Origin of the sequence: Reyranella massiliensis 521, assembly GCF_000312425.1 — a bacterium.
Classification (GTDB): Bacteria; Pseudomonadota; Alphaproteobacteria; order Reyranellales; family Reyranellaceae; genus Reyranella; species Reyranella massiliensis.
The window spans coordinates 2,723,857-2,778,506 of sequence record NZ_HE997181.1 but is presented as its reverse complement, the minus strand read 5'-3'; the positions used below and the strand labels follow the sequence as shown (position 1 = coordinate 2,778,506).

Below are 54,650 nucleotides of genomic sequence, written 5' to 3'. Positions count from 1 at the left end.
AGGGTGATTTCCTCGTTCGGACTGAGCGGAGCATCGAGACTACGTGGCATTCATCCTCCCCGTCGCCACTTCTCCACCTTTCGACCGGGGCAGCAAGATAAACAGCCAGCATGGCCGATGCGGTTAGGAACCCCTTCGTTCGTTGACGAACTAGGCGGCAAAAGCTTGAACTGCAATGATTTCAGCGATGGCAGCGATTCTCGTTCGCAGCGCCGGCCCGATTTCATTTCCCACAAGGGCAGTGATCTATCTGTGACCTGCCGGACACAGGGAAAAGCTATTGTCGAAATGTCGCTCCGGAGCCTGCCCTTTGCCCTATTTCCCGCGTTGAATCTCGAATGCGGTGGAGGATGGAAATGAAGATGACGAAGGTTGCTCTGGCGGTTTCGGTCTGCGTTCTGCTCGCGACGCCCGCCTGGGCGGACAAGGACAATGGCCGCGGCCCGGGGCAAAACCAAGGTCAGGGTCAGGGTCAGGGCCAGGGCCAAAAGAACCAGGGTCAAGGCCAGGCGCAGGGCCAAGGTCAGGGCCAGGGGCAAGGTCAGGGGCTGGGCAAGGGCAACCGCGACATGGGGCGAGGCGACATGGGGCGGGGGCCGGGCAATCCGTCCGTCGGCGCGCCGCAAGGCAATGTTGCGCCTGCCAACATTGTCATCCACGACCGCGATCGCAGCGCCGTCTATTCCTACTACCGCACAGAGTATGCGACGGCCGGCTGTCCGCCGGGGCTCGCCAAGAAAAACAATGGTTGCCTACCGCCGGGTCAGGCGAAGAAGATGTGGGTGATGGGTCAGCCGCTGCCGGCGGCCGTCGTCTACTACCCGCTTCCCGGTGTGTTGCTGGCTCAGCTCAGCCCCGCCCCCTCGGGTTACCAATACGTTCGTGTTGCCAACGACATTCTGCTGATGGCCATCGGCACGCGCATGATTGCAGGTGCCATCGCCGACCTCAGCAGTCTTTGAGGGCGAGGGTGCCATGACTCGGACAATGCTTGCAGCGATGGGCGCGGCGCTGGTAGTGGCCGGCGTGGCGAGCGCGCATGTCTTTTCGTCCACCTCCGAACCGTCGACGCATGTGACGGCCGTGCAGCCGCATTCGTCGCAGCCGCCGCCGCCGGTGATCGCCAAGACAACGGCGCCGGTCGCCGTGACGAAGATCGCCGCCACGACGCAGCCGGAGCTGCAGCGTTCGCCTGTACCGTTGCGGCACGCGCCGCGACCGCCGGTGCCGATCAAGGAGGACATTGCCGGCAAACCAGGCGATGACAAGATCGACAAGCACGTCGATACGGCGGCCGCGACCGTATCGACGCCCGAAGACGCCGAGGGCGCGCGCCTCGCCAAGTCGGCGATCGAGCGCGACGGCTACAAGAGCGTGAAGGTCGTCAGCAAGAGCGCCGATGGGTCGTGGCGCGGCCGTGCGCGTCGTGGACAGACCGAAGTCGGCGTGACGGTCGACGCTGCGGGCAACGTTCACGTCGACTAGGCCGAGGCACTGATCGCGGGACAGGGCGCGACGGCCGACGGGCACGGGGTTGCAAGTCGGAAGGGTGCGTGAACAAATATCCCGATTGAATCCAGGCCTAGGGTCGGTCCGATGGAGTGTGGGATGTTTGTGCGCTCTGCCCTTGGCGTCCTTGTTGCGATTTCGGTCGTCGGCGGGGCCGGCCACGCAAAGGCAGACGAGAAGGTTCTTCGGGCCATGGCTTCCTTGATTTCGGCGGCTCCACCTTCTCGGCCGCTGCCCGGCAGTATCGTCGACGGCAGCCTGGTTGTTGAAAATCGATCGGACAGACTGTCGTTCGTCGGCATATTCGCGCCCGGGCCCGGCCTGTGCATCGTTCGCTTCCACAGTCTCAGGCAACTGCCGAAAGAGTGGGCGGAATCCACCACGCTTTCGTTTGATTTCACGAAGATCAAGCAGGTGCGCTGGCTGTCGGGCACGGACGATCGTGCCTCTGCATCGTCCCGGCCGAAGGATGCCCCCGAAGTGCGGACTGTCGCCATCGATGCGGAAACGCCCTGGCTGTGCCGCGACGGTGTCCAACTCGAGACGGCCAAGCCGGCGTTCCAATCGACCTGCTACAAGACGTGGACGGTTTCGGTGCCGACGCCCGCAGACAGGGCCGCCGCCGCCAATGCAATCGAGCTTGTCGAGAAGTCCTGCGTTGCCGCAAAGCGATAGCTGGCCCGTCGACCGAAGGCCGATCGTGACGCAATCGTCGGTTCCCGATGGAGCATGCCGGCAGACCGGATCGCCGGTTCCGGTCGGTGCTCCTGTCGCCGCCGCCGGTATCGGGGGGCGCCGCCGGGGGCACGAAGCGGACGGCACGTCTCTCGACGAAGGGCCGCGTAGCCGGAGGGTTCATGCGCAACCCACGCCGTAAAGCCATCCTCTTTGCCGCTCTGGCCCTGTCGGGCGCCGCGCTGCTCTGGCTCGGCGTGTGGCGGGAAAGCGCCCTGGGGCGCGACGGCATGTCGGGCGCCATGACGGCGCTCGGGTTCGTGACGCTTGTCTGCTCCACCCTGTTTCTGTTGTTGAATGTGCTGCCCACAGCCATCGGCAGGGCGCGTCTTCTGGCCGGAGTCGGCCGGATCGCGCGATGGCAGACAAGCGCGGCCGACTGGGACAGGTTCCGCGCGCTCGATGCCGAGCGGGCAGGGGCTGACCCGATGTTCCTTGCCAACGATCTGTGGATTCGCAGGCAGACGCCCCCCGAGGGCGTGGAGATCATCGTCGGCGAGAAGGCATTGATCGTCGATGGTTCCTATCACTCGCTGCGCCTGAACGGCATCCCCGAGCTGCGCAGCATCGGCTGGCTCGACAATGCAGCCCGGCCCGGCCGGCCGCCGGACTGCCTCGAATTCCTGCTCGCCTATCCGGCGGGCCGCTACGGCGGCGTCCGCTATACCTGCCTGCGCGTGCCGGTGCCCGAGGCTGCGCGTGCACAGGGCTTGTCGGCCTATCGCCACTTCGCGCCGGCGCTTGAAAAGAGGCGCGGCAGGACCGCCATCGCGCTGCGCAACCCGCGCCGCACTTATCGGATCACGGCGGCTCTCTTCGGGCTCGGCCTTGTCGCCGTCGTCGCGGGCGCGGTCATGATAGGAATCGCTCGTGGCCAGGGCGAACATGCCGGCATGATCGCGGGCTTTCTGACGCTGGGCGGCTCCGTCGTCGCCATTCCCTCCGCCCTGGTTGGCGGAATGACGTTCCTGTTGCGGTGGAGGGAAGGAAAAGAGAGCCAACGTCGCGTGACGAAGAAATGACCCATGCGTAATCCGGCGCGCAAGCTCGGCTATGCGCTGATCGCTCTCGGCACGGGCGCATTGCTGTTCTGGCTTGCGATCTCCGAGCGGCTGGGGCCGGAGGAGTCCGCGCTTACGATGGCCGCCGGCGTGATCGGCTTCACCCTGCTTCTGGCGTCCGCGTACTTCGTTCCGGTGTCGCTGCTGGCGGCGCGGGGCCGGGCGCGCCTGCTGTCGGGCACGGATGTCGTCGCCCGCTGGTCCGTGGGCGCCGCCGACTGGGAACGTTACTGCGCGGGCGCCCGGACATGGTCCCGCTTCAAGCCGCGCCGCCGAGACGACGCGACCGGCGTCGAGGTCGTCGCCGGCAAGCGGAGCGTGCTGATCGACGACTGCTACTTTCGCCTCGATCCGGGGAAGAGAACCGGCATGCTGAATGCCGAATGGGGCGCGAGGACGAGTCCCGCCTGCATCGTCGTCACCATCGGCGTCGTCAGCCGGGTGGCGAGCACCGGCAGCTACAGCACCAAACGGTCGCGCCTGCTGCTGCCGGTTCCCGCCTCGGCCATGGAGGCGGGCGACCGGGCGCTCCGCCACTACCAGCGCGCCGTTGCCGGTGTCGAAGACGCCGGAGATCTGGCGCGGCGTTCGCCGCTGCTCGCGTGGCGGATATTCTGGGGGCTCCTTGCCGCTTCCCTGATCGCGATGGCGGCCGGGCTGTGGCTGCACTTCTCAGGCACGAAGGGCGACGTTCCGGCGGGGCTGGCAATCGGCGGCCTGTTGACCGCCGTCGGCGTGCTCGTCGTCGGCTGGGTCCACTTGCCCCGGCGGATGAAGGCAGGCTCGGCGAGCAGAGTGCCCGAGAAGCGCTAAGCGCCCAATGGTTCCGCGCGGCGAGTCCGGACGGTCAGCGAGCAGGCCGCCGCGGCAGTTCGATGTCGCCGGCCAGCACTTCCGCCACCGATGCTTCGAGCAGCTCGCCGATGACGTCGGCGCCCTCGGCCACGCCGTCGTCGACGGTGCCGTGTTCGATCGAGTCGACCGCGGCGAGGTGGTGGCCGTCTTCATAGACCCAGGTGGTCCAGTTCTCCTCGCTGAACACGAGCCGGATTTCGAGCGCGCGGCCGTCGTAGACGAAGCTCTTGCGCCGCGAGGCCGGGGATGTCGTCATGGGCCGACCGCTACTGCGGCGACGCAATCGATTGCATGTAGGGCACCGGCGCGTCGGCCGTCAGCGGGACGGGGGCTTGCACGGCGGGCTGCGCCACGGCCGTGGGGCTGGCGGCGGCGGGGCGGGCGAGGCCGGCATAGCGGGTTGCCCTGAAGGCGGAATCCTGATGGATCGCCGCCGTCACCGTCGCATCGCGATGGGGGTTGGTCACGCTGTCGAGCTTCCTGGTCTGCGTCTGGCAGGCGGTCGCGGCGGTCTGCGCGTCGGCGCCGTTGCTGTTCACCTGGGCGGCCAGGCAGGCATCGCGGTCCTTGTAGGCCCTGTTGATCGCCTGGTTGGTCGGGTTCTCGATCCCGAAAGGTGCGAACTCGTAACCAGCGCAGGCCGACAGGCCGAGGGTGAGCAGGCCAGCCGCCAAGACCGAGTACCGAACCGATGCCATCGAAAGTCCTTCTGGCGAAAAGCTGAGGTCGGAAGGGCCTACAGCAAGTAAGTCCATCAATCCAACACCAAATCGGCGCGGCGCTTTCGAGGCAAGACGGCAGCGATGTCGTGACTTCTCGCCTTTTTCAGGCCCGGCTGTGGGCAAAGAGGACCTTGCTGTCGATCTTCCAGCCGCCTTCGCATGCCGCCGGCACTTACTCCGCCGCGGTCTTCATCGCCTCGGGATTGCGCCATTGGGCGAGCAGTTCGGCTTCCTTGCGCTTGGCTTTGGCGAGGTGGGCGTCCTTGATATGGCCGTAGCCGCGGATCTCGTCCAGGTTTGTGAATAGCCTCCAGTTATCCGCATTTCTTGCGTCGTCGGCAGAAATTGACAGCGTTTAGCAAGGGTGGGAACATTTAGTGAACAAAAGGGGCTGCCTGATGACGATTCGTCTTTCCACCGGAATTAGGGGGCGTGTCTTCCAGTTTCGTCGCCATGTGGTGGAGTTTTCGATTAAGGGTTCGACGACATCGCTTAAGTTGAGCGAGATACTAGATCACGCGGAAGCGGGCGCAGGTGAGCAAGGCTACGACGTCTCAAAGCGTGTATGTCGCCTACCAAGTGGAGAAACCGCAGAATTCCTTTGCCTTCATTTTTCAGATTGGCTGGTTGCCAATACAGTTGCGGAACTCTGCAATGGCACATTGATGACTGTGGAGCGAACAAGCGTTCACCAATAAGCCGCGATGGCAGTGGAGCGCTCCTTCGCTTCCATCATCGTACTCGTGAAGTTGGATATTTATCTCGGATATTCTGCGCGAAGTATCGACCCTTTGAAGCGGCGTTCAGGAAGGCTTCGTAGACCCCTTTGGGGACCTTCGCGTAATCATATGATGCTCTGCTCTTGAATGCGACTCGAAGAGTCGACGTATCAGAGTTCCATCCTACTGCTGCAATGGTGCTGGATCGCACTTCAATCATTGTAAACATGTTGCTGTCCTCCCACTCTGGCTACATCCTATGGTGGCAAGGTGGGGGAGCATAACGTGAAACTACGGTCCGCGCGGATACGCAACTTTAGATGTATTCGTGAGGCAGAGATCAATTTTGAAGACATAACGAATTTCATCGGCGGTAATGGAAGTGGCAAATCTACAGTCTTACGTGCCATTGATACGTTCTACGCCGGGGCGCCGAAACTCGTCAGGCAAGACTTTTTTGATCGAGACATGTCTGTTCCGATCGAAATTGATCTGACCTTTCACTCTCTTACTCCTGCAGAACTCGAAATGTTCGGAGGGAGAGTAAACAATGATGAGTTGTCTGTAGTTCGGGTATTCGACGGCGAGGAAGCCAGAACAGGTCGATACTTCGGAACTAGCCTTCAGTGTCCCGATTTTCGATTGATCCGGGCAAAGTCTGGGCTGGATAAGCGACGTGCTTACTCAGAGCTTCGTACGCAAAGACCTGAGTACGGTCTGTCTGCTGTTACACAAGTTGCGCAAGTGGACGCAGAATTAATCCAATGGGAGCGCAATCACCCCGAAAGGTGCGTGAGAGAGAGGGACGATGGTCAGTTCTTCGGTTTCACGAACAATGCCAATGGAAAGCTACAACGAGCTACTAGCTTCGTTTTTGTTCCCGCCGTACGGGACGCTGCTGCTGATGCGACCGATGCTGGACGAGCCCCAATTGCCCGATTGATGGAGCTTGTTGTTCGTAGCGCGATTGAACGGAGGGCGGAAGTCAGAGCGTTTAGAGAACGGATTTCGGAACAGTATAGGCAGCTAATGGACCCAGCTAACCTTCCGGAACTGGGCACTCTGGCTGGAGAACTATCTGGTACTTTGAAAGACTTCTACGAGAACGCCACAGTGAATCTTCGGTGGCAGGAGATTGGAAACATCGACGCTCCTCCGCCAAATGCAGAAGTAGAACTCGAAGAAGATTCGTTCCGGTCGCCGGTTGATCGCACTGGGCACGGCCTCCAACGTGCTTTTGTCCTGTCTCTATTGCAGCACCTAGCACTTGCATCATCTAGAACGGCGGAAAATGAGGATACTGATGGAGGAGAGGCCGCCGAAAGCCCCACGACTACGCCGCTATTGCCAGGGCTGATTTTGGCTATTGAGGAGCCCGAATTGTACCAACATCCTACAAAGCAGCGGCACTTTGCGAATGTATTGTCACGCCTAGCAAATGGCGAGTTACCTGGCGTGGCGAGACAAATGCAGATCGCAATAGCAACGCATTCTCCGTTGTTTGTTCGTCTAGATTCATTTCAAAGCGTTCGCCTGGCTCGGCGAGTTGTCAGAGAAGAGGGCAAACCTCGAGAAGCGATTATCCGAGAACCGACAGCATTAAGAGTATGCACCGCACTGGAAGAGATACACGGCGTGCAGGCGGGAACCTTCACTCCAGCAGGGCTACTCCCTCGACTTCACATTATGAACTCCGAAGTTTGTGAAGGGTTTTTTGCAAATGTCGCCGTTCTAGTTGAAGGGGTGAGCGATCGAGCGGCTATTCTGGCAACCGCGCGAGCAGAAGGCCTTGATTTTGAAGCTGAGGGCATAGCTGTTATCGCTTGTGGAGCGGCCAACAATATTGATCGTCCGGCGATGATATTCCGAGAGCTTGGTATTCCGACATACATCGTTTGGGATGCGGACAAAGGTGCTAAGCCTGAACAAGTTAAACGGAATAGATCTCTCCAGCGCCTTATTGGCATAGCCGAGAGTGATGTTGTTGATGTACCTGTGCTCGTCGGTACTTGGGGAACGGCATTTCACGCCGACCTTGAAACTACGATTGCCGAAGAAATCGGTTCGACAATGCTTTTGCAACTGCGCTCAGAACAGATCGAACTGTTGGAACTTGAGGATAGTAGGAGAGCATTGAAGGTGCCGGCCTGCATGGAGGGCGTCATTCGCGCTGCGAATGCGGCTGGCGTGAGAAGTACGACGTTGGTTGGAGTAGTCCGTGCGATCGCCAGCCTCAGACAAACAAGCATACTTCCGCTATCTGCATAGCCGCGCTGGTTGAGTCTGTTGGTTGATTATGTCTGAAATCAACTCTTCTGATGTTGCTGCTTGTAGACGGCGTTACTCCGCCGCGGCCTTCATCGCCTCGGGATTGCGCCATTGGGCGAGCAGTTCGGCTTCCTTGCGCTTGGCTTTGGCGAGGTGGGCGTCCTTGATATGGCCGTAGCCGCGGATCTCGTCGGGGATCGCGGCGAGCCTGATCGCGAGCGCGTGGTTCTGCGGCACGAGGCCGGCCAGCAGCTCGTCCACCAGCTTTTCGTAGTCGGCGATCAGGCGGCGTTCCGTCTTGCGCTCCTCGGTGCGGCCGAACGGATCGAAGGCGGTGCCGCGCAGGCCCTTGAGCTTCGCCAGCAGGCGGAAGGCCGGCAGCATCCAGCTTCCGAACTCCTGCTTGATCAGGTGGCCGGTCTGCGGATCGCGCTGGGCGAACAGCGGCGGCGCGAGGTGGAACTTGAGCTTGTAGTCGCCCTCGAACTGCCGGCCGAGCTTCGCCTGGAACGCGGCTTCGCTGTAGAGCCGCGCGACTTCGTACTCGTCCTTGTAGGAGAGCAGCTTGGCGTAGTAGCGCGCCACGGCTTCGGCGAGGCCGGTCTTGCCGCCGCCCTTGAGCTGCTCGGCGACGCGTACCTTCTCGACAAGGGCGGCGTAGCGCTGGGCAAGGGCTGCGTTCTGGTAGCCGGTGAGGTGCTTCGTCCGCGCCGCCACGATCTCTTCCAGCGTCGTGGAGAGGCGCGGCGCAAGGTGCACGACGTTGTTGTCCTTTGGCGCAATCAGCGCTTCGACCGACGCGCGGTCGGCGGCGGCGCGGCGGCCCCAGCGGAAGGCGGCGAGGTTCATCGGCACGGCGGCGCCGTTCAGCTCGATGGCCTGCTCGATGGCGGCATGGCCCAGCGGCACCAGGCCCTTCTGGTAGGCATAGCCCAGCACGAACATGTTGGTGGCGATCGAATCGCCCATCAGGCCCGTGGCGATGCCGGTGGCGTCGAGGAAGTCCACGGCATCGGCGCCGGCTGCGGCTTCGACCGAGAGCTTCAGCGTATTGGCCGGGAAGGCGAGGTCGGGACGGCGCGTGAATTCGCCGGTGATGGTCTCGTGCGTGTTGACCACGGCCTTCGACAGGCCGGGCTCCAGCCGCGCCAGCGCGTCGGCGCTCGCACTCACGACGAGGTCGCAGCCCAGCAGCAGGTTGGCGCCACCGGCGCCGAGCCGCATCGCATGCAGCACTTCGGGCGTGGCGCCGATGCGGACATGGCTGATCACCGCGCCGCCTTTCTGCGCCATGCCGAGCTGGTCGAGCACCGTCGCGCCCTTGCCTTCGATATGCGCGGCCATGCCCATGATGGCGCCGATGGTGACGACGCCCGTGCCGCCGATGCCGGTGATCAGCACGCCATAGGGTTTCGCCTCGACCGACGGCAGCGGCGGGGCGGGCGGCAGCGCCGGTTCCTGTGCCGGCTCGGCGCTCTTCTTCGTCGCCACCTTGCCCTTGCGCAGGCTGCCGCCCTCGACCGTCACGAACGACGGGCAGAAGCCCTTCAGGCAGGAGAAGTCCTTGTTGCAGGACGACTGGTCGATGGCGCGCTTGCGGCCGAACTCGGTCTCCTGCGGCACCACGGACAGGCAGTTCGATTGCGTCGAGCAGTCGCCGCAGCCTTCGCACACTGCCTCGTTGATGAAGACGCGGCGGTTGGGGTCGGGGAAGGTGCCGCGCTTGCGGCGGCGACGCTTCTCGGCGGCACAGGTCTGGTCGTAGATCAGGACCGAGACACCCTTCCATTCGCGAAGCTCGCGTTGCACGTCGTCGAGCTGGTCGCGGTGATGGAAGCTGACATGCGGCGCCCAGTTGGTGCCCAGCGGGTACTTGTGCGGATCGTCGCTCACCAGCGCGATGCGGCGCACACCCTCGGCGTGGACCTGCTGGCTGATCGTCCAGGGATGCACGTCGCCGTCGTGCGGCTGGCCGCCGGTCATGGCGACGGCGTCGTTGTAGAGGATCTTGTAGGTGATGCTGGTGTTGGTCGCGATGGCGTGGCGGAGTGCCAGATAGCCGGAATGGAAATAGGTGCCGTCGCCCAGGTTCTGGAAGACGTGCGGCATGTCGGTGAAGTGGCTGGCGCCCACCCACGACGCGCCCTCGGCGCCCATGTGCGTGAAGGTCTTGGTGTTGCGCTCCATGCCGATAGCGAGCGTATGGCAGCCGATGCCCGCCATGCCCATCGAGCCGTCGGGCAGCTTGGTCGAACTGTTGTGCGGGCAGCCGGAGCAGAAGTAGGGGACGCGCGCCAGGCCTGCCTCGTTGCGCACTTGGCGAGCGGCGCGGCGCTTCAGCGACTCGAAGCGCTGCTTCGTGGCGTCGCCGAAGGCGTCGAGGCCGAAGCGCGCCACGATGACGGCGGCGATCTCGGCCGGCGACAGCTCGCCTTCGAGCTTCAGCAGCTTCTGCCCACGCTCGTCGACCTTGCCGACGACGACGGGGCGGCGGTCGGCCGGGGCGTTGAACAGCGCGTTCTTGAGCTGCTGCTCGATCACCGGCTGCTTCTCCTCAACGACGAGGATCTCGCGTTTGCCGGTGGCAAAGGCCATCGCGCCTTCGGTCTCCAGCGGCCAGACCATGCCGACCTTGTAGATGGCGAGCCCGATGCGCTCGGCTTCCGCGTCGTCGATGCCCAGCTCGTCGAGCGCCTGGCGGACGTCGAGATAGGACTTGCCGACCGTCACGATGCCGAAGCGCGCATCGGGGCGGCCCATCATCAGCCGGTCGAGCTTGTTGGCGCGCCAGTAGGCCAGCGCCGCCGGCTGGCGGAGGTTGACGACGCGACGCTCCTGGCCGGCCCAGTCGTCGGGCCAGCGGATATGCAGGCCGTCGGGCGGCAGCACGAAGTCAGTTGGAATCTGCGTCACGATTCGGTGCGGATCGACATGCACCGAGGCCGAGGAGTCGACCGTCTCGTTCAGCACCTTGAAGCCGATCCAGAGGCCGGAGTAGCGCGACATGGCGAAGGCATGCAGGCCGAAGTCGAGATACTCCTGCACCGATGCCGCATGCAGCACCGGAATGCCGGCCGCGATCAGCGCCGGTTCGCTCTGGTGCGCCGTCGTCGAGGATTTGGCGATATGGTCGTCGCCCGCCAGCGCCACCACGCCGCCATGCTTGGAGGTCCCGGCATAGTTGGCGTGCTTCAGCGCGTCGCCGGAGCGGTCGACGCCGGGGCCCTTGCCGTACCAGATGCCGAACACGCCGTCGTAGCGCGCGCCGGGGAAGAGATGGATCTGCTGCGTTCCCCACAGCGCCGTCGCCGCCAGATCCTCGTTGGTGCCGGGCTGGAATTCGATGTGGTGCTTCTTGATGAACTTCTTGGCCTGCCACAGCGCCTGGTCGAAGGCGCCGAGCGGCGAGCCGCGATAGCCGGAGATGTAGCCTGCCGTGTTGAGCCCGGCGGCGAGGTCGCGCTGTCGCTGCATCATCGGCAGGCGCACCAGGGCCTGCGTGCCGGTGAGATAGACGCGACCGCTTTCCAGAACGTACTTGTCGTCCAGGGTCACCGCTTGGGGCATGGCAACCTCCCTGAATTCTTGGTCTCAGACTTCTTGTCGGCGAACGGTAACGAAAGTTACTTGTCACTGCCAAGCAGCATCGCAGGTGGCCGATAATAAAGACGTTTTCCGCTGTCCGCTGCGGCCTTTCGCGGCGAGGCGTTTCACGGTGTCGACTTGCGGCGAAATGTTGTAAGCGTGCCGCCGCCGCCGCTTTCCTCAACCTCTTTCGCTTACCAACGCCTCACTCATGTCCGTCCTCGTTACAGGTGTCGCGGGCTTCATCGGCTCGCAGGTCGCGCGGCGTCTTCTGGCGCGCGGCGAGGAAGTCGTGGGCATCGACAATTTCAGCCCCTACTACGATCCGGTGCTGAAGTTCGCGCGGCTGAAGCCGCTGCGCGAGACCGAGGGCTTCACCTTTCTGGAAACCGACGTGGCCGACCGCGACGCCCTGGCGGCGCTGGCGACGGCGCATCCCGATTTCGACCGCATCGTGCATCTCGCGGCCCAGCCCGGCGTGCGCCACTCCAAGGTCGATCCCTACGTCTACGTGCAGACCAACGTCATGGGTCATCTCGTGATGCTGGAGCTGGCGCGCGAGATGGGCGGGCGGCTGAAGCACTTCGTCTATGCTTCGTCCTCCTCGGTCTATGGCGGCAATTCCAAGCTGCCGTTCTCGGTCGAGGATCCGGTGGACCATCCCGAATCGCTCTATGCCGCCACCAAGCGCGCCGACGAGCTGATGGTCGAGGCCTACGCACATCAATACGGCCTGCGCGCGACCGGCCTGCGCTACTTCACGGTCTATGGGCCGTGGGGCCGGCCCGACATGTCGCCGTACATCTTTGCCCGCGCGATCCACGAGGGGAAGACGATCCCGCTCTATCACATGGGCAGGATCAAGCGCGACTTCACCTATATCGACGAGATCGCGGCCGGCACGATTGCGGCATTGGACCATGTGCCCGGCGGTGGCGTGCAGGGCGGCGCGCATCGCCTCTACAATCTCGGCGCCACGCGCAGCGTGGACATCCGCTATGTCGTTTCCCTGTTCGAGCAGGCGCTGGGCAAGACCGCCAATATCGAACTCAAGCCCGGCGAGGCCGGCGACATGCGCGAGACGGCGGCCGACATCGCCGCCACCACCCGCGACCTCGGCTGGTCGCCCAGGGTGACGGTGGAAGAGGGCATCCCGCTCTTCGTGGATTGGTTCAAGAGCTACAATCGCCTTCAGGCCTGACCCCTCCGTCCGCTGCGCGGACACCTCCCCATCTGAATGGGGAGGAAGGGGAGCCTTCGCCTCCCCATTCAGATGGGGAGGTGTCGTCGTCATACGACGACGGAGGGGTCATACCGCGCCCGTTCCTTGACGTTGCCGCATTGCACCCCGATATCGGAGGGGATCAAGGAGTCTTGCCGAATGAACGCTGTGCTGGGCGATCTGCCGACCTGGAACCTCGCCGATCTCTATTCGAGCCCGACCGGGACCGATCTCGACGCCGATCTGAATCGGGCGGCCGAAGAGGCGGCGGCCTTCGCCAAGGATTATGAAGGCAAGATTGCGGCGCTCGACGGCAAGGGGCTGGGCGGGGCCATCGCGCGCTACGAGCGTCTGTCCGACCTGATGGGCCGCATCGGCTCCTATGCCTCGCTCTACTATGCCCAGAACATGGCCGATGCCGAGCGCGGCCGCTTCTCGCAGAACGTCTCGGAGAAGCTGACCGACATCGGCGCGCAGCTCGTCTTCTTCCGGCTGGAGATCAACAAGCTCGAAGACGCCGACCTCGCGGCCAAGATGAAGGCGCCGGAACTTGCCAAGTATGCGCCGTGGCTGCGCGACCTGCGCGTCTATCGCCCGCACCAGCTCTCCGACGAACTCGAAAAGGCGTTGCACGAGAAGTACGTCGTCGGCCGCGCCGCCTGGTCGCGCCTGTTCGACGAGACCATCGCGCGGCTGCGCTATCCCTTTCGCAACGAGGTGCTGAGCGAGCCGCAGATCCTCGACAAGCTGTCGAGCAAGGACCCCGAGGTCCGCAAGGATGCCGCCAAGTCGTTCGGCAAGGTGCAGGGCGACAATATCGCGATCTTCTCGCTGGTGACGAACACGCTGGCCAAGGACAAGGAGATCGACGACCGCTGGCGCAAGTATGCGCGGCCGCAGTCGGCGATGAACCTCGCCAACGTCGTCGAGGACGAGGTGGTCGACGCGCTCGCCAAGTCGGTGAAGGCCGCCTACCCGAAGCTCGCGCACCGCTACTACAAGCTCAAGGCCAAGTGGTTCGGCGTCGAGAACATGCCCTATTGGGACCGCAACGCGCCGCTGCCCGAGCATGACGACCGCACGATCCCGTGGCCGGAGGCCGAGAAGATCGTGCTCGACGCCTATCGCGCCTTCTCGCCCGAGCTGGCCGACGTGGGACAGAAATTCTTCGGCACGGGCTGGATCGACGCGCCGGCGCGGCCCGGCAAGTCGCCGGGCGCCTTCGCCCATCCCACGGTGCCGTCGGCGCATCCCTATCTGCTGCTGAACTACCAGGGCAAGGTGCGGGACGTGATGACCCTCGCCCACGAGCTGGGCCATGGCGTGCATCAGGTGCTGGCGGCGGGGCAGGGTCCGCTGATGGCCGACACGCCGCTGACCTTGGCAGAAACGGCGTCGGTGTTCGGCGAGATGCTGACCTTCCAGTCGCTGCTCAAGACCGCGCCAGACAAGGCCACGCGCAAGGCGATGCTGGCCGGCAAGGTCGAGGACATGCTGAACACGGTGGTCCGCCAGATCGCCTTCTACGATTTCGAATCGCGCCTGCACATGGCGCGGCGCGAGGGCGAGCTGACGCCCGATGCGATCGGCGAGATCTGGATGGCGGTGCAGCAGGAGAGCCTGGGACCGGCCTTCACCTTCGACGACGAGTACAAATACTACTGGTCCTATATCGGCCACTTCATCCATTCGCCGTTCTATGTCTACGCCTACGCCTTCGGCGACTGCCTGGTGAACTCGCTCTATGCCGCCTACCAGGCCAAGCCCGAGGGCTTCCAGGCGAAGTATCTCGACATGCTGAAAGCGGGTGGCGTGAAGCGGCACAAGGAGCTGCTGGCCCCCTTCGGCCTCGACGCTTCGGACCCCGCCTTCTGGGACAAGGGGCTGGGCGTCATCTCCGGCTTCGTCGATGAACTCGAGAAGCTGTGATCGTTCCTGTCGTCCTGAGCGTAAGCGAAGGACCTCATTGCCGCCCGCTATCGGTGGGGCAGCCGGCATGAGATCCTTCGCTGCGCTCCAGCGCGGGGTTGCCCCGCGCGCGATGACAAGAGGCCTCCATGGCCGATGAATCCGACTCCCTCGGCGGGCGGCTCGGCCGCTATGCCAAGGTCGGCACGTCGGTGGGCGGGCTGGCGGTCAAGCTGGCGGGACAGCGCTATCTCGGCTTCGGGCTCGACCGCGACAAGCATGCCGGCGAACTGAAGGCAGCCCTTGGCGGCCTCAAGGGCCCGCTGATGAAGGCCGCGCAATTGCTCGCCACCATCCCCGATGCGCTGCCGCCGGAATATGCCCGCGAGCTGTCGCAGTTGCAGGCCAATGCGCCCGCCATGGGCTGGGCCTTCGTGCGCCGGCGCATGGCGAGCGAACTCGGTCCCGACTGGCAGGCGAAGTTTGGCAGCTTCGCCAAGGAGGCGTCGTTCGCCGCCTCGCTCGGCCAGGTGCATCGCGCCACCTTGAAGGACGGCACGCCGGTCGCGGCCAAGCTGCAGTATCCCGACATGGCCTCGGCACTGGAAGCCGACTTGAACCAGCTCAAGCTGGTCTTCGCCGTGGGCCAGCGCTTCGATCCCGCGATCCGCACCGACGAGATCCATGCCGAGATCACCTCGCGGCTGCGCGAGGAGCTGGACTATCGCCGCGAGGCCCGCCACGTCGCGCTCTATCGCCACATGCTGCGCGACGAGCCGCAGGTCCATGTGCCCGAGGTCGTCGCCTCGCATTCGACCGACCGGCTGCTCACGATGGGCTGGCTCGACGGCGAGCCGCTGCTCAACTGGAAGACCCGTTCGCAGGAGGAACGGGATGCGCTGGCCATCGCCATGTTCCGCGCCTGGTATGTGCCGTTCTACTACTACGGCGTCATCCACGGCGATCCGCACCTCGGCAACTATTCGGTGCGGCCCGATGGTTCCGTGAATCTCATGGACTTCGGCTGCGTGCGCATCTTCCCGCCGCGGTTCGTGCGCGGCTCCATCGAGCTCTATCGCGCGCTGATGACCGACGACGAGGCGCGCGCCGTCGCGGCTTACGAGGACTGGGGCTTCACCGGCCTCAGCCGCGAGATGATCCAGGTGTTGAACCGCTGGGCCGCCTTCCTCTACGGGCCGCTGATGGACGACCGGCCGCGCCGCCTCACCGAAGGCATGGCGGAAGGCTACGGCCGCGAGATGGCGCAGAACGTGTTCGGCGAGCTGCGCAAGATGGGCGGCGTGCGGCCGCCGCGCGAGTTCGTGTTCATGGACCGCGCCGCCATCGGCCTCGGTTCGGTGTTCATCCACCTGCGCGCCTCGATCAACTGGCACCAGCTTTTCGAGGGCATGATCGAGGGCTTCGACGTCGACGCGCTGGCCGAACGGCAGGATCTGGCGCTACAGGAAGCGGGCCTCAAGGAAGCGGGACAGCAGTGAACATTCTCGTAACGGGCTCGTCGGGCTGGCTCGGCCAGACCCTGGTGCCCAGGCTCGTGCGCGACGGGCACAAAGTGATCGGGCTCGACCCCGAAGCGGGGCCGACGACATCGGTCGTGGGCTCGGTCGTCGACCGCGCGCTGGTCCATCGCCTCATCCAAAGCGAGGGCATCGAGGCCATCGTCCATGCCGCCGCGCGCCACAAGCCGCATATCGAGACGCACGACAATTCGGAGTTCGTGGCGGTGAACGTGCAGGGCACGCTGAACCTCCTGGAGGAGGCGGTGGCGCCCGGCTCCAAAGTGGACCGCTTCGTCTTCACCTCGACCACCTCGCTGATGATCTCGCAGGAAATCCGCGACGGAAAGGCGGGCGGGGCGAAGGAGGCGGTGTGGATCGACGAGACCATGACACCGCTGAAACCGCGCAACATCTACGGCGTCACCAAGCTCGCGGCCGAGGAGCTGTGCCGGCTGTTCAACCACCTGCACAGGCTGCCGGTGCTGGTGCTGCGCACCTCGCGCTTCTTCCCCGAGGAAGACGACATGGCGCACGCCATCGCCCAGTCCGGCGAGAACACCAAGGCCAACGAATTCCTGTTCCGCCGCCTCTCGGTCGAGGATGCCGCCGAAGCGCATGTCGTGGCGCTGGCCAAGGCGAAGGACATCGGCTTCGACACCTTCATCGTCTCGGCGTTGACCCCGTTCCGCCGCGAGGATTGCCGCGCGCTGATCGCCGACGCGCCGTCGGTCGTCGCGCGCTACTTCCCCGACTATCGCCAGCGCTACGATGCGCGCGGCTGGACGATGTTCGACACCGTGGACCGCGTCTACGATTCGTCGAAGGCGGCAAGGGTGCTGGGCTTCACCTGCCGCACCAACTTCAGGCAAGTGCTCGACGGGCTTTCCTGAGGCCCATCCTTCGGCTTCGCTCAGGACAGGTCCTTCGAGACGCACCGCTACGCGACGCGCCCCTGGACGAGGGCTGTGCACTTGCGCCTCATCCTGAGGCGCCGCCAAGCGCCGTCTCGAAGGATGGGCCGCCGGCACGATGCTATAGTCCGCGCCACCATGACCCCCATCCGCAACCACCCCTTCGTCGCGCGGCTCGATCGCTCGATCCGGCTCGGCGACGAAGACCTGACGGCGCTCGGACAGCTGCTCAGTCGCCGCGCCGTCGCCAAGAAGGCGAAAGACATCATCGTCGAGGGCTACGAGTACAAGGCGCTGCATATCGTCGAGGAAGGCATCGCCATCCGCTACAAGCTGCTGGGCAGCGGCAAGCGGCAGATCGTGAACGTGGTGCTGCCGGGCGACATCATCGGCTTTCCCGCCTGCTTCTACGAGCACGCCGTCTTCTCCGTCGCGGCGGTGGACCGCATGACATTGAGCCACGTGCCGCTCGATGCCTTCACCGCGCTCTGCCTGCAGCGTGCGAACATCGCGACGGCGCTGGTCTGGTTCGCTGCGCGCGAAGCGTCGATCTATGCCGAACACATCATCGGCGCCGGCCGGCGCGAACCTTTGCCGCGGCTGGCGCATTTCCTGCTCGAACTGCTGACGCGCCTGCAGGCCGTCGGCCTGGCGACCGAAACGACGTTCGAAATGCCCTTGTCTCAGGAGGGGATTGGCGACGTGGTCGCTCTCAGCGGCCCGCACGTCAATCGCATGATGGCGGAGTTGAAGGCCGGCGGCCTGATCGCCGTCGACGGCCACGAGATCACCATCCTCGACCGGGCGGGCCTGCAGAAGCTCGGCGAATTCAGGCCGACCTATCTTGCGTCGTCATGACCACTCCGTATCCGCATTTTGAGCTGGCGCAATGCGTGACGGGCCGGGGATGCTACCGATCGGCATCGAAACCGAGAGGAGTTGCCATGACAGACAAACCGCCCAAGCCGAATCGCGTCGGGGCGTGGGCCGTGATCGTGGCTCTGTTGGTGATCCTCGTGTTCTCGCTGGCGATGCTCTATGTCGGCTGGGGAATGGGCGGCGATCATCCCGACAACGCGGTAACGGCATCGGGCTATACCGCCATGACCATGGGCATCATCGCCACCGTGGTGCTGGGCGTCGGCCTGATGGCCCTGCTTTTCTACAGTCATCGCAGCGGACGCGACTGACGGAACACGGCCTGCTCGTCATGCAGGCGCCGTCATAACGCCGCACGCGACTTTGCGCGCACGCAAAGCAGGCGTTCCTGGCGGTGCTACCGATGGGTTGTCGATGCCCAGAGGAGGCCGCCATGGCAGAGCAGTCCTACAAGTCGAGCCGCGCCGGGATGTGGATCGTGATTTCGGTCCTGCTGGTGATCCTCGTGTTCTCGGTGGCCTTCCTCTACGTCGGCTGGGGCATGGGCGGCGACCATCCGGGGAATTCGATGACGTCCGCCGGCTATACCGCCATGACCATCGGCATCGTCGCCACCGTGGCGCTGGGTGTCGGCCTGATGGCGCTGATCTTCCACAGCAGCCGCAGCGGACACGACTGATGGAGCACGACCTGTTCACCATGCAGTCGCTGTCGTCGCTGGCGGCGATCGTGCTCATGGACCTCGTGCTGGCGGGCGACAATGCGCTGATCATCGGGCTCGTGGCGCGCGGCCTGCCGAAGGACACGCAGCGCAAGGCAATTGTCTTCGGCACCTTGGGCGCCATCGTGGTGCGCGCCGTCATGGCGGTGCTGGTCGTCTATATCCTGGGCGTGCCGGGCTTCATGCTCGTGGGCGGCCTCGCGCTGGTCTGGATCGCGCGCAAGCTCGTGAAGCCCGCGCCGACCACGCCTTCGAGTCCTGCCGTCAAGGTGTCGGCGACGACCTTCGCCGGCGCACTGCGCACCATCATCCTGGCCGACGCCGTGATGGGCGTCGACAATGCGCTGGCCATCGCCGGCGTGGCCGACGGCCATGCGCTGCTGGTCGTGCTGGGGCTGGCAATCAGCGTACCCATCGTGGTGTGGGGCAGCCAGCTCGTGATCTGGCTGGTCGACCGCTTCCCGTCGGTCGTTCTGCTGGGCGCGGCCGTGCTGGGCTGGACCGCCTATTCGATGATCCTGCGCGAGCCGCTGCTCGCCGACTGGTTTGCGCACCACCGCGAAGCCGGCTTCGCCGTCGCGGTCGTTATCCTGCTGCTCTGCGTCAGCCCGCGTTTCGGTTGGGGGGCGTCCAGGGCCGCTCGAAGGGTGGACACGGGCAGGGGCAACGAACCAGTGCCCGTCGTCCATCCTTCGAGACGTGCTCCGACCCCGCGCTAGAGGCGCCTCACGGAAGCAGGCCGCGGACCACGTGCAGATCGTTCGCGATCAGGGTGCAGAGGCCCCTGATCTCGTCGGTGGGGTCGAGCAGGTCGGGCACCATGATCGTCATCATGCCGGCCGCCGAGGCGGAGCGGACGCCGTTGTAGGAATCCTCCAGCGCCAGGCAGAGGCCGGGCTCGGCGCCCATCCGCTTTGCGGCCATGAGATAGGGATCGGGCGCAGGCTTGCCGGCGGCATAGTCGCCGCTCGCCACGACATGGTGGAAGCGCCCCGCGAGATTGTGGAAGGCGAGATGGTGTTGCGCCGTCTTGTACGAGGAGGAAGTCGCGATGGCGCGCGGCAGCTCGTGGGCGTCGAGGCAGTCGAGCAGCTCGACGACACCCGGCTTCAGCGGCAGGCGCGTCTCGACGATAGTGGCGAAGTGCCCGCGCCAGGAGTGCGCGAAGCCGTCGACGTCGAACGACGGACCGAAATGGTCGAGAAGCAACCGCGCGCTCGCGGCCCAGGGCAGGCCGATCAGGCTTCGGAAGACCTCGGGCGTCAGTTCGCAGGTGAAGTCGCGCGCCGCCAGCGCGCCCGCTTCCTGGTAGAGCGTCTCGGTATCGAACAGCAGACCGTCCATGTCGAAGACGACGGCGACGGGACGGCGGGGCAGACTCATGATCGGATGGGATCCTCGGACAACGGGTAGCGTGTCCGCTTCCGTGCGTCGAGGCTTGCTGTGCTCCCTTCCGGCTTGCCATGATGGCGGCGAAGGCTCCCCGGCCCGACGAGGCGGGGGCGTGTGTCCAGGCGGGGGAAGGATCGTATATGCGTCGTGTTTCAGCGGGCGTTTCAGTGCTGGTCGGATTTCTCCTGCTCCTCGCCGCCTGTGCCCCGCCGGGCGTGCCCGTGGCCGATCCGAACTACGACGCGCAGGGCAAGCGGTTCGAGGCGCCCTCGCAGGGCATGGCCGCGCTCTACATCGCCAATGTCGACCGGCCGAACAGCGGCGCGCCGCCGCTTACCGTCAGCATCGGCCCGCGCCAGCTCGGCACGCTGGCCAACAGCACCTGGTACCGCGTCGAGCTGGCGCCCGGCACCTACGACGTGCGCGCCACCGACAACAACAGCGCCGGCCGGCACTATGTCAGCCTGTGGCCGGGCGAGATGCGGTTCCTGATCGCCTATGTGCGGGCGGGGGGCGCCGTCGACGTCGGTCAGGTCTCGAAGGAAGAGGGACAGCAATATGTCCTGGGCGGGCAGCGCGCCCGCGCGAGCGAGTGAGCGAACGACTGAAGCAATTGAGCGGGCGAGGGGGAACTGCGGATGACATCATCGTATTCCCGGCGGGGAGCGCTGCTCGCGCTCTCGGCCGCAGCGGCGCTGCTTGCCGCGACACCTTCGCGTGCGTCCGACAAGCTTCTCGAGGAGACGGTGGGCTTCACCGGACAGGTGCTCTTCCTCGACAGCAAGGTGCCGGCGCTGGTGATCGGCGCGATACGCGACGGCCAGACCGCGGTGTTCGGCTTCGGCGAGACTTCGAAGGGCTCCGGCAAGGCACCCGACGGCAACACGATGATGCGCATCGGCTCGATCACCAAGGCCTTCACCGGCCAGGTGTTCGCCGCACAGGTGGCGCGCGGCAATGTCCGCTTCACCGACCGCCTGCAGGACCGCATCGGCTGGAGCGTCAAGGTGCCGGAGAAGGACGGCAAGCAGATCCGCCTGATCGACCTGGCTACCCACAGTTCCGGCCTGCCGCGCGAGGTCGAGCGCAAGGAAGGGTCTGCCGCCGATCCGTTCAGTACGCTGACGCGCGAGGCCTATATCCTCGGCCTGCAGTCCGACCCGCTGGTGTTCGCGCCGGCGACCGGCTTCCTCTATTCCAACTTCGCCTTCGACATGCTGGCCGCCGCGCTGGCCAACGCGGCGAACAAGCCGTACGACGCGCTGCTCAAGGAAACCGTGCTCGATCCGGCCGGCCTCAAGGACACGCTGTTCACCCTGCGTCCCGGCGATGCGGCCCGCCTGATGCAGGGCCACAATTTCGACGGCTCGCCGCTGCCCGATGTCCGTGCGACCGATGTCATGGTCGGCGCCAGCAGCCTCTACTCGACGCCCAACGACATCCTGCGCTGGCTCGCCTGGCATCTCGACCGCTTCTCGCCCGACGGCGCGGAGGTCCGGTTGATCGACCATGCCGCCTACGTGCCGCGCGACGGCATGAAGCCCGCCGCGGGCCTCGACGAATCGGGCCATGCCAGCGCGATGGGCCTGGGCTGGATCGTGATGGCGCCCAAGGGCGACCAGCCGCTGATCCTGCAGAAGGCGGGCGGGCTGCAGGGCATCTTCACCTACACCGCCTTCGCACCGACGCGCGGCGTGGGCGTGTTCGTGGCCATCAGCCAGTTCAACTTCGCCGCCGCCATGGGCATGGCCAAGGTCGCTAACGACCTGATCGGCACCCTGGCGCCGCGCTGACGGCAGCGCACGGCTTCCTCCCGGCAACGCGCCCGGGCCGTCGCACGTTACCCGTCCGGCGGTGCCGACGATTGCAGGGGAGGGCGGCTTGAAGGGCTCGTTCCATCATCTCGACGTGACGGTGCGCGATCTCGGCGCGTCGCAGGCTTTCTACACGCCGCTGCTCCAGTTCCTCGGCTACCGCTGCGTGAAGGCCGACGACACCGTGATCGTCTGGCATCTCGAACCGGCAGGCCGCTACGTCTGCGCGCTGGCGCTGAGGCCCGCCCGTTCCGAGCGGCCGCACGACCGCTATTCGGCGGGCCTGCATCATGTCGCCTGGACGGCCGACAGCCGCGCATCGGTCGACGCGTTCCATGCGCTCATGAAATCGGCCGGCGCGACGATCCTCGATCCGCCCGCCGATTATCCGCAATACGGCCCGACCTATTATTCGGTGTTTGTCGCGGACCCCGACGGCATGAAGCTCGAATATGCCTACACGGGCTAATTTGCCCTCGTCGGGAACCTTATGTCCCCTCGCGCTTTGCCTTACGGGTGCAAGAAGGAGAAGCGCATGGCTTTCCGGAATGCAGGGACGTGGGGGATCGTCACCGTCCTCCTCGTGCTTCTGGCGCTCGCCGTCGCCTTCAGCGTGATCGGCTGGCAGACCGCCGGTGTCGGGCCTGCCCAGGTGAGCAATTCCGGGTTCATCGCCATGGCGCTGGGCGTCATCGCGACCCTGGCGCTGGGCATCGGCCTCATGGCGCTGATGTTTCACGGCAATCGCCGCGGTCACTGACGCCGGAGCGGGCGCCCGGACCGTCCGCCTGGGCCGGTCAATCTTCATGGTTGCGAAGCAGTCGCATTTGCCGCATTGAAGGCTGCAGTATATGTGCGATATAGAGCCGAGATGTCGGCAGTACCTACACTTGTCATGGTTGGGATTCCGCTGATCCTGATCGGCGGCATCTTCTGGATGTGGATGAGGGTACTGCATCGCGAGCTCGGCCCGTCGCTGGTTGCAACCGTACTTTCCGTGGGCGCGATCGTCGCGACGATGGGGTTCACCATGACGATGCTGGAACCGCCGCCGCCGGAAGCCCCGATGTCCTGGGACGACGAGTAGGAGCGGCACGGGCAGAAGCGGTACGGGCGTGCCGGCGGCTGCGTGTCAGCGCGACGGCTCCGTCTTGATCCGGCCGCCCTTGTCGACGACGACATTGACGGGCGTGTCGCCCTTCCTGGCGCGGCCCCGCCACACCCCCCAGCTGTCGCGTTCGAGCACGGCAACGTCGCTATAGCCCGCGCGCTCGATCCGGGACCGGACGAGATCTGCTTCCTCCGCCTGCGTTTCGGGGGGAATGGGATTGACCGCAAGGTTCTGGTGGCCCGGGGCCGGGGGCGCGGTCTGCGCGAGGCCGTCGGCCACCGACACCGTCGCGATGACAACGAACGCAACCGCGAGCTTCGCCGCGAGAGTCATGGAGCGTCTCCTCTCGAGGTGAAACGCCCGCTGCGTCGGCCGGGTTGCGGCTGCGGATTTCCCTATGCCGTGGGCTTCTCGTCGAGCATTGGCGCGAGCAGCAACGCCAGCAGCCCGCCGATCGTCTGGGCCAGGATGAACGCCGGCGCATCGCCGGGCGCGATGCCGGCGAAGGTGTTGGAGAGCGCGCGCGCCACCGTGACGGCCGGGTTGGCGAACGAAGTCGAGGCGGTGAACCAGTAGGCGCCGACGATGTAGACCGCGACGGCGGCGGGCAGCGCCGCCAGCTTGCGGCGCACGCCGATCAGGATGAGCAGCACAAGTCCGAAGGTCGCCGTCGCTTCGGCCGTCCATTGGCCGATGCCGGTGCGCACCTTGGTCGAGGCCTGCAGGATCGGCAGGTCGAACATGAGGTGCGCCAGCCAGACGCCCAGCACGGCGCCGACGAATTGCACCGCGAGGAAGGGTATGGCGCGCGACGGTGCGCTGTCGCCGCGACGGGTGAGGGCAAGCGTCACGACGGGATTGAAGTGTGCGCCCGAGACCGGCCCGAACATCACGATCAGCGCGTAGAGGACGCCGCCGGTCGCGATGGCGTTGGCGAGGAGGGCGAGCGCGGTGTTCCCGCCCGACAGGCGCTCCGCCATGATGCCCGACCCCACGACGCCGGCGAGCAGCAGCGCCGAGCCGACGGCTTCGGCGACGAGAGCGGCGCGCATCAGGCGGCGGCGGAGGACGGCGTTTGCTGGCCGATGGCGTTCAGCCGGTTCTGCAACGTCATCCGGTCGAGACTGCCGAGCGGCAGGCTGAGGAACAGCCGGATGCGATTCTCCAGCGCGGCATAGGCGTTGCGGAACGCTGCACGCTTCTCGATCTCGCTGCCGTCGACGGCGGCGGGATCGGGGATGCCCCAATGCGCCGTCATCGGCTGGCCGGGCCATATCGGACAGGCCTCGCCCGCGGCGCTGTCGCAGACGGTGAAGATGAAATCCATCTTCGGCGCGCCGGCGACGGCATAGAGATCCCAGCTCTTGGAGAAGAGATCCTCGGTCGGCAGCCCGAGGCCCTTCAGCAGGTCGAGCGTGTAGGGATGGACCTGGCCCTTGGGCTGGCTGCCGGCGCTGAAGCCCTTGAAGCGACCGCCACCCAAGTTATTGACGATGGCCTCGCCCAGCACGCTCCGCGCCGAGTTGCCGGTGCAGAGGAAGAGGATGTTGTAAGTCCGGTCGGTCATCGCCGTCTCAACCGCAGCAGGCGCGCGCGGGCTTGTCGGCGGTGCGGCCGGGAAGGGGCGCGCTCTCGCCGTAGACCGTGCTCTCGCCGGTGGTCAGGAAGGTTTCCCACGAGATGCCCTGCGGGTCGGAGATCCAGCTCTTCTCCGACTTGGCATAGCAGCAGGTCGTCTTGCCTTCCTCCAGCACCGGCCCCTCGGCCTGCTTGAGCCGGCCGTAGACCTCCTGCAGTTCTGCACCGTCCTCGACCTGGATGCCGAGATGGTCGACGCCCGGCGCGCTGCCGCTGTGCGTGGAGATGGCGAAGTTCACCCTCGGATCGTCGAGCATCCACTTCGCATAGTCCGGCTTGACCACGGTGGGCTCGGCCGCGAACAGCGCGGCGTAGAAGCGGATCGACTTGTCGAGATCGGCGACGGCCATGTGAACATGAAGGCGCTTCATTGGCGGGTTGCTCCTCTGTTGCGTTTGCGGACGATGGAGGCACGTTGGGGCTCGCAGACCGGCATGCCGCAGCCCGCGGCTTCGCCGGTGCAGCAGTTCTCGGTGAGGAAGCCCATCAACTCGTTCATGCCGTCGAAGTCGGCGGCGTAGATCAGCGAGCGGCCGTCGCGGCGCATCTCGACGAGGCCGGCGTGCCGCAGCTGCGAGAGATGAAAGGAAAGGGTCGGCGCCGGGATCTTCAGGCGCTCGGCGATCTGGCCGGCCGGCAGGCCGTCGCGGCCTGCCTCGACGAGCAGGCGGAAAACTTCGAGACGGCTCCGCTGTGCGAGGGCTCCCAGGGCAGCGACGGCGTTTTCGATTTCCATGATTCGATAAATATGGAACTATCAAACGGATGTCAATGTCCGCCCCGCCGCCCTCGAGCACGTCGTCCTTCGGCCTCCGCCTCGTCCTTGTCGTCTGCGCCGCGCAGGTCCTGGTGCAGCTCGGCGCCGGTTTCTGGCCGGCGCTGCTGCCGCAGATGATGCAGCTCTGGCAGCTCTCCAACAGCGAGGCGGGCTGGATCACCGCCATCTTCTTCGGCACCTACATGGTCTCCGTGCCGGTGCTGGTGACGCTCACCGACAAGGTGGATGCCAAGCGCGTCTATCTCTTCGGCGTGGGCTGTACCGTGGCGGGGCATCTGCTGTTCGGCCTGTTCGCCGACGGATTCTGGTCGGCCTTCGCGACGCGCGCACTGGCCGGCGTCGGATGGGCCGGCACCTACATGACGGGGCTGAAGCTGCTCGCCGATCAGGTCGACTCCCGCATGATGTCGCGCGCCGTCACCGGCCATGCCGCGAGCATCGGCATTTCGGGCGCGGTCTCCTACCTGCTGGGCGACGTGCTGGCGGGTCAGTTCGGCTGGCGCTCGGCGTTCGTCATCTCCGCCGGCACCGCCCTGGCGGCCTGGCTGTCGGTCGCGCTGGTCGTGCCGTCGCGCACGCCGTCGCCACGCCCCAAGAGCCAGGGCGGGCTGTTCGACTTCCGGCCGGTGATCCGCAACCATAACGCCTTCGCCTATTCCGTCGTCTACTGCGTGCACACGCTGGAGATGAGCGCGCTGCGCGGCTGGGGCGTCGCCTTCCTGGCCTTCGTCGCGAGCTACACGGGCGTGGCGGGGGAGACGCTGTCGCCGCCGCTGGTCGTGACGCTGCTGGCCTTGCTGGGAACGCTCACCAGCATCGTCGGCAACGAAGCCTCGATCCGGTTCGGACGGCGGCGTCTGGTGATCGCGGCCCTCGTGCTGTCGATCGTCTTCGCCTGCGGCGTGGGCTTCCTCGGGTCGATGCACTACTGGCTCGCCGTCGTGCTGCTGATCGCCTACGGCATGATCGTGTGGCTCGACTCCTCGTCGTTGACGGCGGGCGCGGCCGGCAATGCCGAGCCCGCGCGCCGCGGCGCCACGCTCGCGGTGCATTCGACCCTGGGCTATGCCGGCGGCTTCGTCGGACCGCTGATCGTCGGATGGACGCTCGATCTCGCAGGCGGTGCGTCGCCGATGGCCTGGGGAATCGCCTTCATGGTGGTCGCGGCGTTCCTCGTCGCGGGGCTGTTCGCCTTCGTCGCGCTGCGGCCCAGGGAACTGGAAGGGGACAGGCCGGCGGTTCGCCGAACCGGCGCATAGCCGCGTCATGTGACCCCGAAACGTCGCCACCTATGCGGCTATGAAGATTGACCGGACGATGCAGCCTTTCCTAGTGTTTCCACTGGTGGAAACAACCGGGTGGGGACGTTCCATGGCCTATTTTGGCGTCTGCTATTCTCCGAGGCGCGTCACGAATCCGACGGCCGATACCGTCGATCAGGACATGCGGATCATCGCGAGCCTCGGCTTCAGGAATGTCCGCACCTACGGCGTCAATCCCCCCGACCAGTGGAACATGTTGAAGGCGCGCAAGTACGGCCTGAACGTCGGCTTGGGCGTGTGGGCGTACGGCAACCAGCTCGACCAGACGAAAGCCAGGATCGATGTGGCGCTGGCCCAGGCCAACGAAGCGCAACGCACCTACGGCCCGTCGCAGCTCGCCTTCGATCTGGTCGTGGGCAACGAGGTGAATCGCCAGGAGGCGGGGCCCTGCACGCCCGACCATATCTTCCATGCCATGGACTATGCGCAGGGCCTGCGGTCCTTCCATCCCAATCTCAACTATCGCGTGACGACCTGCTTCAGCGGCACTGTCCTGGTCGATCCGGGCGGTACGCAGTGGCAGAAAATCGTCACCAAGTGCGACGCGGCCGTGTACCTCACGGTCTATCCGTGGTGGTCCTTCGCGGCGGGACAGCATCCCGATCCCGGTAACATCGACCCCAACATGCAATGGTCCTGGAACAACGGGCTGAGCCAGGTCGTGAACCTCGGCAGGCAGGTGGTGATTGCGGAGATCGGCTGGCCGAGCGCCGGCAAGCCCGAGTGGAACACCACGGTCGCCTCGGAGCGCCTGAACTACAACGTCACGAAGAAATGGGTTTTGGGCGGCAACTCCCTGGGCCGGGCCTTCGACACCTACTGGTTCGAGATGTTCGACGAACCGTGGAAGACCAACGAAGGCCCGTTCGGACCGTACTTCGGGCTGTACGACAAGGACGCCAATCCCAAGTGGTCGCCCCTCTAGGGGCGCCCTCGCGGGGAACGAAGCGGCATCGACTTGTCCCCAATCTCCACAGAACCATCCCCGGGCATTGGCAGACCTACGGGGGTTCGCCGACCCATTCCTGGCGGGTCGGAATTGTCCGGCATACCGGCCAACACAAAGTGATCACAAAGGTACCTCAGGCCAATCACAAAGGGCTCCTACAGAATGGTCCTGGCCGTTTGGGGCGGCCGGACGGTAGTGTAGGAGAGGCCCGTCAGGGTGGACGGGCCCTCTCTCTTCCCGATCTCCGATTCACATCAGTCGTTCGGATCAGTCGGCCGCCGCGAAGTGTGCCATCTGGTCCGCATGTGCCTTTGCGAAGGCCGGGCGGGACGTGGCGCGCGCGGCATAGGCGCGGGCGGCGGGATAGTCGGCCAGCCCGCCAAAGCGGTCGACCAGCCGCAGCACGTCGGCCATCGCGATGTCGGCGACGGAGAACGAGCCGGCCAGCCATTCGCGCCTGGCCAGCACCGGCTCCATGCGCGTCAGCCGCGCCGTGAGGAAGCCGTCGAGGAACTTCCAGGCCGGCGTGTCGTCGGTGTGGTTCATGAAGGCGAGCAGCCCCCAGGGCAGCGCCGCCATCTCGACCGAGTTCAGCGCCGCGAACAGCCATTCCTTCGCCTCGTTGCGGCCTTGCTGGTCGGCCGGCAGCAGGGCGTCGCTCCGTTCGCCGAGGTGCAGCAGGATCGCGCCGCTCTCGAAGATCGAAAGATCGCCGTCGACCAGCCACGGCACCTGCCCGAACGGCTGATGTGCGAAGTGCTCGGCACCCCGGTCGCGAAACGGCACGCTCTCGACGCGATAGGGCAGCGCTGCCTCTTCCAGCGCCCAGCGCACGCGGATGTCGCGCACGAAGCCGCGCGGCATTTCGGGAACCCAGTCGAAGGTGGTGAGGACGAGATCGGGCATTGGGCACCTTCCTCCATCGACGGCGGACCGGCGCCGGCGAGACAGCGCGTCAGGGGCGCGGCTTCGTATCCCTGCGATAGACGCCGGAGAAAGTGACATTCAGGCCGCCGCACTTCCGATTGTCCATCGCGATCAGGTACTCGCCCTGCAGGCGCAACCGCACGCCGCACTCGTCGGACTTGGGATCGTAGGGGACGGCCTTGCCGTCCGACGGCGTGAAGGCGAACGCATCGCCCGGGATGTGCGCCGTCACCTCGAACTCGCCGACATTGACCGCGCCGCGCTTGACGCGATCCGGGTCGCGGGCGCCATACGTCGCTTCGCCAGAGATCGCCAGCGTGTCCGTCGTCGGACCGGGGCAAACAGTGATGGTCTGCTCGGGGGCCTGCCAGCGGCCGATCCACTTCTCGCGGGCGATCGAGTCCTGCGGTGCGATCGTCGCCACGGCATTCTTCGGCAGCCAGCCCGAATGGCCGAAGCCCTTGGCGCTGATATAGGTCGCGCAAACGAAGTCGCGCAGGCTCTTGCCCACGATCAGCAGGTCGCCGTCGACGACATAGGCCTTCTGCCGGCACGCCGCCGTATCGGCCGGGCAGGCGGGCGCCGCGGCATCGCCGTTGCGCAGGAAGGTCGCGCGGCCACCCTCGCGCGCCGCCACCTTTGCAACGACGAGCGCGTCGGCAGGCTCGCCGATGCCGCCGCAGATGGCGGCGTCTGTCTGCGCCGAAGCGGAAAAGCCGGCGAGCACGACCAGCAGGGCGGACAAGGGGGCAAGAACCTTCATTCGATCCCTCTGCAAGGCGCGACGACAACGGGGCCGCCCGTTCCTGCCAAAATTCTACCGGAACAGTAAAGAGCCAACCTCGCGATCAGGCCCGGCCTCTGTTGGCGAGCGAGGCCCAGAACATCGACAGGAGGTCCGCCTCCATCAGGGGAGGATGGAGATTGCGCATCACGTAAGGCGAGCGGGGCGTGTCCCGCAATGCCGTTGCGATCCCGATGGCGCCGAGCTTGCCCAGCACCTCGAGCGTGGGCCCGCCAGGATCGACCCGGCCGTCGACGACCTTCAGGCCCGCGACCTGCTGCACCGCCGTGATCGCGCCGCGCGTCAGGGGGCCGGCGATGCCGTCGAGCACGAGGAGCGGACTTCCCGCGAGGCCCTGCCAGGCATTCAGAAGGAATTGCACGATCTGTACGTCGTCGTGCGCGTTGCGGCCATTGGCGCCGACGGAGCCCGTCAATGCGCGGGCGCGCATGTCGGGAACCATCTTCGGCGCCGGATAGGAGGCCAGCACGTTCCTGAACTGCTGCACGTTCGAGGAGGAGGGAACGAAGCCGAACCCCGGTGCGCTGGCCGGCTTCGGGAACCAGGGCGGCAGCGGGATTTCCTTGAGCAGTTCGGGAAACAGGATGGCCAGGACGATGACGGCGACGATGGCGACGATCAGCGCCGTCGTCAGGAAGGTCTTCTTGAAGTCGGCGTCGATGCAGAAGGAATAGACGACCAGACCTTCGATCTTGTCGTGCCGCTGGTACTCGAAGGTGACCGTGACCGGGATGGGGAAGAACATCATTCCCGGGATGAATATGTTCTGCTTGTGGAGTTCGTGCCGGCCCTTGGGCCTGAACCCCGAGCCGGGCTTGTAGGGAAGGTCGACATCCTGCATCAGCGCGCGGACCGACGCGATCTTGGTTTCGCCCGCGTCGTTCGTCTCGTTCGAGATGCCGGGCTTCACTTCGTAGAAGCGGTTTGTCGCCGGCGACTTCTCGCTCATGAAATCGGGAATGTAGACGATCTGCCCGTCCGGTCCGGCAATGGCGCGATCGTTCATCAGCTTTTCCAGCTTCGCCTTGTCGACGCCCGGATTCTTGTCGACGAGATAGGAGAAGTAGATCGTCTTTGCGCTGAGCTGCTGGCTGCCGTCCCTGAAGTCGTCCGCAGTGATCGGCTTGGGGTACCAGTCCTTGCGGCCGGTGAACTTCTGGTAGTCGTCGGCAACGTGGTCTTCTGCGAACTTGCCGATCTTGAAGAAGATCTGGCCCTGCAGTCGTTTCGTCAGCGGCGGCGAAGGAAACAGAATGCCCGGCGGAAAGCAGAACTTCATCGGCGCCCTCCCGCGCGGGCGGCGCGTCGCCCGCACTCGGGAAAGGCTAGCCAGCTTCGATTCCCGGTTCAGCCTTCAAAGGCGCATAGCTTCGGGCCGCAATCGGACCTGCCGGAGAAGTCAGCGCCTTGCCTCGAAGTAGGCGACCAGCGCGAAGAGGGCAAACGCACCGCCGATCAGCAACAAGGCGTTGGTGTTGATCAGGAGCAGGAGGGCGGCGGAAGGCATCCCGTAACTAGATCGACTTTCGCGGCGGGCGCAATCGCTGCACCCCCGGTTTCCCCCGCTGTACACGAGATCGTCACAGGCCTTTGCCGACCCAGCGTTATTTGCAGACCTCGGCTCGCGTACCTTGAGCGACCTGCAGCTTGCCTACCGAGCCTTCGCCTTCTCGCAAGGTGGTCGGATCACAGGATGTCGGATCGCAGGGTGTTGGATCACAAGGTGTCGGAGCCGAGCCGAACCGGAACGCCGCGAACGGTCTCGACCTCGGGCCGGGCATCTCTCCTGGTCGGCGCGCGAGACGGGCGGGGAGACGGCGACGACGGAAGGCCCGGCCGCCGCAGGGCAGCCGCCGGCGCAGGTTTCGGAGCCGGCGCCGTCTGCTTCGGCCGAGGCGTCTGGTATTGAAGCTGGGCCGCCGCCTCGCCGATACGGCGCAGCATCGCCGATGCCGTCTTGAACGATACGTTCAGAATCTGATGCAGATGGAACGGCCGTATCGGCTTGGCTCCGCCTTCGGTGAGATAGATGGCTTGCAGCCATTTGTGGGCAGGCACGTGGCTGGAACTCATCAGCGTGCCGTGCAGGCCGGAGAATGCCTTGCGGCAGACGTAGCATTTGTAGGTGCCGACGCGGGTCGTCGCGCCATTCAGCCTGCCGACCTTGCCGGCTTTGCCGCAGCGTGGACAGCTCACGCCGTCGGGCCACAGCAGACCTTCGAGATAACGATGTGCGCTCAGTTCGTCGGCGAACACCGCAAGCGCTTCGCGAGCTTTATAGTCCGGCCCCTCGTTCATGACCCCAACCCCAATCTTCTCGAAGAGCCCGACCCCTCGGACCCTCGACCTCGACGTATCCCACCACATCAAAGTCGTCTGGCATCCTTATAGCGCGATCAGTGCCGGTAGTAATCCTGGGTCGCTATTCTCCCACGCACCGGCAGCACCGATCGATTCGGACTGCATCTGTCATGTAGCGATCACAACGAGTGAGTCTCGTCCGCGGAGCGAGAGAGAAGGACGCTTCGGTACTTGCATGACGGTATGCAAGCAGCGTTGCCGACGGCCTGCTCGCGTTGTCGACGTCCAGCCAACGCCCGGCATCACGATCGTGCTGACGATTGTCGTTCCGCTCTTCGCGACGTCTGCAATCGGCGTCGTCAGAACCACAGGTCGCGAACGCAACGGCCGCTTGGCGGCAGATCGTCGAAGGTATCGAGCCCGTCGAACCGGTCGATGGGCAGGTCCGCTACCGCGTCCGGCGGCGCGAGCCGGAGATTGACCGCCATGCGGCGGCGACCGTCATCCTCGAGTCTCAGCCCGCGCCAGCAGAGCACGCCCGCACAGACGGGGCAGAAGTGGATTTCGAGGGCGGGGTTCGACTTGCCGGCACGACGATAGGTGCTCGTCTTTCCATGGAGCCGGATGCGCCCGCCTTCATAGTCGTACGCCCACAGCGCGCCGTAGCGTCGACACAGGGTGCAGTTGCAAGCCGTTATCGATCCCGGGTCGCCCGTGAGCGTCCAGTGAGCAGCGCCGCAATGACAGGATCCGGTAAGCACCTGTTCCATGTCTCCTCGTGAAGAAGACCTAACGCCCGCTGGCGCTGATGAGGACGATCGCGATCGCTGCGACCGCAGCGGCGAACGAAAGGATCCCCGCACGCGTCGTGGTGCGGCTCGAACGGCCTGCGATCATCAAGGCGCCACTCGCTGTGAAGCTGACGCCGGTCAGGATCAGGGCGGCGAAGCCGAACAGCAGCGTGCGGGCTTCGAAGCCCGTGCCTCGAAACCCCGGCGTGGGCGTGCCCGCCGCCGACGGAAGCAGGCTGGACCAGGACAAGACGAGGCCGCCGATGACGCCCACGAGGATGAGGCCGAGAAGCATCACGTGCCGTCCGCGCCGGGCGATCTCGTCGCGCCCGAAGACCGGGCGTCCGCACGCCGGGCAGCGAAGGACGGGCTTGGTGGTTCGCGCGCCGCAGAAGGGAGACAGGCAGACGCGTTCATTCATCGGGTCGCTCCTGCGCCGCGCTTTCCGGGCCGCCGAGAGCGACTGGCTCGCCCGGCGCCAGGTGCGGGCCGGCGAGTCGGCGGCCGCGGCCGCCAGGGCCGGCTGCTGCCATGCCAGCTCGTCGAAGCCTTGCCAGCCGAACTTCCCATATAAACGTCGAGGTCACGCGGGGAGGCTAAGGGCGACTTCTTTCCGAGACAATCCTCAATCGCGCCGAGTTCGGCGCCGGTCCCCGGGATCGTCGTGCCGGTCTCCGCCATCCTCTGCGGAATGCCGCGCACATTCGTCGCACACATCCGTCGCACGCATTCGTTCCGGGCGCATCATGACCTGGGCCGGCCTTCACCTGCGCAATCCGACGCTGCGGAAGCTCCTGCCACTGAGCGCCCGATCCGGGCCCTCGCGCGGCTGCGAAGGCAGGCTCACAGAGCGGCGACTTGGGCCCGAACCCCGCGCACGGTGGCGACATTGGCCCGCACGGTCCCGCCCGGCAGCGCAGGCGACGGCGCAGGCAAGGGCGCAGGCAACGGCGGGGGAGACGATGGCAGGGAGGACGGGGCAGGTGACGGCGGCATTGCCGGCTGTCGTCGATCGCCCGTCGAGGCGGCACTGCGAACCGAAGCCTGCTGCCTGGGCGGAGCAGCCTGGTATTGAAGCTGGGCCGCCGCCTCGCCGATGCGACGCAGCATCGCCGATGCCGTCTTGAACGATACGTTCAGGATCTGATGCAGGTGAAACGGCCGCATCGGCCTGGTTCCGCCCTCGGTGAGATAGATGGCCTGCAGCCATTTATGGGCAGGTACGTGGCTGGAACTCATCAGAGTTCCATGTAGGACAGAAAAAGCCTTCCGGCAGACATAGCATTTGTAGGTGCCGATGCGGGTCGTCGCGCCATTCAGCTTGCCGACCTTGCCGCCCGGCCCGCAGCGGGGACAGCACACGCCGTTCGGCCACAACAGACCTTCGAGATAGCGAAGTGCACTCAGTTCGTCCGCGAACAGCGCAAGGGCTTCGCGGCCCTTCGGATTTGGCCCCTGGTTCATAACCCACCCCAACCCTTTATCGAAAAGGCCCGACCCCTCGAGCCCCCGACTTCGGCGTGTCCCACCACATCGAAATCGTCCCGATGTCCCTATTAGCCCAATCGACAGCGGTTGCAACCTTGGGTCGCGCTTCTCCCAGCTGGCGACGATTTCGATGACCTGGGCGCCATCGTCACGTGCTGTCCCTGATGGCCGGGGCGCACGTGCGGCGGAGACGAAGAAACTTCGCCAATGCTTTCAAGGCGATACGGCAACAACCTATAATGAATCTCCGGTCAGGTCTCTAATGTCCCGGGGATGCCGCTCTGCGTGCGCGACGGCTTGCAGCGCCGCTGAACGCTATCGAAGAAGTCGTTCGAGAAAGACTCTGGTTTGCAACTCGGCGTCTCGCGTCGCAGTCGCATTTCCTTCGATGCGCCGGGACGTCGTGCCGCCACCGCCCATGCCGTTGATCCAGCGTGTTCCGCAGTTGCAGTCGAAGGAATGGTAGGTGTCCGGATAGAAGGTCGCCTCGATCAGCGACGGCTTCTTCGCGCCGCCGATCACGTCCCGGCATCGCTGGGCCGGCGTCCAGTCGTCCTTCTCGCCGATCAGGATGCGCAGCGGGATCGCGACGTCGTTGTCCTGCGGCGCCGTACAGTAGGGATAGTAGGCAACGGCGCCTTTGATGCCGTAGCTCGACCAGCGGGCGTTTTCCTGGACGCCCTTCATGATCGTCCATCCGCCGTGGGAGAAGCCCAGTACGGCGATCCTGTCCTTCTGCACGTAGGGCAAGGCGGCGAGGTATTCGGCCGTGCCGACGACGTCCTGCACGCGCTGTTGGGCATCCACCCGGTTGACGTCGGCGCACAGGCTGCCGTGCTTTCGCGAACCGAAGCTGTCGGGCTGGATGGCGACGTATCCCCACGAGACCAGACGCTTCGCCCAGTCCTGGTCCTTGCGGCTCACGCCACTGCAGTCATGAAGGACGATGACTGCAGGAAACGGTCCCGGCCCGTCCGGCCTGGAGAGGGTGGCAGCGATCGTTGCCGGCGCCGTGAGGCCAGGGAGCACAGCCGTCGGATACGTGACTTGCTGGGCCGCCGCGGGAGAGGAGGCCATTGCCGCCGCGATCGGGAGCAGGCACAGCGCCATCACCGCCAGGACGGCGAACCTTTGTCTGCCCATCTGTGCCTCACCGCACCTTCGGCATCATGATCATGTCCCATGGGCTCGGCACGTCGCCGTGCGGGACCCAGACGAGGGCGGGGGCGTTCAGCGCAAAGGCCTTGTGCAGGGCGTCTTCGAGTTGCTTCGCGTCAATGGCCTTGAACGAAGCGATGCCGAAGGAGTCCGCGAGCTTGGCGAAGTCGGGATTGTGCAGGTCCGAGGCGATCAGCCGGTTGCCGTAGCGCTCCTGCTGGATGCGCTTCACGTTGCCGAAGGCGCCGTTGTCGAACACGACGACCACGACGGCGAGATTGTGCCGTGCTGCCGTGGCGAGTTCGCCGACCTGGTACATGAAGCCGCCATCGCCCGCGATGGCCAGTACCTTCCTGTCGGGCATCGCGGCCTTGGCGCCCAAGGCCGTGCCGAAGCCCCAGCCGAGATTGTCCTGGTAGCCCGGCGAGAGGAACGTGCGCGGCTTCTCGACGGGGAAGGCGATGCGCGAGGCAAAGCCCATCTGCGAGACCTCGTCGACGAAGATGCCGTCCTCGGGCAGCGCGTTGCGGATCGCCTTGAGGAAGGAGACCTGCGGCTCCAGCCGCGACAGCCGTTCGCCGAGCCACGCGCGATGGCCGGCGAGTTCGTCGGCGCGCGAGGGCCGCTTGCGGTTGTGCTTGGCCAGCGCGGCAATGAGCGCGCGCAACTGATGTGCGGCATCGCCTACCAGCGCCACGTCGGGCTTGCGGAAACGATCGGGCTCGTCGGGATCGATGTCGACCCGAACCACCTTGAGCCTGTCGTCGATGCCCCAGTTGCTGTTCTGGATGAAGAAGCGCGTGCCCACCGCCAGCACGGCGTCGGCGTCCTTCCACAGGCGATGGCCGACCGGCATGTCGACGGCCAGCCGATGCGAGGAGGGGACCACGCCGCGGCCGCGCCGGTAGGAGGAGACCGGCGCTTCGAGCATCTCGGCGATATGGATCACCTCGGCGCCGGCATCGAGCGCGCCGCCACCCAGCACGAGGATGGGCCGTTCGGCATTGCCGAGGATCTTTGCCGCGGCTTCGATGGCTTCGTCGTCGACGACCTGCGGCGGCAGCGGCAGCGGCGCGTCGGGCAACGCCACTTCGCCGCGACGCGCCCAGGTGTCGAGTGCGCATTCCAGCGCCACGGGACGCGGACGGCCCGACGTCGCCTGCCAGACCGCCTGGCTCACAAGCGTCGGCGCTTCCTGCGGCCCGCGGATGCGCTCGGCCCATTTGGTGATGTGGCGCATCAGGCCGAGCTGGTCGTGGATCTCGTGCAGATGGCCGTGGCCGCGGTCGATGTCGGCCTGCGGGATCTGGCCGATCAGCCCGATCACCGGCGCGTTCATGCCGTAGGCCGTGAGCATCGCGGCACCGGCGTTCAGCAGGCCGGGACCGGGTACGACGCCGAACGCCTGCGGCTTGCCGGTGGCGAGGGCCGCGCCCAGCGCCATGTAGGCCGCGGTCTGTTCGTGACGCGGATGGATCACCCGCAGGCGATCGGCTGCGTGGTAGAAGGCGTCGAACAGCGGGTCCTGGTGCAGGCCGGGCAGGGCATAGACCGTATCGAGGCCGTGGCGGAGAAGGGTTTCGACCGTGGCTTCGGCGGTGCTGAGGCGGGGCATCGACTCTCTCTGTGTACGGTGAGGACGCGAACGTGGTGATGGTCGGCTAGATGGCGACGCGACTGATACTCTACGCACTCCTGGCGGCCGGCGCGGCAGCGTTGATCCTGGTGCTGCTGGCCTGGGCTGCCGAGCGCCGGCTCGACCGGCTGTCGGCACCTTACATCAGCGACGATCCCGCGCGACTGCCCGATGTCGAGGTGGCGCTGGTCCTGGGCGCCGCGCCCATCGGCCCCGAGGGCGGGCCCAACCGCTATCTCGTCTATCGTCTCGATGCCGCGGCTGCGCTGTGGCGGGCGGGCAAGGTGAAACGACTGATCGTGAGCGGCGACAAGCGGCCGCCGGATTACGACGAGCCCGCGGCAATGGAAGCCGGATTGATCGAGCGCGGCGTGCCGGCCGAAGCCATCGTGCGCGACGAGCTGGGCGTGCGCACGCTCGCGTCGGTGCAACGCGCCGAGACGGCGTTCGGGCAGAAGCGCCTGATCATCGTCTCGCAGCGCTTCCATCTCTCGCGCGCGATCTTCCTGGCGCGCGAACGCGACATCGAGGCCTGGGGCTTCGAAGCGCGCGACGTGGCGCGGGCCTACAGCATCCTCACCGAACTGCGCCGCTATCCCTCGGCGCTCCGCGCCTACGTCGACGTCTGGGCCGATTAGCGAGGGCCGCTCCCGGCCTCACCCCAGGCGCAGCAACGGCACCGCTGCCGCGGCCAGCAGCACGGCGGCGAGGCGCGTGCGGGTGAGCGGTTCGCGCAGCCAGACGACGGCGATCAGGATGGCGAACACGGCGCTGGTGTCGCGCAGCGCGGCGGCCGGCGCGATAGGCGCGTGGTTCCACACCCAGAGGATCAGCACGTAGGACACCATCGACGCCACCGCGACGGGCAGGGCGTAGAGCCACTGGCCTTTCAGCTGCGGCCAGACCGGGCCGGCGCGGCGCTGGCGCCAGCACATGGCGAGCGCGTTGGTGATCGAGGCGACGAAGCCGTAGGCCAGCGGCGAACCCGAGGCGCGCACGCCCTGCGCATCGCAGAGGATGTAGGCCGCGGTGCCCAGCCCCGCGAGCGCGGCCCAGCCGATGGCGCCCGACGCGAGACCGTCGCTCCCGGGACCGTGCCCGCGCGAGGCATCCCACGCGAGGATGCCGAGCGCCGCGGCGATGATGGCGATGCCCGCGAACGCCCCCCAGCCCACGAGGTGGCCGGTGACCAGTGCGGCGAGCGGCACGACGAACAGCACCGCGAGTGCGCGCACCACAGGATAGACGATGCCGAAGCCGCCCAGTTCGTAGGCGCGCAGGAGGGCATGCACCGTCACGAGGTTGAGCAGCGCCGAACCCGCGATCCATGGCCACGCGCCTGCAGCGGGCAGGCCGGTCCAGAGGAGCAGCGGCGCCACGAGGAGCGCGCCCAGCACCATCTGCGCCATCATCGCCTGCGCCGGATGGCGGTTGGCCTTCACCGCAGCGTTCCAGCCGGCATGCAGCAGCGCGCTCAGCAGCGCGGCGGCGACGTCGACGAGGTTCATCGTGGCAGCGAGACGATCACCACGGCGTAGCGCGCGGGCTTCGCGGTCGGATTGTGATAGGCGATCGGCCGGTCGAGTTCGAGCGCGAGGCAATCACCTGTCGCGAGACGATGACGCTCCTTGCCGAGCGTGACCTCGATCGTGCCCTGCAGCACCCAGATCTGCTGATGCGTCGCCGTCTGCCGCGCGCCGCTCTCGTAGGCCACGCGCGCCCCGGCCGGGAAGGAAACCTCGACGAGCTGGATCGGCGAGGGGAAACCGGGCGGCGAGACGTTGCGCCGGAGATAGCCCGATGCCGGATCGCGCCACGCCTGCTGCGCGGCCCGTCGCGACACCGGATCGGCAGGCGCCGCCGCAGCGGGCGCATCGAACAGCGAGGCCAGCATCACGCCCAAGCCGGTCGCCAGCCGCTCCAGCACGACCGCCGTCGGACTGGTCTCGCCGCGCTCGATCAGCGAGATCATCGACCGGCTGACCCCGCACGCCTCCGCCAGCGCCTCGAGAGACAACCCGCGCTCCGCCCGCAGCTCGCGCACGCGGGCAGCGATGCGGTCGTTCACGGAAGAGGCATCGGGAGCAGGGGGCATCGGCATCATCCAATATAATGGATGACTCATCGCTTATAGTGGATGAGGGAGTCAACCGGACCAGCTATTCATGTTTCCGGTAACAATGTGGTTACCATTACCGGAAACAAATCCGGTCTTGTGACCGGAAACAAATCCGACTATGTTTCCGGTAACATGAAAAAAGAAGTGCCGAAGTCTCGAAGCCCATCGGTCCGCGAGCGTGTCGCGCAGTCGCGCGAACGGCGTCGGCGCGCGGGGTTGAAGCGCGTCGAGGTCCTCGTCCCGAACGACAAGGTCGATCTGGTGAAGGCCTATGTCGCGCAGTTGCGCGAGGGATCGGATTCGGAGACCAGGGAGAAGGTGCGTCAGCTTCTGGTAAAGGCGTACCGGAACTACCACGCGCAGTATCTCGACAACATCAAGGTCGACATCGACAAGGCGGACTTCGCCGACGCGGCCATCGTTGCGGCGGCTCTCATGCATCGCGGCAATGCCGAAGCCTACAAGCTCGGCCGGCAGATCCGCAGCCTGGTCCGCTGATGCCTCTCACCGACTTGCAGCGCATGGTGGCCAAGATCATTCGCCCCTATCGGTCGATCAGCAACTTCGTCGGAGGAGGGGCGGCGCTGAATCGGCGCTGGTCGCGCATCTCCGACGATCTCGACCTTTATACGGAAAGCCGCACCTTGCCCCAAAGTGCACTCGACGAGGTAGAAGCATTGCGCAGAGCCGGCTTCTCCGTGGACGTGATCGTCGCCAACGACTCGACCGTGGAGGCGATCGTCAAACAGTACGGCTTCGACACGCGCCTCCAGTGGATGGACGATCCCGAAATCTCGAAGCGCTTCTTCCCCGCGACTGACGACGAAGAGTTGGGCTTTCGGCTGCACGAAGCCGACAACGCGGTGAACAAGGTGCTGTGCGCGGCGCGTCGCAATCGAGCCGCGCGCGATGCGGCCGATCTCGTGACGATCGTGGAGCAGTACGCGCCATTGGGGCCGCTGGTCTGGGCCGTCTGCGGCAAGGACGAGCGCCTGACGCCGGTCAAGGTGATCCGCGACATCCAGAAGATCGCCTTCGGCTATGCCGACGAGGAATTCAGGACGCTGGGAACCGACGACGCGACCTCGTTCACGCGAGACAGGGTGAGGCGTGTGCTCACACGGGCGCTCGACGAGGCTGCTGCCTATTGCGACGACATCGCGCCGCCGGACCTCGTGGGATGGCTGTTCGTCGACGCGAAGCAGGTCCCAATGGAGGCAACCGCCGAACAGCTCGACGACAAGACGGCCTTCGCGATGCCACTGAAACACTTCCGGGCAATGCCAACACTCTCCTCGGCAGGTGAGAGCGAGCCTCCGCCATTGTAGACTTCGCGCCCGACAATCTCGGAGGCTTCGCGATGGAGCAAAAGACGATCGATGCGCTCGTCACGTTGCTCATCTACGTGACGCCGTTCCTGGCGATCGGCATGGGCATTATCTGGTGGATGCGGCGCAAGAGCGTCGACCTGTCCGATGTGCAAAAGGAGGCCGGTCCGAACCGCGGGAAGCGTCGGCTTTTCCTGCTGGGCTTCTGGCGCACCGAGGATTGAGGCAGCGCGCCGGTTGCACGCAATGCCGGCTCTCGACGAGGTGGAACCGTCCGCCTCGCCGGCCTCTAGATGAACGCGCGCGTGGCGGCGATCAGCACCGCGCGGTGCGGGTGCGATAGCCGTCGTAGTACTGGCTTCCGCAGACGACCTGCTGCTGAACGACGTCGTCACGGTAGCCGTTCTGGCCGCGGTTCGTCACCGTCACCGTGGTGTAGGGACGGCCACCCTGGTTGTACCAGCCGTAGTTCTGCTGCTGGTTATAGTACGGGTTGCCGTAGGCCGCGGGGGCGTAGTAGCCCGTCGGCGCCGACTGATAGCCGTACGGTGCCGGCTGATAACCGTAACCGCGCGGCGCAGGATAGCTGTCGCCCTGGCACGCTGCAGCGAACAAGCCGATGCCCGCGACCAGCATCAGTCTGGGAACAAGCCTCAACATCTCCATTCCTCCGAACCAAGATGCTTGAACGCCTTTACTAGGCGGTCATTTTGTCCTCTTAAAGACGAACAACGGTCTGGGGATCGAATAGGTTGCTGGCTGCTGCTGTTGCTGGTTGGCGCCGCCGACGCGAGGGCTCGGTTTCCCTGCGTCGCGCCGTCACTGCCGCTTCAGGGTGCCCAGGCCATATTCGTCGAGGTCCTCGATCGTCACCTGGGCTGCCTTGCCGTCGGGACCGACCAGGAAGCTCACGCCGAGCCGCGCCTTGGGCGCTTCCGTCATGGGGCTGTAGACAAACACGTCGCGATTGAAGTGCGTGAGCGGGAAGCGTTTGCCCGCCGGTCCAAGCTGCAGGTAGAGCGCGCCGCCCGACTCCACGACCCTGGCGTTGCCGACATAGTCGTTGCCGTAGTCGCCGACATAGGCCGCCACCGGCAGCGCCGCCGCCCGCGACGCCGGCAGGGTCGCGTAGGCGAGGCTGGGCTTCATCATCTCCTTGTAGAAGGCCTCGAAGGCCTGGTTTGCCGCGGCCACGAAATCGCGCGTCGGCTGGCCCTTGAAGACGAGATCGAAGAAGGTGGCGGCAATCCCCTCGGGCACGCCGGTCGGAAAGGCGTTGGTCAGCACGGCGATGGCGAGCTGCTCGCCCGGGATCAGGTGCGCCAGCGTGCGGGCGCCCGCGCTGAACGCACCGGCATGGCTCAGCTCGACGCCGTGCTCGCGATAGTCGATGGCCCAGCCATAGCCGTAGAAGCTCGCGGCGCCGGTCTTGGGATCGATGCGGCGCACGATGGCGGGAACCTGCGCCTGTTGCAGCGCCTCCTTGTGGATCAGCGGGCGGCCGCCGTGCTCGCCGTCGGCCAGCAGCAGGCGCAGCCATTGCGCGAGGTCGCGCGCGTTCGAGCTGGCGCCGCCGGCGGGCGCCTGCGCATCGGCATTGCGCCGCGTGAAGGAGGCCCACGCGCCGTCGACCGGCACGTGCAGGGCGGCGCGGTTGGGCCGGTTCTCGAAGTCGCGATAGCGCGAGCTGGTCGAGTTCATGCCGAGCGGCTTGTAGAGCTTCTCCTCGGATGCTTCGTCCCAGCCCAGGCCCGAGGCGCGCGCCGCGGCGACCGCGCCTTCGGTCAGGCCGAAATTGCTGTAGGAGTAGCCGTTGCGGAAACTGTAGGCCGGCTTGGCCAGCCGCAGCCGGTGCAGGATCTCGCCCTGGGAGAAGCCCAGCTCCTCGATGTCGTCGCCGACATGGCCCGGCAGTCCGCTGCGATGGGCGAAGAGGTCGCCGACCGTGACGGCCGCGGCCGCCAGCTCGTCCTGGAGCGAGAAGCCCGGATCGATGTCGCGGATGCGGCTGTCCCACGAGACCTTGCCGTCGCTCACCAGCGCCGACACGACGGTCGAGGAGATCGGCTTGGAGAGCGAGGCGAGCTGGAACACCGTGTCGGCGTCGACCGTTTCGGGCTTGCCGGCCTGACGCAGGCCGAAGCCCTTGAGATAGACGGCCTTGTCGGCATGGACCACGGCGATCGACAGGCCGGGCACGAGCTTCTTGTCGACGATCTGCTGCGCGAGCGCTTCGAGCTTGGGCAAGGCCGCCGCGACCTTCTCTCGGGTCGCGGTCTCGGCCCGCAGCGGCGAGGCGATCAGCGGGGCGGCGAGGGGAGAGGCGAGCGTCGCCGCGACGCCGGCGAGAAGGGTCCGCCTGGAGGGTTTGCGCATGGGTCGGCCGTCCTTCTCTGGTCCAAAGTCGAAGCTCGAATGCAGGGGCGCGATGATAGCGGGAAGTTGAACCGCAGGCTCCTGGAGCGGCCATGACAGCAGCCGAACGCGTCGGTATTTTGGCAAGCGTGATCGCCGCCCTCGCCCGCATCGTCTCGACTGTCGCCCTCGTGGCCGCGGTGCTGTGGGTCGCCTTGCCCGCCCTCGTCGTGGCCTCGGCGAATGCGGCGCAGGCGGAAGGCGGGGACTGTCCGTGCTGCGAGGCGCAGACCGCGGCCACCGGCATTGTCGCCTGTCCGAGCTGCCCGGCCGGCACGCCCGACGAAGGCGCGCTGCCGCTGCGCTACAGCACGGTCGCGGCGGCGTGGCTCGCACTGTCGCCGGCGTCGGTCGCCGGCATCGACCCGGCTCCCGCCGAACCGCCACCGCGCTGATCGTTCCCCGTCGCCAGGACTTTCCTCAAATCAACGGAGAACGAAATGTTGCGTACACTTCTGTCGACGCTCGTCCTGCTGTTCGCGTTCGGAACGGCCGCGCACGCCGCACAGCCCTGCTGTGACGGCGGCGCGTGCTGCGAAGACGCGATGCCTTGCTGCGACGAGTAACACCGACCGGCAACCACGACGGACGCCCGCCTCGAAAGGGGCGGGCGTTTTCGTTCCGCGGCGGCAAGAAACCGCACGTGTCCCTGCGAAATCGGCAGATAGGATGACGCTCGGCTTGCAACTGCCGGCCCGCCATTCAGTTGATACTGATCGCAATGGAGGATCCATATGAGACTCATGCTGTCACTGATGACCGTCGCGATCGTTCTGCCGGCGACGGCGGCACTGGCCAAGGATCGGCCGATCACCGATGCGGAACGGCCGAAGCTCGAAGCCGCCCTCAAGGAAGTCGGCTGCAGCGGCGGCAAGATGGAATTCGACGACGACAAGGGCGCCGCCCATCCGAACGGCAAGTTCGAGGTCGACGATTCGACCTGCCAGGAAGGCAAGAAGTACGATCTGACCTTCGATCCGGACTTCAAGCTCCTGACCAAGAAGCTCGACTAGCGACGCGGGCGCCTCGCTCAGCCTGAGCGCCCGGCGGGAGGTCGGCGTCGCAGCGAAGCGACGCCGACGACCAGCGTGACGGCGATCATCAGGCCGGTGATGACGATCAGCGTCAGGGACAGGGAGACGGCGGTAAGGACGGCGCTGGCGAAGATGACGCCGCAGGCGTTGGCGGTGCGCAGCAGGGCGAATACTTCGGCGCGCCGTTGCGGCGGGGCCAGCGTGTCGAGGACGAGCGAGTAGTAGGTGGCCAGCGGCGCCAGGACCGAACCGACGAGGAGGGCGCCGGCGACGGTCGTCGCGATGGAGAGGTTGAGCGCCACGAGGGCCGAGCCCGCCGACATGACGGCCAGCTGCGCCAGCACGATCCTGCGCGACGCCATGCGGTTGCGCACGCTGACCCAGATGCCGCCCGCCACCGAAGCCAGGCACAGCGGCACCGTGAACAGGATCGCGAGCGCCGGCTCGTAGCCGAAGTTCAAGGCGAGTGCCACGGCGCCGATCTCGATCGCGGCGACCGTGGCGCCGCCCGCGGCGGCACACAGGAGCCAGAGCAGGAGGGACGGGCTCAGGACCGAGCCGCCGGGACCGCGCACGGCGTCGAGATGGCTCGAGCCCGCACCCGGCACCAGCAACGCCGGCAGCGCGCCCACCACCGCCAGCGCCAGCACGCCGAAGGCTGGCGAGACGGTGCCCAGACCCGATGCCACCACGGGCGCCAGCACGAAGGTCGTCTCGTTGAGGGTGGCGGCGATGCCCAGTGCGCGCGGCATCCGCGAGGCCGACGCGAGATGGTTGAGGATGGCGCGCAGATAGCCGGAGGCCGCGCCGTTCACCAGTCCGGCGACGGCCGCCAACGCAATCAACCAGGCGAAGGGCGCTTCGTACGCGGCGAGCAGGGCGACCGCCGCCAGCGCCACCGTGCGGACGACGATCAACAGCCTGAGGAACATCGCCAGCGGAAAGGTCGTGCCGAGCCTTGCGATGGGGATGGCGCCGGCCACTTGCGCGAGCGTCATCGCCAGCATCATGGCGGCGCCGCCGCGCGCATCGCCGGTAAGGCCGAGCGCCACGAGCGAGAAGGCGATCGGTCCCGCCGCCTGCGGAAAGCCCAGCGTGGCGGACGAGACGTACCAGCGCAGCAGCGGCCCGCGGCGGGAAGGCGCGTCGGTGCCGGCGCTGTTTGCGGGAGAAGGGTGTGGGCTGGTCATCCTCGGTCCAGGTGCTCTGCCGCAGCCGGGACTGTCGGGCGGGCGCACCATGGAACGAATTGCAGTCGTTGGGCAACGAGCAAGAATTCAGCGCAATCGGCGCAACGAAAAACGCCCGCCCCGTGGGAGGGGCGGGCGCTTCGTCGAGAGCCGGGGCCGATGGGCGGCCGGCAGCGCTAGGCGCCGAGCAGGAAGTCGCTGGTATCGACTTTGATGCTGATGACGACGTCCTGGAAGTCGTTGTCGCCGGTGGCGCTCGGCAGGTCCTCGAAGCCGATCAGCAGTTCCTTGCCGCCGGCCGAGGTGCCGGAGAGGACCTGGATCGCGTCGTTCGGATTGAGCGTCGACAGCGAGTGGAAGATGGCGGCGCCGGAGAGCACGCCCAGCGTCGCGCTTTGCAGGATCGGCGTGTTGCCGGTGTCGATGTCGGCCGGCGTTCCCACGCCCGGATTGAGGAACGACAGGTTGTCCGGCAGCGCGCCGAACTTGCTGAAGCCGTTCTGGATCAGGAAGAAGGCCACGCGCTCGCCATCCGCAGGCGTGCCGAGGTCGACGGTGCGCGCGCCCGCCGCCACGTTCATCGTGTTGTTGAACAGGATGTTGACGTCGCCGATCGTGCCGTCCGCGGCGATCTTGTAGTAGCCCAGCGTGTTGGCGTAGGCCGACGCCGCCGACTTCAGCTCCGCCGTGAAGCCCACCGTGCCGTCGCCGGTCAGGAACGGCTCGTTGGCGATGCCGTTGATCTTTCCCGCGTCGACCCGCGCGCCTTCCGCCAGGGTCGGCAGGAAGTTCTGGAAGGTCAGCAGCGTGTGGGCATCGGGGCCGTTGCCGCGCGCCACCGTCATGAAGTCGCCGCCGGAATGGTCGCCTTCCACCTGGAAGGTCGTGCCGCCGATGGTGACGGAGCTGCCGCCCGTGCCCGGCGCGACGGCGACGTCGCCGCGTCCGACCTGCACGCCCTCGACGTGCACCGTATCGTTGGCGCCGAGGCCGGCCATCGTGTCGCCGTTGAGGTTGGCCAGGGTATCGCGGATCGTGTCCGTACCGTCGGCGGTGTGGAAGCGGTCCGCGCCCGCGCCGCCGCGAAGCAGGTTGGTGCCGGTGCCGCCGTAGAGCGAGTCGTCGCCGTTGCCGCCGATCAGCGTGTCGTTGCCTTCGCCGCCCGCGACCACGTCGTGGCCGTCGCCTGCGTCGATCACGTCGTCGCCCGCCGCGCCGTCGATGGCCTCGGCCGCCGCGCTGCCCAGCATGTTGTTGTGGCCGCCGTCGCCGAGCTGCGTGCTGAGGCGCTCGACCTTCACGTAGTCGACGTCGAAATAGTAGCTCTTGTTCTCGGCCGGCGTCTTGGCGAGCAGCAGCGTCGGATCGGTGATGTTCGGTCCGGTCGGATCGCCGGGGTTCTTGCCCCATGGCCCGCCGTTCGGCGGATCGGTCTGCGGCGCGCCCCACAGGTTGATGTGGAGCTGCTGCGGCTTGGTCGGCACGTGCTGGGTGTCTTCGCGGATCAGCTTGCCGTCGACGAACCAGCGCACCACCGAGGGCAGCCATTCGAAACGGTAGACATGGTCGATGCCCAGGCCGCCATCCACCGCAATCGATTGCGGCGTGCCGCTTTCCTGATGCTTGAAGACGTTGGTCGAGATCTTCGCCATCTGGCTAGTGATGATCTCGAAGTCGATTTCGTCGTGGACCTTGTTGCCTTTGCCTATGTCGAACTTCTCGTAGGAGAAGAAGCCGGCGATCATGCCGCCCTGGGTGCCCTCGAACCGGAACTTGCCCTCGAAGGCGAGAGCGCCGCCGGTCAGGTCCCACGCCTGGGTGGTGATCGCTTCCGAGCCGTAATAGGAATTGGACTGCGCGTTCGGGTTGTCCGGCGGCGGCGGCGTGTAGGTGTCCATCTTGATGCGGGCCATGCCGTTTTCGGCAGAGGGCAGGTTCTGCCGCATCTGGGTCTGGCCAAGGAACGACGAGTTGTTGTTCTGGCTCCAGTGATTGTAGTCCCAGTTGGCGGCGTTGAGGGTGCCGTTGACCGAGAAATCGTCCTGGAACAGGACAGCCGATGCAGCGAGTGGTGAAGACATGTGCTTCCCTCTTGTCCTTTATGAGCGCCGGAACGAGGCCGTCGGCGTCCGGGCAGCGTAAACGACGGCAGGAAGTTGCTTATCACGGGGACGAGGCCATTCGGCACCATCCGCGGGTGGAAGGTTCTGGAATTCCAAGTCTTTTCCAGAGAAAGAGGTTGGAATCGGGCGGGAATTGGGCAGTGCGCCGGACGCGCGGGAATTTCCCGTGGCGCGGGCGCCGGTTCGGCTCTTTCCGGCCAACCGAAATCGAGAGAGAGAGAGAGAGAGAGAGAGAGACGCGCCGCGACCGGGTTGAGGTCAGTTGATGACGTCAGTCGATGACGTCGGCGGTCACGTCGAGCGGGGCGGCCACGACGTCGCCGGCCACCGGCACGACCTTCACCACAGCGCTGCTGACGCGCACAGGGGCTGCAACGACGCCGCAGCCCGCCAGGCCAAGAGCGGTCATCAGGAGCATGGTCGCGCCGACGAAGCGGCTTTGTCGAAGGAACTCGGTCACGCGTCTCACCTTTCGTCGGGCAGGCACGCCAGTGCCGCCTGTCCTGCAAGCATCCGAGGTGACAACGCCGGAACGCCCGCCCAGTTGCCGGCCCGGAACCCGGCGGCAACCTGCAGGGCGCGGCAAAGAAGTTGACCGCCGTGCCGGCGGGATCGAGGATGGCGTGCGATGCGGTCGGAGCGAGCGGATGGGTCAGGAACGCGGCGGGTCTTCTGTTCCCTGGGAAATCGCCAGCCTTCCATGATCGCGACGGTCCCGACGTGCAGCCCCTGACATCGTCTCCCTTTGAGGTCGCGGGCCTCCTCCTGGTGATCCTGCTGGCCTGCCACGAGGTGGGCTACCGCCTCGGCTTCAGGGTCGGGAAGGTCGACGACGAGTACAAGCGTCGCGTCGACATGATCCGCAACGCCATCCTGGCCTTGGTCACATTCCTCGTCGGCTTCAGCTTCGCCGGGGCGGGCAGCCGCTTCATCGACCGGCAGGACCTGATCGTGAAGGAGGCCAATGCCATCGGCACGGCCTGGCTGCGGGCCATGCTGCTGCCCGAGCCCCAGCGCGGCGAGGTGCAGACCGAGCTGCGGCAGTATGCGAACGACCGCCTGGAGTTGTTGAGGAGCTTCGACCCGGCGAACATCCAGCGGCTTCTGGCAAAGGCCGGCGAAATGCAGAACCGCCTTTGGCGGAGCGGCATGGCCGGCGTCGGAACGGACCGCGAGTTCGCCAACTTCATGCTGCCGGCGCTCAACGACGTCATCGACATCCACTCCGAGCACCTGTCCGCCGCGCGCCGGCATGTGCCGCAGCCGATCCTGATCGTCATCGTCGTCACCGCCGCGGTCGGCATGGGGATGATCGGCTTCGACAACGGCCTCGCGCGCCGTCGCTTCTTCATCCTGAGCACTGCCTTTGCCCTGGTGCTGGCGGCGTCGCTCTGGATGACGATCGACCTCGACCGGCCCCGGCACGGTTTCTTGCGGGCCAGCGAGCAGCCCTATGTCGACCTGCTCGCGTCGATGAAGTCCTGACGGGACTGCGCCCGCGGGCCGTCAGCGCGGCCGCATGTTCTCGACATCCTTCAGGCGTTTCAGCGCCTGCTGCTGCTGCATCAATCCATAGTTGATGCCTGCGGCGTTGAGCGAACTGCCGAGCTGGAAGGGATACTGGTCGAAGTCGGCGAAGAACTCCTTGATCTTCCCCTGGATCGGCACGAGCAGCCAGATCTGGCGGGCGAAGAAGTCCATCGCGTTGCCGCCCTCCCGCATGCCGCGTTCATACGGGTCCATCCGCAGGTTGGTGATCAGCGCCCACGACGGGATCTCGCGCGTGGCCGTCGCGATGTTGCCTTCGGAGGCGACCGCGAAGCTGACCTTCCAGTCGTTCCACCGAATGGCGTTCAGGTTGCCGCCCTGGTCGAAGTAGTAGATTGCGTCGCGCGGCCCCTGCTTGGCCTCGCCCTTGAAGAAGGGGAGGAAGTTGTAGCCGTCGAGATGGACCTTGAAGGTCTTGCCGCCTGCGGCATAGCCCGCCTTCATCTTGTCCTTGATGTTGGGCTCGCCCGCCGCCGCGGCGAGGGTCGGGAACCAGTCGATCAGGGAGATCGGGTCGTTGATCTGCGTGCCCGGCTTGATGACGCCGGGCCAGCGCACCATCATCGGAATGCGGAAGCCGCCTTCCCAGGTCGTGCCCTTCTCGCCGTGGAACATCGTCATGGCGCCGTCCGGCCACAGCGCGATCTCCGCGCCGTTGTCGGTGGTGTAGAGGACGATGGTGTTGTCGGCGATCTTGAGATCGTCGAGCAGCTTCAGCAGTTCGCCCACCATCGCATCGTGCTCGGCCATGCCGTCGGCATGGATGCCCTTGCCGGTCTTGCCCTGCGATTCCTTCTTGAGGTGGGTGAAGACGTGCATGCGCGTCGAGTTGAACCAGCAGAAGAACGGCTTGTCGGCCTTGACCTGGCGGTCGATGAAATCCTTGGCCGACTTCAGGAACTCCTCGTCGATGGTCTCCATGCGCTTGGTGTTGAGCGGGCCTGTATCCTCGATCTTGCCGTCGGCCGAGGTCTTCAGCACGCCGCGCGGGCCGTACTTCTTCCGGAACTCGGGATCCTTCGGATAGAAGTAGCCTTCCGGCTCCTCCTCGGCATTGAGGTGGTAGAGGTTGCCGAAGAACTCGTCGAAGCCATGCGCCGTCGGCAGATGTTCGTCGCGGTCGCCGAGATGGTTCTTGCCGAATTGTCCCGTGGCGTAGCCCTGCACCTTCATCACGTCGGCGATGGTGGGCATCCATGCCTGGATGCCGTGGGGATCGCCGGGCATGCCGATGGTGAGCAGGCCGGTACGGAACGGCTCCTGTCCCAGGATGAAGGACGCGCGGCCGGCGGTGCAGCTCTGCTGGCCGTAGGAGTCGGTGAAGATCGCGCCTTCGGCGGCGATGCGGTCGATGTTGGGCGTGCGATAGCCCATCAGGCCCATCGTGTAGGCGCTGATCTGCGGCACGCCGATATCGTCGCCGAAGATCACCAGGATATTGGGCTTCTTGCCGGCGGCACCGGGAGCGGGGGCCGCCTGCTGCGCCTGCGCCAGCCGGACCGGCGCGCCGAGCGTGGCGACCGCCAGCGCCGACAGCGCCGTGCCGCCCAGAAGCATGCCGCGTCGCCCGGCCTTCGCGGGGGCGTCTCTCATCGCTTTGTCGTTGGGGGTCTCGTTGTCCCGATCGGCCGCCATATGCGCCTCCCTCTGCTGGAACGAGCATAGCGAGCATAACTGGCCGGAGGCACTCTCCAACAGTGTGGCTCGCGCATAGGTGAAGACGGGCTTTGGCGCTCCCGCACGCAGAGTGCTGCCAGTGCCTGCTTTTCGGACATGGCTCGAATGTGCGTCGCGACGAAGTGCGTTCTTGCCAGCGCCGTTCAAAGCGACTTAGCTGGGTTCTCAGAGCGGGAAGGGATCTTCCATGACACGAAGCCTTAATGCGCCGCTCAGTCCACATGAAGAAGTCGCGTTGCGTCGCGTCGCCCTCGGCATGGGACCGAGAGACGTGCTGTCGGCCAGAGCCGTCGCGCGGCTGAAGGGCCTTGAATTGATCGAGGTCTCGGAGTCGGGCGTGCGGCTTACGCCGATCGGCCAGCAGCGCTACTCGGCATTGCTGGGCGTATCGCCTGCCGCGAATTCTGCGGCAGAGAAGGGTCTGCTGCAGGCCCTCGCGACAAGCGGAGCCGACGAAGCGAAGAACTAGGACGTGGACTCATTAGCGCGGAGCCATAGCCTGGTTGAAGCGAGCTGGACGAAGGCCAGGTAGTTAGCGGCAAGCTTGTCGTAACGCGTCGCGACCCGACGGCATTGCTTGATCCTATTGAAGAAACACTCGACTTGTTGCGAGCCCGATACAGATAAGGACTGAAGCAGATCGGACCGTTGCGATTGCTCTTGGGCGGGATGTTTGCCCATGCGCCTTTCTTCATGGCAAGCTTCCTGATCCAATCAGCGTCGTAGCCGCGGTCGGCAAGCAGCGTCGATCCGGACTTCAGCCGAGACAGAAGTTTGCAGGCATGCCGATTATCGTGAGCCTCACCGGGGGGCAGTGCCAGCCGTACCGGAAGGCCATTGCTGTCCACGAGCGCATGGATCTTGCTGGTCAATCCGCCTCTTGATCGTCCCATCGATTGCCGTTGGTTCCTCGCAATGCACGCTCCGTGCTGATGCACGCGGACAATGGAAGTGTCGATCATCTGCACAGCCGCGTCGTGAGCAGCGGCAAGGGCGTTTATGATGCGGCTCCATACGCCAGCTCGCCGCCAGCGAACGAAGCGATTGTAGCAGGTGGTGTACGGACCGAAGTTGATTGGAAGGTCACGCCACGGCGCTCCAGATCGCAAGACCCAAAAGATGCCATTGAGGACGCGACGGTCGTTTACCCGTGGGACGCCGCGCGGCTTGTTCGGCAGCATCGGCCTGATGGCAGTCTATTCCTCGTCGGAGAGTTCGTAGCGCATGATTCGGACCCCCTTCAGTCGGAGGCTTGAATCACGGCTCGGCGGTTGGTCTCAACGGGGCTGCGACCGACGGCGATCTGGTCGCGATGCGCCCGAAAGTGGACGCATTATGCTTACTATGAGTTTTGTCGTTCGTGACCCAAACCGGGCGTGGCACGCGGCCCGCCGCATCCAGATGATCCGGCCACGGTTAAGGCGAGCGGACGCCTTGAGCCGAAGCTCGATAAACTCAGCGAAGCCAGATAGGTATCTGCTAAGGCCAATTGCAAAAGCAACGGAAACACGCACATGCAAGACCTTACCGGACGGACAGCCTTCGTCACCGGAGCAGCATCAGGCATCGGATTAGGGATCGCCACGGCGCTGTCGCACGCCGGGGTAAGTGTCATGTTATGCGACATCGAGGAAGAGGCGTTAGCAACGGCTGTAGCGAAATTGAAACTTACCAACGCCGACGTTGACGGCGTGAGAGCGGATGTATCGCTTAAAGCAGACCTCCAAGCCGCAGCGGATGCTACCGTGTCGCGCTACGGAAAAGTCCATATTCTGGTCAACAATGCGGGGGTCGCCGGCGGCCGGGGTTATGGTCATTGGACAGATGCGGGTTGGAATTGGGTTCTCGACGTCAATCTGATGTCGGTGATTTGGGGCATCGAGATTTTCGGTCCGCTGATCGAGGCGCACGGCGAAGGAGGGCAAGTTGTTTCCACGGCGTCCGTCTTCGGGCTGATCGCTGGAGGAAGTCCGCAGTATGATGTGACCAAATATGGAGTGGTGGCTCTATCCGAAGGACTGCGTAAGGCGCTCGCGCCGCGGAAAATCGGGGTATCCGTCCTGTGTCCGGGCGTTGTCCGCACTCAGATCTTTAGTTTTCGTCGCAACGTGCCGCAGCGGATCGTTGAGAAGATCGGCAGTCCGCCGACTGAAGGACCGATCGCCGATAATATCAAGGCACTCCAGGAGCGGACCAACAAATTTGGCATCGATCCGCTCTATGTCGGCGAACTGGTTCGCGAGGCAATCGAAAATGACTGGCCCTACATCTTCACCGACACCGAGCACGAAGCCACGATCGACAGGCGCTTCGCCGCGATCAAGCAGGGCTTCGACCGCATCCGCGGAAGGACGCCGCGGCGCTAGCTTATCGCAGTCTGCTCACGGTCGCTTTCGGCCCATTTCGGAAGTCAGGCAACGTCCGCTTTTGCGTCGCTCTCGGGGGACAAGCGGACATCGATTGATGCCGTCGATTTTATGAGTACGCGGCCTAGACTGTGTGCTTATAGATTCCGGACTGGCAGCGACTCCGGAATGCGGAGGCTCGCCCCCATTCCGGCGTTGCATCGCTTCGCGCGGCTGGTCGCTCACTCTGGCACCCTGCCACGACAGGCCCATGCGACGGAAACCATGGAGCGGGGCCCGTCGGGACGATTGGCGACATAGGCGCGGCGTACATGCTCTCTCAGAATGTCGCGCTTTTCCTCGGGCAGTTTGACGACGTACTGCCCATGGGGTCCTTCGCCGCTGGCGAACGGTGCCCAGTAGTCCTCGAAGGACTAGACTCCATGTGGATCAGCAAGCTGACCTGCTCCACGTCGCGCAAGCCGAGATCCAGCCATAGCTGCTCCATCTCGCCGGGCCCGGTGAGAGGACGGAAGAGGGGCCGCTCCAGCGCGGGATCGAGGACACCGGCGATGTCCCAGAGGATTCTTGCAAAGGGTTGTCCGCCGTAGCTGTCCCACACCGCGGCAGCAATCGTGCCGCCGGGACGGACGACGTGGCGCATTTCCTCGACCGCCTTCCGGGCGTCGGGGATGAAGTGCAGAACCAGCAGCGAGAAGGCCCGATCGAACGACGAATCGGCGTATGGCAGGGCGCGCGCGTCGCCCACGTCGAAGGAAAGACGCGGATCGGTATTCCGCGCGCGCGCAGCGGCGACATAGGCCTCGGTCAGATCGATCCCGGTGGCCGATGCGACGTTGGCGAAGTCCGGCAGCGCGAAGATCAGGCTGCCCGTGCCGCAGCCCATGTCGAGCACGCGATCGCCGTCGCCAAGGCCGCCGAACCTGATCAGCGAAGGCGCCAGCCGGCGGCTCCAGCGGCCCATGAGCTGCTCGTAACGATCCGCGTTCTGGAAGCTACTCGTACCCAGCATCGCAGGTTCGTTCACCGTTCGCCTCCCCATGGTTTCAGGCAGCGATTTTCCGGCCTCGCCCTTTTGGACCAGTTTACAACAGCCGGGCGGCCACGGCGATGCACGCACCCGCGGCGGCGACGCACTGGACCTCGCTCGACGTTCTGGAGTATCGCCTTGTCCGGTGGATCCCGCGTGCGTTGCGGGATGGAGCGGTGGGGCAGTCAGGCGTCATGGCGGAGCAGAAGTCCGACGGGGCAGAGCATGCGTCGGATGCCGATATCGTTGCGTTGAAGCCGGGCACCAGGATCGGGCGACACGAGGTGCTGGCCGTGCTGGGCCAGGGCGGCTTCGGCATCACCTATCGTGCCAGCGACGGCCAGCTCCACCGCGAGGTCGCGATCAAGGAATACCTGCCGACCCTGCTGGCCTACCGTTCCAACGGCCGGACCGTGCTGCCGCGCTCGACCAAGGTCGCCGAGGATTTCGCCTGGGGTCGCGACCGCTTCGTCGCCGAAGGCCGCACGCTGGCCAGCCTGCATCACGCGCCGGGCATCGTGCGGGTCTTTGACTTCCTCGAAACCAACGGCACCGCCTACATCGTCATGGAGATGCTGCGCGGCGACACGCTGGAGGGCCGCATCAAGGCAGGGCCGCCGCTCGACGGCGCCGACGTCGAACGCATCCTGCGCACGCTGCTCGACGGGCTGGAGCAGGTGCACGATGCGGGCTTCCTGCATCGCGACATCAAGCCCGCCAACATCCTGCTCGACGCGCGGGGCAATCCGACGCTGATCGACTTCGGCGCGTCGCGCGCGGCGATGACCGGGCGCACGGTCGCGATGACGGCGATCTTCACGCCGGGCTATGCCGCGACCGAGCAGATGACCTCGGCCAAGCAGGGGCCGTGGACCGACATCTACGGCCTCGCCGCCACGCTCTATCACGCGATCACCGGCGAGCCGCCGCCCAATGCCTTCGACCGCCTGCTGGACGATGAGTACAAGCCGCTGGCCCGTCTCGCGCCGCCGGGCTTCCCGCCGGGGCTGATCGCGGGCATCGACGCGGGCCTGGCCGTGCGCGCCTCCGACCGGCCGCAGTCGATCGCGGGCTGGCGGGCGCTGCTGGCGATGT

The 54,650-nt window shown here is 65.7% G+C and carries 60 protein-coding genes and 1 pseudogene (1 of these 61 running past the window's edge); 31 read left to right on the top strand and 30 right to left on the bottom strand.

From position 1 onward, the window contains the following. Window positions 1-50: the 5' portion of a hypothetical protein gene (locus BN60_RS13760; protein WP_020696656.1), read on the bottom strand. The gene continues 247 nt to the left of window position 1, outside the view; 50 of the gene's 297 nt are visible here — the first part of the coding sequence; its start codon is at window positions 48-50; its stop codon lies off the left edge, out of view. A gap of 306 nt (window positions 51-356) precedes the next feature. Between BN60_RS13760 and BN60_RS13755 the strand changes: the two genes are divergently transcribed. The 5 genes from BN60_RS13755 (at window position 357) to BN60_RS13735 (ending at window position 4,118) form a co-directional block, all read left to right on the top strand. Next, complete coding sequence (locus tag BN60_RS13755; RefSeq protein WP_020696655.1) at window positions 357-962, top strand: hypothetical protein; 606 nt, start codon at window positions 357-359, stop codon at window positions 960-962. Window positions 963-975: 13 nt separating this feature from the next. Then, on the top strand, window positions 976-1,485 hold the full coding sequence (locus tag BN60_RS13750; protein WP_148283418.1) for a hypothetical protein: 510 nt from the start codon (window positions 976-978) through the stop codon (window positions 1,483-1,485). A 123-nt stretch (window positions 1,486-1,608) separates the two neighbouring features. Beyond that, window positions 1,609-2,184, top strand: coding sequence for a hypothetical protein (locus BN60_RS13745; RefSeq protein ID WP_020696653.1), 576 nt, complete (start codon window positions 1,609-1,611; stop codon window positions 2,182-2,184). 47 nt (window positions 2,185-2,231) lie between these two features. Continuing rightward, a complete protein-coding gene (locus BN60_RS13740) occupies window positions 2,232-3,266 on the top strand; it encodes a hypothetical protein (protein WP_148283417.1) in 1,035 nt (344 codons plus the stop codon). Between the two features lie 3 nt (window positions 3,267-3,269). After that, a complete protein-coding gene (locus tag BN60_RS13735) occupies window positions 3,270-4,118 on the top strand; it encodes a hypothetical protein (RefSeq protein ID WP_020696651.1) in 849 nt (282 codons plus the stop codon). Window positions 4,119-4,152: 34 nt separating this feature from the next. Here BN60_RS13735 and BN60_RS13730 read toward each other — a convergent pair whose 3' ends face one another. The 3 genes from BN60_RS13730 to BN60_RS31815 all read right to left on the bottom strand — a co-directional run bounded on the left by BN60_RS13730 (window position 4,153) and on the right by BN60_RS31815 (window position 5,821). Continuing rightward, window positions 4,153-4,416 carry a hypothetical protein gene (locus BN60_RS13730; protein WP_020696650.1) on the bottom strand — a complete coding sequence of 88 codons (264 nt, stop codon included), beginning with the start codon at window positions 4,414-4,416 and terminating at the stop codon, window positions 4,153-4,155. A gap of 10 nt (window positions 4,417-4,426) precedes the next feature. Then, complete coding sequence (locus tag BN60_RS13725) at window positions 4,427-4,858, bottom strand: hypothetical protein (protein ID WP_020696649.1); 432 nt, start codon at window positions 4,856-4,858, stop codon at window positions 4,427-4,429. Between the two features lie 756 nt (window positions 4,859-5,614). Further along, the gene (locus BN60_RS31815) at window positions 5,615-5,821 is read right to left on the bottom strand and encodes a KTSC domain-containing protein (protein WP_083856385.1); all 207 of its coding nucleotides are present in this window, start codon (window positions 5,819-5,821) and stop codon (window positions 5,615-5,617) included. A gap of 65 nt (window positions 5,822-5,886) precedes the next feature. On the opposite strand from BN60_RS31815, the gene BN60_RS29655 reads away from it, so the two are divergent. Continuing rightward, on the top strand, window positions 5,887-7,869 hold the full coding sequence (locus BN60_RS29655; RefSeq protein WP_177324815.1) for an ATP-dependent nuclease: 1,983 nt from the start codon (window positions 5,887-5,889) through the stop codon (window positions 7,867-7,869). 72 nt (window positions 7,870-7,941) lie between these two features. Here BN60_RS29655 and BN60_RS13720 read toward each other — a convergent pair whose 3' ends face one another. Continuing rightward, window positions 7,942-11,436, bottom strand: coding sequence for an indolepyruvate ferredoxin oxidoreductase family protein (locus BN60_RS13720; RefSeq protein WP_020696646.1), 3,495 nt, complete (start codon window positions 11,434-11,436; stop codon window positions 7,942-7,944). 229 nt (window positions 11,437-11,665) lie between these two features. On the opposite strand from BN60_RS13720, the gene BN60_RS13715 reads away from it, so the two are divergent. The 8 genes from BN60_RS13715 (at window position 11,666) to BN60_RS13680 (ending at window position 19,334) form a co-directional block, all read left to right on the top strand. Next, window positions 11,666-12,655: an NAD-dependent epimerase/dehydratase family protein gene (locus BN60_RS13715; protein ID WP_020696645.1), complete on the top strand. Its 990-nt coding sequence runs from the start codon at window positions 11,666-11,668 to the stop codon at window positions 12,653-12,655. A gap of 180 nt (window positions 12,656-12,835) precedes the next feature. Then, the gene (locus BN60_RS13710) at window positions 12,836-14,605 is read left to right on the top strand and encodes a M3 family oligoendopeptidase (protein ID WP_020696644.1); all 1,770 of its coding nucleotides are present in this window, start codon (window positions 12,836-12,838) and stop codon (window positions 14,603-14,605) included. A gap of 128 nt (window positions 14,606-14,733) precedes the next feature. After that, window positions 14,734-16,083 carry an ABC1 kinase family protein gene (locus BN60_RS13705; RefSeq protein WP_020696643.1) on the top strand — a complete coding sequence of 450 codons (1,350 nt, stop codon included), beginning with the start codon at window positions 14,734-14,736 and terminating at the stop codon, window positions 16,081-16,083. After that, entirely contained in the window at window positions 16,080-16,994 is a 915-nt protein-coding gene (locus BN60_RS13700) for an NAD-dependent epimerase/dehydratase family protein (RefSeq protein WP_020696642.1), read from the top strand. Before BN60_RS13705 ends, BN60_RS13700 begins: the two co-directional genes overlap by 4 nt. A 159-nt stretch (window positions 16,995-17,153) precedes the next feature. Next, complete coding sequence (locus BN60_RS13695) at window positions 17,154-17,873, top strand: Crp/Fnr family transcriptional regulator (RefSeq protein WP_020696641.1); 720 nt, start codon at window positions 17,154-17,156, stop codon at window positions 17,871-17,873. An 86-nt stretch (window positions 17,874-17,959) separates the two neighbouring features. Beyond that, window positions 17,960-18,205 (top strand): hypothetical protein, encoded by a 246-nt coding sequence (locus tag BN60_RS13690; protein WP_020696640.1) that lies wholly within the window; start codon window positions 17,960-17,962, stop codon window positions 18,203-18,205. 122 nt (window positions 18,206-18,327) lie between these two features. After that, entirely contained in the window at window positions 18,328-18,573 is a 246-nt protein-coding gene (locus tag BN60_RS13685) for a hypothetical protein (RefSeq protein ID WP_020696639.1), read from the top strand. Continuing rightward, the gene (locus tag BN60_RS13680) at window positions 18,573-19,334 is read left to right on the top strand and encodes a TerC family protein (RefSeq protein ID WP_020696638.1); all 762 of its coding nucleotides are present in this window, start codon (window positions 18,573-18,575) and stop codon (window positions 19,332-19,334) included. The genes BN60_RS13685 and BN60_RS13680 overlap by 1 nt, the downstream gene beginning before the upstream one ends. A 7-nt stretch (window positions 19,335-19,341) precedes the next feature. Here BN60_RS13680 and BN60_RS13675 read toward each other — a convergent pair whose 3' ends face one another. Then, window positions 19,342-19,998: an HAD family hydrolase gene (locus BN60_RS13675; protein ID WP_020696637.1), complete on the bottom strand. Its 657-nt coding sequence runs from the start codon at window positions 19,996-19,998 to the stop codon at window positions 19,342-19,344. A gap of 149 nt (window positions 19,999-20,147) precedes the next feature. Between BN60_RS13675 and BN60_RS13670 the strand changes: the two genes are divergently transcribed. From BN60_RS13670 to BN60_RS13650, 5 genes are all read left to right on the top strand, one after another. Beyond that, a complete protein-coding gene (locus BN60_RS13670; protein ID WP_148283416.1) occupies window positions 20,148-20,603 on the top strand; it encodes a hypothetical protein in 456 nt (151 codons plus the stop codon). Between the two features lie 42 nt (window positions 20,604-20,645). Beyond that, window positions 20,646-21,800 (top strand): D-alanyl-D-alanine-carboxypeptidase/endopeptidase AmpH, encoded by a 1,155-nt coding sequence (gene ampH / locus BN60_RS13665; RefSeq protein WP_020696635.1) that lies wholly within the window; start codon window positions 20,646-20,648, stop codon window positions 21,798-21,800. 88 nt (window positions 21,801-21,888) lie between these two features. Continuing rightward, complete coding sequence (locus tag BN60_RS13660; RefSeq protein WP_020696634.1) at window positions 21,889-22,290, top strand: VOC family protein; 402 nt, start codon at window positions 21,889-21,891, stop codon at window positions 22,288-22,290. 66 nt (window positions 22,291-22,356) lie between these two features. Further along, entirely contained in the window at window positions 22,357-22,581 is a 225-nt protein-coding gene (locus tag BN60_RS13655) for a hypothetical protein (RefSeq protein WP_020696633.1), read from the top strand. 111 nt (window positions 22,582-22,692) lie between these two features. Then, window positions 22,693-22,908, top strand: coding sequence for a hypothetical protein (locus BN60_RS13650; RefSeq protein WP_215905907.1), 216 nt, complete (start codon window positions 22,693-22,695; stop codon window positions 22,906-22,908). A 45-nt stretch (window positions 22,909-22,953) separates the two neighbouring features. Here the strand turns inward: BN60_RS13650 and BN60_RS13645 are convergent, their stop codons facing one another. The 5 genes from BN60_RS13645 to BN60_RS13625 all read right to left on the bottom strand — a co-directional run bounded on the left by BN60_RS13645 (window position 22,954) and on the right by BN60_RS13625 (window position 25,306). After that, entirely contained in the window at window positions 22,954-23,265 is a 312-nt protein-coding gene (locus BN60_RS13645) for a hypothetical protein (protein WP_020696631.1), read from the bottom strand. Between the two features lie 62 nt (window positions 23,266-23,327). After that, window positions 23,328-23,984, bottom strand: coding sequence for an aquaporin (locus BN60_RS13640; protein WP_020696630.1), 657 nt, complete (start codon window positions 23,982-23,984; stop codon window positions 23,328-23,330). Further along, the gene (locus BN60_RS13635; protein WP_020696629.1) at window positions 23,984-24,499 is read right to left on the bottom strand and encodes an arsenate reductase ArsC; all 516 of its coding nucleotides are present in this window, start codon (window positions 24,497-24,499) and stop codon (window positions 23,984-23,986) included. Before BN60_RS13635 ends, BN60_RS13640 begins: the two co-directional genes overlap by 1 nt. A gap of 7 nt (window positions 24,500-24,506) precedes the next feature. Next, a complete protein-coding gene (locus BN60_RS13630) occupies window positions 24,507-24,941 on the bottom strand; it encodes an ArsI/CadI family heavy metal resistance metalloenzyme (RefSeq protein ID WP_020696628.1) in 435 nt (144 codons plus the stop codon). Then, a complete protein-coding gene (locus BN60_RS13625; protein ID WP_020696627.1) occupies window positions 24,938-25,306 on the bottom strand; it encodes an ArsR/SmtB family transcription factor in 369 nt (122 codons plus the stop codon). Before BN60_RS13625 ends, BN60_RS13630 begins: the two co-directional genes overlap by 4 nt. 29 nt (window positions 25,307-25,335) lie before the next feature. Between BN60_RS13625 and BN60_RS13620 the strand changes: the two genes are divergently transcribed. Further along, window positions 25,336-26,607: an MFS transporter gene (locus BN60_RS13620; protein WP_083856104.1), complete on the top strand. Its 1,272-nt coding sequence runs from the start codon at window positions 25,336-25,338 to the stop codon at window positions 26,605-26,607. Between the two features lie 112 nt (window positions 26,608-26,719). Next, complete coding sequence (locus BN60_RS13615) at window positions 26,720-27,595, top strand: glycosyl hydrolase family 17 protein (RefSeq protein ID WP_020696625.1); 876 nt, start codon at window positions 26,720-26,722, stop codon at window positions 27,593-27,595. Between the two features lie 291 nt (window positions 27,596-27,886). Here the strand turns inward: BN60_RS13615 and BN60_RS13610 are convergent, their stop codons facing one another. The 9 genes from BN60_RS13610 to BN60_RS13570 form a co-directional block, all read right to left on the bottom strand. After that, window positions 27,887-28,525, bottom strand: coding sequence for a glutathione S-transferase family protein (locus BN60_RS13610; RefSeq protein WP_020696624.1), 639 nt, complete (start codon window positions 28,523-28,525; stop codon window positions 27,887-27,889). Window positions 28,526-28,574: 49 nt separating this feature from the next. Further along, window positions 28,575-29,309, bottom strand: coding sequence for a hypothetical protein (locus tag BN60_RS13605; protein ID WP_020696623.1), 735 nt, complete (start codon window positions 29,307-29,309; stop codon window positions 28,575-28,577). Between the two features lie 85 nt (window positions 29,310-29,394). Further along, window positions 29,395-30,630, bottom strand: coding sequence for a peptidoglycan-binding domain-containing protein (locus BN60_RS13600; protein ID WP_020696622.1), 1,236 nt, complete (start codon window positions 30,628-30,630; stop codon window positions 29,395-29,397). A gap of 437 nt (window positions 30,631-31,067) precedes the next feature. Then, entirely contained in the window at window positions 31,068-31,649 is a 582-nt protein-coding gene (locus tag BN60_RS28910; RefSeq protein WP_020696620.1) for a transposase, read from the bottom strand. A 362-nt stretch (window positions 31,650-32,011) separates the two neighbouring features. Beyond that, on the bottom strand, window positions 32,012-32,413 hold the full coding sequence (locus BN60_RS13590) for a GFA family protein (protein ID WP_043285564.1): 402 nt from the start codon (window positions 32,411-32,413) through the stop codon (window positions 32,012-32,014). Window positions 32,414-32,441: 28 nt separating this feature from the next. Beyond that, window positions 32,442-32,864, bottom strand: coding sequence for a hypothetical protein (locus BN60_RS13585; protein WP_020696618.1), 423 nt, complete (start codon window positions 32,862-32,864; stop codon window positions 32,442-32,444). A gap of 422 nt (window positions 32,865-33,286) precedes the next feature. Further along, a complete protein-coding gene (locus tag BN60_RS28905) occupies window positions 33,287-33,907 on the bottom strand; it encodes a transposase (protein WP_020696617.1) in 621 nt (206 codons plus the stop codon). Between the two features lie 339 nt (window positions 33,908-34,246). Further along, a complete protein-coding gene (locus tag BN60_RS28900) occupies window positions 34,247-35,074 on the bottom strand; it encodes a dienelactone hydrolase family protein (protein ID WP_020696616.1) in 828 nt (275 codons plus the stop codon). A 7-nt stretch (window positions 35,075-35,081) separates the two neighbouring features. After that, entirely contained in the window at window positions 35,082-36,704 is a 1,623-nt protein-coding gene (locus BN60_RS13570; RefSeq protein WP_020696615.1) for a thiamine pyrophosphate-dependent enzyme, read from the bottom strand. Between the two features lie 50 nt (window positions 36,705-36,754). Between BN60_RS13570 and BN60_RS13565 the strand changes: the two genes are divergently transcribed. After that, a complete protein-coding gene (locus BN60_RS13565; RefSeq protein ID WP_020696614.1) occupies window positions 36,755-37,363 on the top strand; it encodes a SanA/YdcF family protein in 609 nt (202 codons plus the stop codon). 18 nt (window positions 37,364-37,381) lie between these two features. Here the strand turns inward: BN60_RS13565 and BN60_RS28895 are convergent, their stop codons facing one another. Continuing rightward, window positions 37,382-38,326, bottom strand: coding sequence for an EamA family transporter (locus tag BN60_RS28895; protein WP_148283415.1), 945 nt, complete (start codon window positions 38,324-38,326; stop codon window positions 37,382-37,384). Continuing rightward, entirely contained in the window at window positions 38,230-38,820 is a 591-nt protein-coding gene (locus BN60_RS13555; protein ID WP_202949811.1) for a helix-turn-helix domain-containing protein, read from the bottom strand. Before BN60_RS13555 ends, BN60_RS28895 begins: the two co-directional genes overlap by 97 nt. Before the next feature lie 168 nt (window positions 38,821-38,988). Between BN60_RS13555 and BN60_RS13550 the strand changes: the two genes are divergently transcribed. From BN60_RS13550 to BN60_RS13540, 3 genes are read left to right on the top strand one after another with little or no spacing between them, the layout of a single operon-like run. Continuing rightward, window positions 38,989-39,342, top strand: coding sequence for a hypothetical protein (locus BN60_RS13550; RefSeq protein ID WP_148283414.1), 354 nt, complete (start codon window positions 38,989-38,991; stop codon window positions 39,340-39,342). Then, entirely contained in the window at window positions 39,342-40,172 is an 831-nt protein-coding gene (locus BN60_RS28890; RefSeq protein ID WP_020696610.1) for a hypothetical protein, read from the top strand. Before BN60_RS13550 ends, BN60_RS28890 begins: the two co-directional genes overlap by 1 nt. A 32-nt stretch (window positions 40,173-40,204) precedes the next feature. Continuing rightward, a complete protein-coding gene (locus BN60_RS13540) occupies window positions 40,205-40,396 on the top strand; it encodes a hypothetical protein (RefSeq protein ID WP_020696609.1) in 192 nt (63 codons plus the stop codon). A 91-nt stretch (window positions 40,397-40,487) separates the two neighbouring features. On the opposite strand, the gene BN60_RS13535 is transcribed toward BN60_RS13540, so the two are convergent. Together BN60_RS13535 and BN60_RS13530 are read right to left on the bottom strand one after the other, a co-directional pair. Then, complete coding sequence (locus BN60_RS13535) at window positions 40,488-40,832, bottom strand: hypothetical protein (protein ID WP_148283413.1); 345 nt, start codon at window positions 40,830-40,832, stop codon at window positions 40,488-40,490. Between the two features lie 159 nt (window positions 40,833-40,991). Beyond that, window positions 40,992-42,548, bottom strand: coding sequence for a serine hydrolase (locus BN60_RS13530; RefSeq protein WP_020696607.1), 1,557 nt, complete (start codon window positions 42,546-42,548; stop codon window positions 40,992-40,994). A 92-nt stretch (window positions 42,549-42,640) separates the two neighbouring features. Here BN60_RS13530 and BN60_RS13525 point away from each other — a divergent pair, with 92 nt between their 5' ends. Then, window positions 42,641-42,982, top strand: coding sequence for a hypothetical protein (locus tag BN60_RS13525; protein WP_020696606.1), 342 nt, complete (start codon window positions 42,641-42,643; stop codon window positions 42,980-42,982). A 339-nt stretch (window positions 42,983-43,321) separates the two neighbouring features. Further along, entirely contained in the window at window positions 43,322-43,600 is a 279-nt protein-coding gene (locus BN60_RS13520) for a PepSY domain-containing protein (protein WP_020696604.1), read from the top strand. A gap of 17 nt (window positions 43,601-43,617) precedes the next feature. Here BN60_RS13520 and BN60_RS13515 read toward each other — a convergent pair whose 3' ends face one another. From BN60_RS13515 to BN60_RS13505, 3 genes are all read right to left on the bottom strand, one after another. Continuing rightward, window positions 43,618-44,811, bottom strand: a complete 1,194-nt coding sequence (locus BN60_RS13515) for an MFS transporter (protein WP_020696603.1) — start codon at window positions 44,809-44,811, stop codon at window positions 43,618-43,620. 176 nt (window positions 44,812-44,987) lie between these two features. Next, on the bottom strand, window positions 44,988-46,892 hold the full coding sequence (locus BN60_RS13510) for a family 16 glycosylhydrolase (protein WP_020696602.1): 1,905 nt from the start codon (window positions 46,890-46,892) through the stop codon (window positions 44,988-44,990). Window positions 46,893-47,205: 313 nt separating this feature from the next. Next, window positions 47,206-47,394: a DUF6726 family protein gene (locus BN60_RS13505; protein WP_020696601.1), complete on the bottom strand. Its 189-nt coding sequence runs from the start codon at window positions 47,392-47,394 to the stop codon at window positions 47,206-47,208. Window positions 47,395-47,534: 140 nt separating this feature from the next. On the opposite strand from BN60_RS13505, the gene BN60_RS13500 reads away from it, so the two are divergent. Further along, window positions 47,535-48,419, top strand: coding sequence for a bestrophin-like domain (locus BN60_RS13500; RefSeq protein WP_483475580.1), 885 nt, complete (start codon window positions 47,535-47,537; stop codon window positions 48,417-48,419). A 21-nt stretch (window positions 48,420-48,440) separates the two neighbouring features. Here BN60_RS13500 and BN60_RS13495 read toward each other — a convergent pair whose 3' ends face one another. After that, on the bottom strand, window positions 48,441-50,075 hold the full coding sequence (locus tag BN60_RS13495) for an arylsulfatase (RefSeq protein WP_043285552.1): 1,635 nt from the start codon (window positions 50,073-50,075) through the stop codon (window positions 48,441-48,443). A gap of 271 nt (window positions 50,076-50,346) precedes the next feature. Here BN60_RS13495 and BN60_RS13490 point away from each other — a divergent pair, with 271 nt between their 5' ends. Beyond that, window positions 50,347-50,628: a hypothetical protein gene (locus BN60_RS13490; protein ID WP_148283411.1), complete on the top strand. Its 282-nt coding sequence runs from the start codon at window positions 50,347-50,349 to the stop codon at window positions 50,626-50,628. On the opposite strand, the gene BN60_RS29650 is transcribed toward BN60_RS13490, so the two are convergent. Beyond that, a protein-coding gene (locus tag BN60_RS29650) for an IS5 family transposase (protein WP_148283410.1) occupies window positions 50,625-51,340 on the bottom strand; the annotation gives its coding sequence in 2 pieces (ribosomal slippage) (window positions 50,625-50,764 and window positions 50,764-51,340; 717 coding nt in all). The genes BN60_RS13490 and BN60_RS29650 overlap by 4 nt on opposite strands. A gap of 333 nt (window positions 51,341-51,673) precedes the next feature. Between BN60_RS29650 and BN60_RS13480 the strand changes: the two genes are divergently transcribed. Further along, on the top strand, window positions 51,674-52,525 hold the full coding sequence (locus BN60_RS13480; RefSeq protein ID WP_043283909.1) for an SDR family NAD(P)-dependent oxidoreductase: 852 nt from the start codon (window positions 51,674-51,676) through the stop codon (window positions 52,523-52,525). A gap of 221 nt (window positions 52,526-52,746) precedes the next feature. Here the strand turns inward: BN60_RS13480 and BN60_RS13475 are convergent. After that, window positions 52,747-53,537 (bottom strand): annotated as a pseudogene (locus BN60_RS13475) (class I SAM-dependent methyltransferase). Between the two features lie 98 nt (window positions 53,538-53,635). On the opposite strand from BN60_RS13475, the gene BN60_RS30910 reads away from it, so the two are divergent. Further along, window positions 53,636-54,650 (top strand): serine/threonine-protein kinase (locus BN60_RS30910; protein WP_177324813.1); only part of this gene is annotated, 1,015 nt, incomplete at its 3' end.

Bases quoted from the DNA above. Each gene is read 5' to 3' on its own strand.
- BN60_RS13755 (WP_020696655.1), top strand. From the start codon at position 357: ATGAAGATGACGAAGGTTGCTCTGGCGGTTTCGGTCTGCGTTCTGCTC.
- BN60_RS13750 (WP_148283418.1), top strand. From the start codon at position 976: ATGACTCGGACAATGCTTGCAGCGATGGGCGCGGCGCTGGTAGTGGCC.
- BN60_RS13745 (WP_020696653.1), top strand. From the start codon at position 1,609: ATGTTTGTGCGCTCTGCCCTTGGCGTCCTTGTTGCGATTTCGGTCGTC.
- BN60_RS13740 (WP_148283417.1), top strand. From the start codon at position 2,232: ATGGAGCATGCCGGCAGACCGGATCGCCGGTTCCGGTCGGTGCTCCTG.
- BN60_RS13735 (WP_020696651.1), top strand. From the start codon at position 3,270: ATGCGTAATCCGGCGCGCAAGCTCGGCTATGCGCTGATCGCTCTCGGC.
- BN60_RS13730 (WP_020696650.1), bottom strand. From the start codon at position 4,416: ATGACGACATCCCCGGCCTCGCGGCGCAAGAGCTTCGTCTACGACGGC.
- BN60_RS13725 (WP_020696649.1), bottom strand. From the start codon at position 4,858: ATGGCATCGGTTCGGTACTCGGTCTTGGCGGCTGGCCTGCTCACCCTC.
- BN60_RS31815 (WP_083856385.1), bottom strand. From the start codon at position 5,821: ATGATTGAAGTGCGATCCAGCACCATTGCAGCAGTAGGATGGAACTCT.
- BN60_RS13720 (WP_020696646.1), bottom strand. From the start codon at position 11,436: ATGCCCCAAGCGGTGACCCTGGACGACAAGTACGTTCTGGAAAGCGGT.
- BN60_RS13715 (WP_020696645.1), top strand. From the start codon at position 11,666: ATGTCCGTCCTCGTTACAGGTGTCGCGGGCTTCATCGGCTCGCAGGTC.
- BN60_RS13710 (WP_020696644.1), top strand. From the start codon at position 12,836: ATGAACGCTGTGCTGGGCGATCTGCCGACCTGGAACCTCGCCGATCTC.
- BN60_RS13705 (WP_020696643.1), top strand. From the start codon at position 14,734: ATGGCCGATGAATCCGACTCCCTCGGCGGGCGGCTCGGCCGCTATGCC.
- BN60_RS13695 (WP_020696641.1), top strand. From the start codon at position 17,154: ATGACCCCCATCCGCAACCACCCCTTCGTCGCGCGGCTCGATCGCTCG.
- BN60_RS13690 (WP_020696640.1), top strand. From the start codon at position 17,960: ATGACAGACAAACCGCCCAAGCCGAATCGCGTCGGGGCGTGGGCCGTG.
- BN60_RS13685 (WP_020696639.1), top strand. From the start codon at position 18,328: ATGGCAGAGCAGTCCTACAAGTCGAGCCGCGCCGGGATGTGGATCGTG.
- BN60_RS13680 (WP_020696638.1), top strand. From the start codon at position 18,573: ATGGAGCACGACCTGTTCACCATGCAGTCGCTGTCGTCGCTGGCGGCG.
- BN60_RS13675 (WP_020696637.1), bottom strand. From the start codon at position 19,998: ATGAGTCTGCCCCGCCGTCCCGTCGCCGTCGTCTTCGACATGGACGGT.
- BN60_RS13670 (WP_148283416.1), top strand. From the start codon at position 20,148: ATGCGTCGTGTTTCAGCGGGCGTTTCAGTGCTGGTCGGATTTCTCCTG.
- ampH (WP_020696635.1), top strand. From the start codon at position 20,646: ATGACATCATCGTATTCCCGGCGGGGAGCGCTGCTCGCGCTCTCGGCC.
- BN60_RS13655 (WP_020696633.1), top strand. From the start codon at position 22,357: ATGGCTTTCCGGAATGCAGGGACGTGGGGGATCGTCACCGTCCTCCTC.
- BN60_RS13650 (WP_215905907.1), top strand. From the start codon at position 22,693: ATGTCGGCAGTACCTACACTTGTCATGGTTGGGATTCCGCTGATCCTG.
- BN60_RS13645 (WP_020696631.1), bottom strand. From the start codon at position 23,265: ATGACTCTCGCGGCGAAGCTCGCGGTTGCGTTCGTTGTCATCGCGACG.
- BN60_RS13640 (WP_020696630.1), bottom strand. From the start codon at position 23,984: ATGCGCGCCGCTCTCGTCGCCGAAGCCGTCGGCTCGGCGCTGCTGCTC.
- BN60_RS13635 (WP_020696629.1), bottom strand. From the start codon at position 24,499: ATGACCGACCGGACTTACAACATCCTCTTCCTCTGCACCGGCAACTCG.
- BN60_RS13630 (WP_020696628.1), bottom strand. From the start codon at position 24,941: ATGAAGCGCCTTCATGTTCACATGGCCGTCGCCGATCTCGACAAGTCG.
- BN60_RS13625 (WP_020696627.1), bottom strand. From the start codon at position 25,306: ATGGAAATCGAAAACGCCGTCGCTGCCCTGGGAGCCCTCGCACAGCGG.
- BN60_RS13620 (WP_083856104.1), top strand. From the start codon at position 25,336: ATGTCAATGTCCGCCCCGCCGCCCTCGAGCACGTCGTCCTTCGGCCTC.
- BN60_RS13615 (WP_020696625.1), top strand. From the start codon at position 26,720: ATGGCCTATTTTGGCGTCTGCTATTCTCCGAGGCGCGTCACGAATCCG.
- BN60_RS13610 (WP_020696624.1), bottom strand. From the start codon at position 28,525: ATGCCCGATCTCGTCCTCACCACCTTCGACTGGGTTCCCGAAATGCCG.
- BN60_RS13605 (WP_020696623.1), bottom strand. From the start codon at position 29,309: ATGAAGGTTCTTGCCCCCTTGTCCGCCCTGCTGGTCGTGCTCGCCGGC.
- BN60_RS13600 (WP_020696622.1), bottom strand. From the start codon at position 30,630: ATGAAGTTCTGCTTTCCGCCGGGCATTCTGTTTCCTTCGCCGCCGCTG.
- BN60_RS28910 (WP_020696620.1), bottom strand. From the start codon at position 31,649: ATGAACGAGGGGCCGGACTATAAAGCTCGCGAAGCGCTTGCGGTGTTC.
- BN60_RS13585 (WP_020696618.1), bottom strand. From the start codon at position 32,864: ATGAATGAACGCGTCTGCCTGTCTCCCTTCTGCGGCGCGCGAACCACC.
- BN60_RS28905 (WP_020696617.1), bottom strand. From the start codon at position 33,907: ATGAACCAGGGGCCAAATCCGAAGGGCCGCGAAGCCCTTGCGCTGTTC.
- BN60_RS28900 (WP_020696616.1), bottom strand. From the start codon at position 35,074: ATGGGCAGACAAAGGTTCGCCGTCCTGGCGGTGATGGCGCTGTGCCTG.
- BN60_RS13570 (WP_020696615.1), bottom strand. From the start codon at position 36,704: ATGCCCCGCCTCAGCACCGCCGAAGCCACGGTCGAAACCCTTCTCCGC.
- BN60_RS13565 (WP_020696614.1), top strand. From the start codon at position 36,755: ATGGCGACGCGACTGATACTCTACGCACTCCTGGCGGCCGGCGCGGCA.
- BN60_RS13555 (WP_202949811.1), bottom strand. From the start codon at position 38,820: ATGCCCCCTGCTCCCGATGCCTCTTCCGTGAACGACCGCATCGCTGCC.
- BN60_RS28890 (WP_020696610.1), top strand. From the start codon at position 39,342: ATGCCTCTCACCGACTTGCAGCGCATGGTGGCCAAGATCATTCGCCCC.
- BN60_RS13540 (WP_020696609.1), top strand. From the start codon at position 40,205: ATGGAGCAAAAGACGATCGATGCGCTCGTCACGTTGCTCATCTACGTG.
- BN60_RS13535 (WP_148283413.1), bottom strand. From the start codon at position 40,832: ATGTTGAGGCTTGTTCCCAGACTGATGCTGGTCGCGGGCATCGGCTTG.
- BN60_RS13530 (WP_020696607.1), bottom strand. From the start codon at position 42,548: ATGCGCAAACCCTCCAGGCGGACCCTTCTCGCCGGCGTCGCGGCGACG.
- BN60_RS13525 (WP_020696606.1), top strand. From the start codon at position 42,641: ATGACAGCAGCCGAACGCGTCGGTATTTTGGCAAGCGTGATCGCCGCC.
- BN60_RS13520 (WP_020696604.1), top strand. From the start codon at position 43,322: ATGAGACTCATGCTGTCACTGATGACCGTCGCGATCGTTCTGCCGGCG.
- BN60_RS13515 (WP_020696603.1), bottom strand. From the start codon at position 44,811: ATGACCAGCCCACACCCTTCTCCCGCAAACAGCGCCGGCACCGACGCG.
- BN60_RS13510 (WP_020696602.1), bottom strand. From the start codon at position 46,892: ATGTCTTCACCACTCGCTGCATCGGCTGTCCTGTTCCAGGACGATTTC.
- BN60_RS13495 (WP_043285552.1), bottom strand. From the start codon at position 50,075: ATGAGAGACGCCCCCGCGAAGGCCGGGCGACGCGGCATGCTTCTGGGC.
- BN60_RS13490 (WP_148283411.1), top strand. From the start codon at position 50,347: ATGACACGAAGCCTTAATGCGCCGCTCAGTCCACATGAAGAAGTCGCG.
- BN60_RS13480 (WP_043283909.1), top strand. From the start codon at position 51,674: ATGCAAGACCTTACCGGACGGACAGCCTTCGTCACCGGAGCAGCATCA.